Source organism: Streptococcus tangpeifui (assembly GCF_044503215.1).
Classification (GTDB): domain Bacteria; phylum Bacillota; class Bacilli; order Lactobacillales; family Streptococcaceae; genus Streptococcus; species Streptococcus tangpeifui.
The window spans coordinates 1-57,671 of sequence record NZ_CP172427.1 but is presented as its reverse complement, the minus strand read 5'-3'; the positions used below and the strand labels follow the sequence as shown (position 1 = coordinate 57,671).

Below are 57,671 nucleotides of genomic sequence, written 5' to 3'. Positions count from 1 at the left end.
GATATCTCCGCTTGACTCCTTGATACCGATGATATTGGGCACATCGTGAGCTAAACGGACAATAATATCCAACGGAACAGAATAGCCAGAGCGACCGGGATTATTGTAAATCAACACGGCCGTATCCGAAATACTGTCCGCAATAGCCTTAAAATGATGGTATAAAGCCTCTGGTGTCGGCTTAATAAACATCGGGTTCAAAATGGATACAGCAGCAATGTCTCTTTTGGCAGCTTCCTGCGCAAGCTCAATACATTTGCGGGTACGAATAGTCCCTATGCCAAAATAAATAGGAACACGACCAGCAGCTTCTTCCAACATCACATCGAGGGCACGAAACATTTCATCCGGTTCAAACATGTAAAACTCTGAATTGCTGCCAAAGGCTAAAATGCCGTGTACCCCATTGTCAATGACATGATTAACAATCTTTCTTAATCTGACATCATCAATATTTTCATTATCGTCTACCGGTGTAATAATCGGAACGATAATACCTTTTACATCGTCTTTATTAAACACTGAGATTGTCTCCTATCTTACTAAACTTGGCTTTTTATTGTCAAATGTCCAATCCGGAATCAAATATTGCATAGCCAGAGCATCATTACGCGCGCCTAGGTTATTATCAAGATAGAGCTGATGGGCTTTTTTGATAGCCTCTAAGTCTGGTTTGATGCCTAAACCGACAGAATCTTTGGCAATATGAATGACACCATCTCTGATAATATAAGGATTTTCGGTCAGAGCCTGACCATCCTGCCAGATATAATGCGTGTCACAAGCATTGATGTCACCCGGTGCTGCAGCAGCCGCATGGGCTACCATGGCCAAGGAAATATCGAAGTGGTTATTGGAGTGAACGCCCCAAGTCATACCAAAGTCATGGCACATCTGAGCGACACGGACAGAGCCCTGCATGGTCCAGAAATGCGGATCAGCAAGCGGAATCGTTACAGAATGCAAAGCAACAGAATGCTGCATTTGCCGCCAGTCTGTCGCAACCATATTAGTTGCCGTCGGAATTCCAGTAGCTTTGACAAATTCGGCCATGACTTCACGGCCACTAAAACCATCTTCTGCCCCACAAGGGTCTTCGATATAAGCAGCAATGCCCTTTAAATCTTTACCGATTTCAATGGCCTCTTTCAAGGACCAAGCACCGTTTGGATCAAGAGTGATACGGGCATTTGGAAATTCTTTTTTCAAAGCTTTAATAGCCTTAGCTTCTTCCTTGCCCTCCAGAACTCCGCCTTTAAGTTTAAAATCCTTAAAGCCATAGCGCTTGTAGGCAGCCTTGGCTAAATCAACAATAGCTTCCGGTGTCATAGCTTCCTTGCGACGCAGGCGACCCCAGTCATCGGAATCGTCATCTCCTTGTAGATAAGGAAGATCGGTTTTATTAGGATCAGCAACATAGAAGAGATAACCCAAGAAAGGCACATCTTCACGAACTTGTCCATCTCCTAAAAGAGCAGCCACTGGTACTTGAAGATGCTGACCCAAAAGGTCAAGCAAAGGCGTTTCTACTGCTGTTTGAACGTGAACAGTTGTCCGGAGATCAAACGTTTGGAGGCCTCGGCCGCCTGAGTCAAGCTGGCCAAATTGCTGACCAATTTCTTTGACAATATTTTTGTACTCTCCGATGCTGCGTCCGACAACCAAGTCTTTAGCCTTTTCTAAAGTATCTGTAATTTTCTGGCCGCCCGGAACTTCGCCGACACCCAGATTACCTGAGCTATCTTCCAGAATCACCACATTGCGCGTGAAGTAGGGCCCGTGAGCTCCGCTCAGGTTTAATAGCATGGAATCATATCCAGCAACCGGATAAACATCCATTTTAACAACTGTAGGCACTGACATATTTTATCCTCCGAAATCATTTTTTATAAATTACTTCTTATTGAAACAGCTGAGCATCTACTTGTAAATCCGGCAAAACATCCTGATTGAGGGTCAATCCTAGGCCTAGACGTGTCGGCACTTTCATCTTGCCATCTACCAATTCTACCTTTTCTTCAAAGAGTCCCACTGTTTCAAACCATTCAAAATGTTCCACCCAAGCATCACCGCTATAGCAGGCTGTCAGCGGTAAATGAAGTTCCATACTGTAGTGCGGTGCCAACACTAAATGATTTTCTTCTGCCCGCTGAAGTACCTTTTGAAACTGTGTGATACCGCCGATACGCGGTGCGTCTAATTGACAGACATCAAAAGCCCGTTTATCAAAGAAAGGAAGGCCTTCTTCGTAACTGGTCAGCATTTCCCCTGTTGCAATCGGTGTCCCCAGAGCTTGTGATAGACGCAGGTGCCCTTCAACATCATGGCAGGTCACAGGTTCTTCAAACCAAACCAGATTGTAGTCATCAAAATACTTACCAGCCTTAAGGGCCGTTGAGACATCCCACTGCTGATTAGCATCAATCATAATAGGGACATCATCACCCAGCGCTTTCCTCAAAGCAGCGACACGTTTGACATCCTCCTTGTAGTCGGGCTGACCGACCTTGATCTTTACACCGCCGACACCTTGTTCCAATACCGTATTGGCATGGGCAATCACTTCGTCAATCGTGTCCTGCAGAAAGCCGCCTGTTGTATTGTAGCAAGGAACGTATTCCTTGTGCTGACCCAAGAGTTTACTCAAAGGGAGACCGGCACGCTTAGCCTTAATATCCCACAGGGCAATATCAAAAGGCGTGATTCCTTGAACAGCAACACCGGTATTGCCGATGGAAATACTGGACCACAGCAATTTATTCCACAGACGACTAATGTCATTAGGATCCTGTCCCAGCAGCAAGGGTGCATATTCTTTTGACAGAGCATACTGAGCCGGGCCGCCGTTTCGTTTGCAGTAGGTGTAGCCCATTCCCGTGTAGCCGCCTTCCGTCTCAATCAGAGCCGCTGTAATCATGACTTCTTTTAGGGGTGTCTGCTTACCTTGGATAACCTTGGCATCACTGACAGGCTTTTTGAGCGGAACGCGTATCAACTTTACTTCAACTTTTGTAATCTTATCTATCATACAATCGAACCTCCATATAATCAGTGACAGAAGACCGGCCGATTAGGATCAAACTGCCAACCTTTTTCTAAATACTGCATAGCAATCGTATCATCACGATCTTTAAATGCCATTTGATGGTAAAGTTCATTTTGCTTCCCTAATTTATCCAAATCGATATCAACACCTAAACCGGGTTTAGTTGGAAGTTTGATTTTACCATCAGCAAAACTTAGCGGTTCTTTAAGCAAGGACTCACCGTCCTGCCAGATCCAGTGGGTATCGACCGGAGCAATCTTGCCTGGAGCTGCAGCCGCAACCTGTACAAAGGTCGCAAGTGTAATGTCAAAATGATTATTGGAATGCGAGCCCCAAGTTAGACCCCACTCATTCAAAAGATAGGCCATACGAACACTGCCATTTAGAGTCCAAAAATGCGGGTCGGCTAAAACAATATTGACGCTGCGCAGAGCCGCAGCATGGTGAAATTGCCGCCAGTTGGTCGCAATCATATTGGTCGCCACAGGAATTCCCGTGGCATCGCGGTATTCTGCCATGATTTCCCGACTGGAGAAGCCCTGTTCCGGACCGCACGGATCCTCAATATAGGTCAGCACATTTTTACGCTTTTGTGTCAAAGCCACTGCTTCTTCCAGTGTCCAAGCGCCATTAGGATCAATATTAATGCGGGCATCTGGAAAGGCTGCCTTCAAAGCGTCAACCGCCTTCATTTCTTCTTCACCGGCTAAAACACCGCCCTTTAGTTTAAAATTATTAAAACCATACTTATCTTTGAGCACGCGCGCCTGTTTAACAATAGCCTCGGGCGTCATCATTTCGGTTCGGCGCAGTGATTCCCAGCTGTCGCTGCCATCGCTTTTTTCATAAGGCAGATCAATCTTGGAAGAATCTGCTGAATAAAAGAGATAACCCAAGAATTCAACCTCATCACGTTGAATACCGCCTTCACCCAAAAGAGCAGCAATCGGCAGCTCTAGGAACTTACCTAGTAGATCCAGCATAGCGCATTCAACAGCTGCTTCAGACTGAACAACAAATTTTAAATTGGAAATATTTAACTGCTGCAGACCCTCACCAGTATCTTGGGCCGCTCTCTCACGGCTCCTGCGAATATTGGTCAGAACCTTGCGGTATTCACTGACCCGTTCACCAAGAACAAAGGGCTTATAGCTCTCAATCTGCTTGGTAATATGCTCTCCGCCGTGTATTTCTCCGATACCAAGATTACCGCTATCGTCTTTTAAAACAACAATATTTCTTGTAAAGTAAGGAGCGTGACAGCCACTTAACGTTAGCAAGGGGCTGTCATGACCGGCAACAGGATAAACAGCCATTTCAATGACTTTTGGTGCTTTCCCCATATTTTTCTCCTTTATTTAAGATACGGCAGAGGATTGTTATCTAAGTGCTATGCACTTGATAACAAACGCCAATCACCATCGTGAATTGGCTACCTCTCCCGCTAACTTCGTTTGGTTAGTAAGATCGACTAACCAAACGAACTGTCGCAAAGGGTGCTAAGAAAGCGAGAAGAAAATAGGAGGCTGACGCCATGCGCTTTGCGCATAAGGCAGGCTATCTTTTTCTCGACACTCCTTCAAATGTGATAATTGGCCTTAAACAATACCAAACGAGGCGATAATAGCAATGAAAACTGAATTCAGCAGAGGGAAAGCAGCTCCCAGCCAGAATTCGTGATAGTAACCTTCTTTGTGAGTCAAATGGGTATAATTGAGACGATTAATAACCGAACCATTGTGTGGCAGAGAATCCAGACCGTAACAAGAGATATTAACCATACGGTGCAAAACATCTGCACTGATACCTTGTTTTAAGAAACGCGGTGCAAAAACATTAAGCGAAATAGCTTCACCGCCTGATGCCGAACCTGTAATACCAGCAATTAAGTTTGTCGCAATTGCTAATTGAATCAGCGGCGGACCTGGAATTTTGTCCAAGTTATTAACCAGATAATCAAAACCTGGTGCCACAGCAACAATACCGCCAAAACCAACAACTGAAGCAACATTCATGATAGACTTCATCGTGGAATTGACACCGTCAGCCATGGTATTTTTAAAGTTAGCAAACTTATTATAGTAGAGAGCAAAGCAGGCGAGGCAGCCCAGAGTCAAAGAAAGATAAGGAGCCACATTAAAACCATTCATAGCAACAATCAAAACAATAGATGGCACAAGTGCCTTGATAAAATCTAAAGTCGTTGTCTTTTTATCCATGGCTTTCAAAGCTAAAATTTGCGAAGCTTCTTCCATTTTGTGCCCAGTCTTTTCGAAACCTTCTCCGCGCTTTTCATTGCGTTTGAGCATCCACCAGATATACCAAGCCCCAAAGATGATGGATACGCCGGCAGCGATAATACCAAGTATGGGTGCCGCCGTTGGTTTGGTTCCTAAAGTTTTCATCGGAATCAAATTTTGAATGGCAGGCGAACCTGGTAGGATAGCTGTCCACATAGATCCACCATAAACCGCAACAGCAATGATGAAATGCCAAGGAATATCCAACTCTTTAAAAATACGGAAACATATAGGAGCAATGGTAAAGATAACAACGAAACCACTAACACCACCAAATGAGAGAATAGCCGTAATGAGAGAAAGACCCATTAAAACCCAAAACTTAGCATTTTTATTGCCCATCTTTAAAGACCACTCTGCAATCTTATTAGCAATATCTTGGGCTGCTCCACAGTCTCCGAGCATCGAACCAAGAATCGTTGCTGGTAAGAAAATCAAAAAATTGTCTTTTGCGAAATCAGCAAAAGCTGAGGCGTAGTCAGTCGTTAAACTCTTTGTCACTGGTAAGCCTGACAAGAGAATAACGATAAGAGAGGCAACCGGTCCTAAAATCAGAATAGGAAACTGCTTATAAGATCCCCAGATCAAAAAGGTCAAGGCAGCCAGAACACCTAACAAGCTAATTAGTCCACTGTCCATAATCGTACTCCTTTAGTATTGAAATTTAACATTGAGAAAGCAATTAACCAAGATAAAACACTTTATAGTGACATCCCTGCATTAGCATTCTCAATTACCGATGTCTGAGAATTGACAGGCTATCATAAATAACAACTCTATCCTCAGTTCCGATGGCTTCATGGTACCACATCCCTCTTTCTATGTTCAACGTTTCACAAACTATAGTTTACTAGAAAGTTTCCCCTTATTCTTTGGTATACATAACAAATTATTTTCTCAACAGCTAATCCTATTTAGAATTTCAAAAACTTAATGCTTTGGCGATAGCAATTGGAATGAAAGGAATAATCCGCATTGTTTAAGCAATAGAAAGGCATGAGAGCCTAAAGATTATTCTCTTTTTGACACTTTTATCCAAAAAACTGCGACCGACTAACCATCGTTCTTTTTTATTACAAAAACTAATACCAAAAGTAGTATAATAACTCTAGCACCTGTGTAAGGATAAGGGGAGGAAAAACTTATGATTGAGGCTAGTGTCGTCCAGGATATCCTGACTCGTATGAAAAAAATTATCAATCAGGAACTGAACTTCTTTTCGACCGAGGGAGTCATTATTGCCAGCACCGATCCTAACCGTATCGGTCAAGTCAATCATGAAGGGGCGCAGTTTGCTCTTGATAAAAATCAGCCTATCGTCATTGAATTCGATAACCAATACGAGGGAGCTAAACAAGGGATCAACCTACCTGTTGATATTGATAACCAAATCGTTGGCGTTATCGGTATCACTGGCAAAAAAGAAGAGGTCGCTCAATATGGAGAAATTATTAAAGAGATGACCAAAGTTTTAATCCTAAATAACGCCGCTAGGGAGCTTGTTTATAATCGGCGCAATGTCCACCGAAACATTATTGATTATATTCAAAATGATGATCAGAGCGATGCTTTTTCAGTTGAAATGCTTTATGGTATCAATCTGTCGTCTAAAAAATATACAGCTATTGTTGGTTTGCCAAGCGATGACCGTCTCACGGAACAATATTTTGAGGATATTTCTAATGTTTATCTGGATTTGGAGCTTCTCTTGGGAGATGAAGATGCCATCTTTGAAGTTAGGGGAAATATGATTCTGGTTCTCTTACAGCTCAAACAGCCTTCAGCTGCTTCTAAAATTATTAAAAAGATAGATGACGTTATCAAAAAGAAATATAACACCACCTTATTGTTCGGTGTTGGAATGTCTGGGCAAGGAAAAAATGAATTAAATCGGAGTATCAGCCAAGCCAAAACAGCTCTTGGCTGGAATAAGACGTTTTATCAAAAACGAGAACTTTTATTTAGCGATATGGAATATGGACTGGTTCTGCACAGTATTGCCGATACTAATAAAAAGTATTTTTTAGATAAGATTTTTACCCATCTCTCTCAAAAAGACATTGAAGACATGATACCGCTTTTAGATACCTACGAAACTTGTAACGGCAGTATTAAAAAATGCGCCGAAAAACTATTTATCCACAAAAACACAGTCCAGTATAAACTCAATAAAATTACCGAGAAAACGGGCCATGATCCAAGAAAGCTTTCAGATTTTTTCATTCTAAAGTTAGCTTCTATTCTTTACAAAATGCAAAAATAAACAGGCTCATCTAAACAGGCGAAAGTCTGCATGCCAAATTCTATAGCATTAAGTCGGAGGTACTCATTATGCATAATGCCTTATTACTACAACCTAAATTAGGAATCGGGACCTGGTTCTTAGGAGAAAAAGCATCTGCCGAACAAGAAGAACTGGCTGCCCTGCAGTATGCTTTGGATAGAGGGGTAACCATTATTGATACAGCAGAAATGTACGGTAATGGTAAAGCCGAGAGGTTGATCGGTAAGGCCATTCAGCCTTTCAATCGCGATAAGCTCTACCTTATTTCCAAAGTTCTTCCTTCAAATGCTAATAAAAAGCGTATGGAGTCCAGCCTCGATGCTTCACTTAAAGCCTTACAATCAGATTATTTAGACCTTTACCTCTACCACTGGCGTGGCGGAACCCCACTTTCCGAAACGGTGTCTGAGTTAGAACGTTTAAAAAGCAAGGGAAAAATCAAAGCTTGGGGGGTCTCTAATTTCGACCTAGAAGATATGGAAGAACTCTTAGCCTTGCCAACAGGCAGTCATTGCCAAGCTAACGAAGTTTTATATCACCTAGGCTCCCGTGGTATCGAATACTGTTTGAAACCCTTTCAGGACCAGCATCATATTCCTACGATTGCCTACTGTCCTTTAGCTCAAGCAGGATCCTTGCAAAGAAAGCTACTCCACAATAAGAGTCTCTCTGATATTGCCCAAGCATTACATATCAATATTTACCAACTTTTACTGGCTTTCACTCTGGCTCAGTCCAATATGATCTCAATTCCCCGAACAGGACAAGTGACACACATGAAGGAACTCATCGCTGCCCAAGACGTCAAGCTCACCCCTGACATTATGGAACAGCTTAACAAACTGTTTCCGGCACCCCAGCACCGAGTTCCTTTGGACATTGAGTAAAACCTGTCTTTAGACCTGTATACAAAAAAGCACCTAGCTATGAATGCCGTTAGGTGCTTTCTTATCTTAAATCACTAATTAGTTGTTGAATGACACGTGGACATGGTCCATGTGATTAGCTGTTGCATCACCACGGTCTGGCATGTCATTCCAAGTGTAAGCCGGACCATAGATATTATCGGTTGGAGCATAGAATTTTTGCTGATAAATCACGTAAGAGATATTATTTGCTTCCATGTTTGAAGTGGCATAATTAGCAACTTCTTGACCGAGTTGAGTATCATCATAAGTCATGACATCAACAGCATTACCAGTTCCGTGATCGCCTGAGTCACCTGGACGAACACCGCCGATATCAGTGGTTCCATAACGGTTAGCAACATCATTAGCGAAATTGGCTGCTGATGGTTGAAGACCTGTTGTATCAACAGAAGCATTTTGCGGAGCGGCTTGCTCAGTCGCTGTTGGCTGCTCTGCCTCTGGAGCTACTGGTGCCTGTTGGTCAGCAGGAGCTTCTGCTTGAGCTTGGCTTTCAGAAACTGGTACTGAAGCTTCTGACAAATTGTCTTCTGATGAAGCGGCGGGCATTTCTGAGCTGGCTGCTTGCTCGCTAGCTGGCTCTTGGGCTTGCGGAGCTGTTTGATCGGCCTGAACTTGTTCAGCCACTGGCTGCGCCGCATCAGTTGCTTGATTGTCTGGATTAACAGTTTCTGCTTGAGCTTGGTTCGCTGTTTCCGATGAAACTGGTGCTTGACTAGCTACTTCTGAAGTTTGAGCTTGCTCAGATGCAGGTGCCTCCGGAGCAGGCATAGCTTGGCTAGTATCAGCAGCTGGTGCTTCACTCGAAGCTGGTGTTTCAATAGCATCCAAAGAAGTTGTATTGTCACCAACGGTCACCTGATTATTGGATAAATCAACAGAAGCTTGTGGAGCTGTTTGATCGGCAGCCTGAATAGTCACACCTGTCGCACTGTGGTTAGCATCATAAGTGGCCGTAATGACAGTGCCTGGAAAAATCACATTGACATCCGCAATGGCATTGACCTTAGCCAAGACATTAACATCAATTCCCATAGCTTCGGCAATCGTGCTGAGCGTATCACCTGGCTTAACAGTATAGGTTGTTGTGTCACCTTGGTTAGCCAAGTCAGCTTTAACTTCTTCGACAGAACGGGGCGTCCAGTTTTGATTGGCATTGACATCTTCAGCCTGAACTTTAGTGGCTGCAAAGATAGACAAAGCAAGTGTTGAGGCTAGTAGCATTTTTTTATTGAATTTCATGTTATAGTCCCTTTCTTCCTACCCAGTCAAATAACTGAGTTTTATTGGATGAGGCCCGCCACCAAAGAAGCGAACACGCCTAATCATTTTTAGTACGCTATCTATCCTAACATAGATTTTTTAAAAATCCACTTCAACTGCTTGCCTTAACAAAAGTATATTATAGCTGTAACATTTGACTTATTTGTCACATATCACTAACTAGTATTAGATTAGGTTGAACTCACGAGATATCCTCTCAATGCTTATTGTACCTGTAATGCTCAAATACCTGCTCAATTTTCGGCATTAGGCCATGTAACCAAATGACATTGAAGTAAATAAGAGGCACCACTGCCACGAGATAGAGAAAGAAAATCCAGAGGCTTGTCACTGCCTGTCCATAATGAAAAAGCATGGGAATCACCAAGGGTAATTCCAGAATAGCGGTAACAACACCCGGAACATAGCCCTTAAACCAAAAGCAACTGAAATAGTGAAAAAGGAAGTGCAATTTGTAACCTGCTAGAACAGCCAGATAAAAGAGGAAATTCCCACTGACTTGACAAGACAATAGAGAGCAATCAACACCAAGAGAAGAGCAGTAAGTCACTGTATGAAAAAGTACGCTCACCATGGCAGTAACGGATATTGAACCCTATTCCGTTAAAGTTTTAACGATAGCCGTTGCTGCTTTAGCAACTGACGGATATCTATGCAAAGACAAACCATCACTTCACGGACCCGTAACAATGATGGCTATTTATCCCAAGATGAACGATGGTCGAAAGCCTAGATCAATGTCTAAAATGACGAACTCCTGTGAAAACCATGGCAATTCCGTATTTATCCGCCGCTTCAATGACTTCTTGGTCACGCACTGAACCACCTGGCTGGATAATCGCCTTGATGCCTGCAGCTGCAATTTCTTCAACATTATCAGCAAAGGGGAAGAAAGCATCACTGGCAAGAACTGCCCCATCAAGACGGTCCGCTGCGTGTTCCAGAGCAATCTTAACTGCTCCAACTCGGTTAGTCTGACCCGGACCAAGGCCGAGTGTCATGTGGTCGTTGGCCACTAAAATCCCATTTGACTTAACGTATTTGATGGCTTTCCAAGCGAATTCAAGCGCTGTTTGCTCCTGGTCATCAGGCTGACGCTTGGTAACAACCTTCCAGTCAACTGGATTTTCCTTGACCACATCTTGGTTTTGTACCAACATACCGCCGACAACACCGGTATACTCTGCTTCTACTTCGCTGGCTTCTTGAGCGTCAAAAGGCAATACCAAAATGCGTAGGTTTTTCTTTTTAGTCGTAAGAATTTCAAGCGCTTCATCTGAATAAGACGGTGCAATGATGATTTCTAAGAAGATGCTGTGCATTTTTTCAGCGGTAGCCGCATCTACCTCACGGTTGAGCACAACAATACCACCGAAAATAGAAACGGGGTCAGCCGCATAAGCATTGTCCCAAGCGCCTTCAATCGTGTCAGCCTGACCGATACCGCAAGGGTTCATGTGTTTGAGAGCAACGACAGTCGGACGATCCGTAAAATCACGAATAATACGGATGGCTGCATCAGCGTCACGAATATTATTGAAAGAAAGCTCTTTACCATTAAGCTGTTTGGCTGAAGCAATGGAATACTCGGTCGGAATCGCAGACTGATAGAAATCCGCATCCTGCTGTGGATTCTCACCGTAGCGCATAGGCTGTTTGAGGTCGTAGGTAATGGTCAGCTTTTCAGGCTTGGTTTCACCCACTTGCACTGTGAAATAATCGGCAATCAGTGCATCATAAGCTGCTGTATGACGATAAACCTTGGCTGCTAAGCGTTGACGTGTTTCATAAGTTGTCTCCCCAGCTTCTTTAAGCTCATTGAGAACCACTGCATAATCCCTAGGATCCACGACAACCGTGACACTAGCATGATTTTTCGCAGCCGAACGGAGCATAGACGGACCACCGATGTCAATATTTTCTACAGCATCGGCATAAGTAACATCTGGTTTGAGGATGGTCTCCTTGAAAGGATAAAGATTGACCACCACGAGATCGATGAGCTCAATATTATTGTCTCTTGCAGCCTGCAAATGGCTATCCAAGTCACGGCGAGCCAAAAGACCTCCATGGATCTTAGGATGGAGTGTCTTAACACGGCCATCCATCATCTCAGGAAAACCTGTCACATCGTCAATGGCGATCGTGTCAAGCCCCGCCTCATCAAGGACCGTTTTGGTGCCACCAGTTGAAATAATATCCCAACCGAGTTTTTTAAGTTCTTGGGCAAACTCTACGATGCCCGCTTTATCTGAGACACTAATAAGTGCGCGTTTAGTCATGATTTTTCCTTTCGTTGATACTTTTTAGCATCGTATCCATGTTGCTTATTTTTTTATTTCTATTCTATTAGTATTTTCTGATTTTGGGTGCTTGGTAGGTTTTTATAAATTCTTCTATCTCTACTAAATTATCAGAGAAGAGAATTTTATCGCGGTCTATCTGACTGAGAAATCCTTCCCTTACCATATCGTCATATTGGTCTTGTAAGCGATCAAAATACCCAGCTACATTATATAAAATACAAGGGGCATCATTTTGACCAATCCGAGACCAAGATATGACTTCCGTAATTTCTTCTAGAGTTCCCGGACCTCCCGGGAGAGCAATAAACACCTCTCCAAGTTCAACCATTTTTGCCTTACGACTAAGCATATCATCAACTACGATTAGCTCATTTATATCGGAATGTGCGATTTCTCTATCCTTTAAAAAACTTGGGATAACTCCTATAGCATAACCTCCATTCGCTAGAACAGTATCCGCTATAAGCCCCATAAGGCCGATTTTGCCGCCACCATAAACTAAGTCATGACCATTATGAGCCAGCCATTGTCCAAGTTCTCTGGCTTTAGTTTGGTAAATATCCTTATGGCCCAAGCTAGCTCCACAATAAACCGTTACTTTCATGGTGCAAATCTCTTTTCCAATTTATTTTTATGGGTTTCCATAATATCCTCTAAGGAAATTTGATATTTGTCCGCCAAGATAAAAATATTATCCAACACATCTCCCAACTCTTCCTTGATATCAGCAAGATTTTCAGCATCACCTTGAACGAGCTCATCAGGCCTATCCCGACCGATCTCTCTTTTTCTAACAGCCTGTGCTAACTCACCAACTTCTTCTGTCAAAAAGTTACAGCGGATAAAAACATTATACTGATACCAATGGCGCTTTTTATAAAAAGTACTGACCCACTTTTGATAATCTTTTAGATCCATTATTTTTCCTCAACTTCAAGTTCTCTCAGCACCTCTGGATACAACTGATACTCAGCCTCATGGATCCGAGCTTCAAAGGTTTCAATGGTGTCATCAGCTAGGCGTGGCACGCGCACTTGTTTGATAACTTTGCCCGTATCAACTCCACTGTCCACCCAGTGTACCGTTACACCGCTCTCAGAAACACCAGCTTTCCAAGCATCCTCAATACCATGGGCACCAGGAAATTCCGGCAGGTAGGCGGGATGAATGTTAATAATGCGACCTTCATAGGAAGTCAACAGAGTTTCACCGACAATTTTCATGTAACCAGCGAGAACAATTAGATCTATCTGATGTTGCTCCAAGAGTTCCAAGATAGAGGTTTCATAGTCAGCCTTATTGTTGAATTCCTTAAGTTCAAAGGCATAGGACAAAACATCTAGGTTCTGTGCCCGCTCAAGCACATAGGCATCTCGATGGTCTGAAAAGAGAAACTCAACGGGGAATTGCTCAGCAATAACTTGGAAATTGGAGCCATTACCAGAAGCAAAGACTGCGATCTTTTTTCCCATTACTTGATCACCACACTAGCGTCAGTTTTTTCCACAATGCGACCCAACTCATAGGCAGCCTCATCTAGCAGTTCCTTGACGCGGCCGACATTTTCAGGACTAACAGCCAGCATCAGGCCAATACCCATATTGAAAATTTCAAACATTTCTTGGTGTTTGATATCGCCGTATTTTTCAAGAGCCTTGAAAATTGGTAGAACAGGTACCTTATCTTCTTCGATTTCAGCTGCCAAATGGTCACCAAACATACGGGGAACGTTCTCGATAAAGCCACCGCCTGTGATATGGGCAATCCCATTGACTAAGCCTTCCTTAACCAGAGGCAGTACTGACTTAACATAAATCCGTGTTGGCTCAAGCAGGACTTCCTTAAGTTTTTTGCCGTCTAATTCCGGCAATTCTTCCTCACCGGTATAGTTCGCAAAGACATGGCGCACCAAGGAATAGCCGTTAGAATGGATACCGCTTGAGGCCAAGCCAATCAGAATATCACCAGCCTTGACCTTTGACCCATCAATGATTTGGGATTTTTCAGCGATTCCGACTGCAAAGCCCGCTAAATCGTAGTCATCTTGGCCATACATACCAGGCATTTCAGCCGTTTCCCCGCCGATAAGAGCCGCACCAGCCTGCACACAGCCTTCAGCGACACCAGCAACAACCTGTTCCAACTTGGCAGGCTCATTTTTGCCAGTAGCCACATAGTCTAGAAAATAGAGAGGCTCAGCACCTGCAGCAATGATGTCATTGACACACATGGCAACACAGTCTTGACCAATGGTATCGTGCTTATCATATTTGATAGCCAGCATGAGCTTGGTTCCGACACCATCTGTTCCCGATATGAGAACAGGCTCTTTAACACCAGTCGTCGTCAAATCAAACATACCACCGAAGCCCCCAAGAGCTCCCATGACACCCAGACGCTCTGTGCGTGCGACATGTTTTTTGATACGCTCGACCACTTCATAACCAGCCTCAACATCAACACCTGATTGAGCGTAAGCATTCTTTGTCATAATCTAAAATACCAAGAACGTTGAAAAAGTTCACCAGACTTTTTTAATCAGGCAATAGAGAAAGCTGGGCTTTCCCACTAGCAACTAATACAACGTTCAATTCCTTTCATTTTGTCGTTTTGAAAATAACAGAATAACTGTTTATTTTCTTCAATAAAAACTCGTTTTCTCTTTCAGGCTTTCCAAATAGCGTTCTTCATAGTCATACAGCGGCGTTGGATAATTGCCATCAAAATAAGCGACACAGAGACCACCATTTGGCGCATCTGTCTTCAACCCAACCGATTCAATCAAGCCTTCCTTAGACAAGTAAGTTAAACTATCTGCACCGATGATTTGACGGACTTCCTCAACACTATGATTAGCTGAGATAAGCTCCTTGCGATCTTGAATATCGATACCATAAAAACATGGATAAGCCAAAGGCGGGCTGGCAATAGCCACATGTACTTCTGCTGCCCCTGCTTCACGAAGGAGCTGTACAATCCGACGGCTGGTTGTTCCACGAACAATGGAATCATCGATCATAACCACACGCTTTCCTTTAACCACACCAGATACAGCAGAGAGCTTCATGCGTACCCCTTGCTCACGTAATTCCTGAGTCGGCTGGATAAAGGTTCTTTGCGTATACTGATTTTTGATCAGCCCCATTTCATTTGGTAAACCAGATTCTTCTGAAAAACCCATAGCTGCAGATAAGGAAGAATTAGGGACACCAACGACAATATCTGCCTGCTGATGAAACTCTTGAGCCAGACGCTTACCCATGTGCTTACGAGCCGTGTGGACATTGACCCCTGCAATAGTGGAATCAGGACGGGCAAAATAGATATACTCCATAGAGCAAATAGCTAACTGCGTTTTGGTCGTATAATGATCATACTGAATACCATCTTTATCAATGATGACTATTTCCCCAGGATTAACATCTCGAACCCACTGAGCACCGACAACCTCAAAGGCACAGGTTTCACTAGATACCACCCAAGCGCCATTCTTCATACGACCAACAGACAAAGGACGAAAACCATTAGGATCCAGAGCGGCAATCAGTTTATCCTCAGCCATGAGCAGGTAAGCAAAACCACCTTTAATAGTATTAAGCGCTTCTTTAACCTTATCAATAAAGTTTTCTTGCTGACTGTGACGAATCAGGTGGATCAAAATCTCACTATCTGAAGTACTAGAAAAGATGGCTCCTTTGTCTTCCAACTGAGCTCTCAAAGTCTGAGCATTGGTCAGATTACCATTGTGAGCCAAGCCTAAGTGACCGTCGTGAAAGCGAAAATGAAAGGGTTGGATATTATCAATTGTAGCTTCACCAGCTGTCGCATAACGAACATGGCCAATAGCAGCCTGCCCTGTTAATTTTTCCAAATCAGCTGGATTGTTAAAAACTTCTGACACCAGTCCTGTATCGCGGTGACGCAAAAGTGTCCCATCATCGTTGGATAAGATACCTGCACCTTCTTGACCGCGATGCTGAAGACTATGGAGGCCAAAATAAGTTACCTGCGCAGCTTGAGGATGACCCCAAATACCAAACAGACCACATTCTTCATTAAGAGATTTTACTTCGTATGTCATTGTTTCTCCTATTGTTGAAAACTAATTTTATTCTGATAAAGCCCAATCTTCTAAAAGAAAATTAGGAATCTCATTCGGCTCTACTCTCTTATAGTTAGTTGCCCCTATATTATTTCCTAAATTAGGTTCACCAAAAAGTTCTTGACTAAGCAATACTAATTTTTCATCTGTCCTTATTTGATCTTTGACTTTTGGAGAAAAATAATAATTTTCAGTATACGCAAATATCAAGTAATTAAGAAACTCTAACTTCTTTAGTCGAGAGCTACTATTAAATTGACTTTTTAAAGATTTATACTTCCTATCTCTTTTATGATAAAAAGCCAATACCATTGTATTTTCTCTTAAGGGAAGAACTGCCAGATGTAATTTCTGAATACGATTTTCTTTTGAAAAGTCTTTTGTATTATTAATGGGATACCCGTACATATCTCTAATCAAAGTTAACGAACCTTGAAATGCAATCGGTGTCTTATAAGGAAGTATTTCATGGAAAATAACTTGATAGCTGCCTGTGAGATTGTTTTCGATCACATCTTTATGTATTGAAATTTCATTTAAAAAATCTTCAATATCGTAATCAAAGGAATTATGAACATCTTCCAGTCTTTTGGATAAACCGTTCAAATAATTTTCAGAGATGTCATTATAGTTTATTTTTAAAACTCTTGTAACATTTTCAAGTGACCATAATTTTTGATGCTCATACTTTTCTCTTTTTCTTCTGACTAGTTCTAAAAGAAAATTTTTTAAAGCAATTTGGGCTAATATTTTATCATTTGGATAACTCAGTAAATTGTTTTCATTTTCATACTCTTGAAAATAGAGTGAATCACAGTCATTACATATAGTTTGAATAGTTCCTGAATTATTCAAACCTCTTTCATTCTCAATATCATTACCAATTAAATAGCTAGATTGAAGCAACATACCAGATTCTGTGATATTTTTTAATGATAATTGAGGAATTGTATGCGAATTACAAAAACCATTTCTTACTTTTCCACAAAGGACACATTCCTTAGGTTTTACAGCCTCTCGCATTTCTTTTCGGGATTTAGATACGAACTTTCTAAATTCCATTTGATTATCAATATCTATTGTCTTTTTCGGCATTTTGCTATCTTTCCTTCAGTGCTACGATACGTTGCTTTAATTCCCTGTAAAGTAGCTGACCGCTGATTCAAAGAGTTTTTGGTCTTTATTACCCGGAATATTTTGAAAGAGACCATCTTCATAACGCTCAGAGTGTCCCATCTTACCAATAATTTGACCGTTCTTGCTGGTAATCCCTTCAATAGCATAACTGGAACCATTTGGATTGTACTTAGAATCCATAGATGGCTGACCATCAAAATCTACATATTGACTCCAGATTTGGCCATTATCACGCAGTTCAGCAAATTCTTCAGCAGTTACGACAAATTTACCTTCACCATGTGAAACCGGTATTGTATGAACATCACCAACTTCAACGCCTGTCAACCACGGTGAATTAGTATTAGCAATCCGTGTTTCTACCATTTTTGCCACATGCTGATTGGCATCATTATAGAAAAGAGTTGGACTAGTTTCAGACGCTGCTTCAAAGTTACCATAAGGCAGTAAACCAGACTTGACTAAGGCTTGGAAACCATTACAAATACCAATGATGAGCCCACCGCGTTTAATGAAAATTTCAATAGCTCGACGAACCTTATTGTTTAACAAAATGTTGACAATAAATTTAGCTGAACCATCTGGTTCGTCAGCAGCTGAGAAGCCACCTGCAAAAAAGATGATATGAGCCTTGTCAATCTTGTCAACCATAGTGTTAACAGAACTGTCAATAGTAGCCGCGTCTAAAGTAACAAATGGAACTAGTTCAACTTGAGCACCAGCCGCCTCAAAGGCTTTGGCTGAATCGTATTCTGAATTGGTTCCAGGGAAAACAGGAATGTAAACCAAAGGCTTATCTATCTTGTTCTTAGCCTCTTTGACAACCATTGTTGAGACAGCTGGTACTTCTTCAAGTTCCATCGCCTGTTTAAATTCAGTCGGGTAAACCTCCTCAAGTTTGCCTTCAAAAGCTGACAGAAGCTTTTCCCCAGACATGTTGACACCATTGACAAGGAGTGTAAAGTTTTCACTGGTTTGACCCAACTTGACAGCTCTGTCAATCTGATCAGGAGATGTAAAGACAAAGCCTCCCAGCTGACCTGTCAAGATAGTGTCAACTCTGTCAATATTGATATCTACCCCGATATGATTACCAAAAGCCATCAGAGCCAGACTCTCCATCAAACCACCGTATTTGATGGCAGATGCTGCTGTAATCTGATAATCTTCTTGCAGACTTGCAAAAGTCTCAAAGTTTCGCTTAATCAGATCAAAATCAATAGATTGACTCAGAGCTTGACCGGGAAGGTAGTAGATATTTTCTCCAGCTGTTTTAAATTCTGGCGAGAGAATCTTATCGCTATTGGCTGTTGTTACTCCGAAAGCTACCAGAGTTGGCGGAACCGTCAATTCTTCAAAGGTACCAGACATAGAATCCTTACCGCCGATAGAAGGCAAGCCTAATTGAATCTGAGCTTCAATAGAACCCAGCAAGGCTGCTAGAGGCTGACCAAAGCGTTCTGCTTTCTTGTCCATTCGCTCGAAATACTCTTGATAAGAGAAACGAGCCTTGGACCAATCCGCCCCTGTCGCTACCAAACGAGCCGTCGCTTCAATAACAGCATAGGCTGCTCCATGGTAAGGCGACCATTCAGCCAAATAAGGATTGTAACCTTGAGCCATAACTGAAGCAGTCTTGGTTACCCCATGCTCAACTGGTAATTTTTGCACGGAACTTTCTGGTGGAGTAATTTGATAGCGACCGCCCAGTGGATGGTTGACCGTTGACCGGCCGACCGAGCTATCAAAGATGGTCTGCAAACCTTTCTGACTAGCATGGTTGAGATCAGCAAGGACCGCAAGCGTATCTGCCTCTAGATTAGTTTGCGATGTCCGCCGTACTTCAGGCAAGTTTAGTTTTTTATCCACAACCTTGGCATCAACTACGACACGAACACCGTTAGTATCAAGAAAAGAGCGTTCAAGATTGACAATAGTTTGGCCATTCCAAGTCATAACCAAATTGGGTTTTTGAGTAACCTCAGCCACAACCACCGCCTGAATATTTTCCTTAGCAGATTCGGTAATAAAGGCATTCACATCTTCTGGACGAACCACAACAGCCATCCGTTCCTGACTTTCTGAAATGGCAATTTCGGTTCCGTTAAGGCCAGCATATTTGAGCGGTACCTTGTCCAAATCAATTTTCAAACCATCAGCCAGCTCACCGATAGCCACACAAACACCGCCAGCACCGAAATCATTAGACTTCTTAATCAGACGAGTCACTTCTTTTTTACGGAAAAGCCGTTGAATCTTACGTTCTTCTAAAGCATTCCCTTTTTGAACTTCTGCACCAGCAGTTTCAACCGATTCCACCGTTTGCACCTTGGAAGAACCCGTCGCCCCGCCAACACCGTCACGCCCAGTCTTACCGCCAAGAAGGATAACGACATCACCAGCCTCTGGCTTTTCGCGAACAACATTCTCCTTAGGTGCCGCACCGACGACTGCCCCCAGCTCCATCCGCTTAGCCACAAAACCTGGGTGGAAGTATTCTTTAACATAAGTAGTCGCAAGTCCAATCTGATTGCCGTAGGAAGAATAGCCATGAGCAGCCGTTTTAGAAATGACCTGTTGGGGCAATTTCCCAGCTCTGGTTTCAGCGATTGGTGTCGTAATATCACCAGCTCCTGAAATCCGCATAGCCTGATAGACATAAGAACGACCTGACAATGGATCGCGAATAGCCCCACCGATACAGGTAGCTGCACCACCAAAGGGTTCAATTTCTGTCGGATGATTGTGGGTTTCATTCTTGAACATGAGGAGCCAAGGTTCTTTGATCCCATTAACATCAACTTCGATTTCAACCGAGCAGGCGTTGATTTCGTCGGACACCTCCATATCATCCAGACGGCCATTTGCCCGTTCATACCGACCAAAGATTGTTGCCATATCCATCAGGGTTTGAGGCTTATCATCACGGCCTAATTCATGCCGCATAGCTAAATATTTATCATAGGTTGCCTGCAGCTGTTCCTGAAACTTGGATTGCGAAAAATCAACGGCTCTAAGTTCTGTTTCAAAGGTTGTGTGACGGCAGTGATCGGACCAGTAAGTATCCAAAACTTTGAGCTCTGTTTCAGTAGGAACCCGTCCCAACTTTTTAAAGTAATCCTGAATAAAGAGAAGGTCATCCACTTCCATGGCCAGACCTTCTTTGACCTTATAGGTTTTGAAGTCTTCCGCCGAATAAGCCGCAAAGAAATCTAAACGAGGAATAGTCTTATCAGAAGCCGCAAAAGTTTGCGGTGCCAAGCCTTGATTAATATCCTTAAAACGGGAGTCCACCGGATTAAGGAGATAGTCTTTAACGGCCGCTAGTTCTTGGTCTGAAATATCCCGATTGACCAGATAAAGTTGAGCTGTATTAACCTGAATGTCCGGACTACCGCCCAATAGTAAGAGAGCTTCCTTAGAACTGGCTGCCCTTTGATCAAACTGACCCGGCAAGGCTTCAATAGCAAAGTAAGTGTAAGTTTTCAAAGCCTTTTTAACCTCAGTCTCATCCAAAACGTGATCGGTTACTTTTTCAGAAAAAATATGGGCCTCAGCCTTAGCCAAAAGATCCGACTTAATATTGAAAACATCATAAACCTGAACTAAACGCAACTTTTTCAAACTCGACAACTGTAAATTATGTCTCAATTCCCTAACTAAAGAAACAGCTTTCATCTGAAAATCAGCCTTTTTCTCCACAAAAATCCGCTTATCCATGATTAAATCCTTCGTTTTAAATTTCCTAACTCGTATTTCTATCTGCTTAGCCAATCAGCCTAGTCTAGACCTTGCAACTTTTCCAAAACAACTTCATAGACATCAGTCAGATTCCCTAAATCCCTGCGGAAAACATCTTTATCCATGTGATGGCCTTGGACATCCCAAAGACGGCAGTTATCTGGCGAAAATTCATCTGCCAAAATAATCTTTCCATCCTTGTCAAAACCAAATTCCAACTTGAAATCAATCAATTTCAAACCGATTTGGCCGAACCAGCCTGTCAAGAGTTCATTGATGCGGCGAGTCTCTTCCTTGAGAAAGGCGATTTGCTCATCAGTGGCAATCCCCAAAAACTTAATATGTTCATCATTGATAAAGGGATCATCTAAATCATCATTTTTGTAGTAGAATTCAACAATTGGACTTCCAAATTTGATGCCTTCTTCCATACCAAAACGTTTAGCAAAAGAACCCGCCGTATAATTTCTAAGAACGACTTCCAAAGGAATAATTTTAACTCGCTTGTTGAGCTGTTCAGTCTCTGATAATTGCTTAACAAAATGGGTAGCCACACCTGCCGCATTTAATTTCTCAAAGATTAAAGACGAGATTTGATTGTTGAGTACTCCCTTGCCCTTAATGGTCTCCTTACGAGCTCCATTGAGCATGGTTGCTTGGTCCTTGTAAACCGCTACAATCTCATTCTCGTCTTCCGTATTATAAATATCTTTGGCCTTACCTGTATAAATCAGTTGTTTTTTCATCAGAATGTTCGCCTTCCATGTTTGTTACCCTAGATTTTAACACAACTCAGTAGCTTATTCAACATTTTACAAACAATATAATATTACATTATTATTAATGTTCGGTTTTAGTCTGAAAGCACTCAATTTCCCCAGACTTGTTACTAAAAAACCCCATGATAGACTACTTTCGACGCTAAATAGTTTCAAAATCAACTACGCTGGTGGTTTTATTGTTTTTCACTGTGTGAAAAACTTGCTTCAATCCATCATAAAAACGAGGCCTTTTTAAAACCTCGTTTCTCTTTAATTTTGCTAATGCGTTCACCTAAAAGGTAAACAAAACCATCGTTGCTGCTAGCAACAAAATTGCAACTAACCTTTTCATTTTCTCTATCCTTTCTTTTCGATATTTTCATTATATAAAATCTTCACCAAAAAGAAAGTGACATTCATGTCACTAGACTAGATCATCCTCAGCTTTTTCATCACGCAGACCATCTGCTAAAACCTCATCTCCCAACAAGGTTGCGAAGTTAATGGCTTGATCATAAAGCTGAGTAGCCCTCTCTTTGTCCTCCTCAATATTAAGATAGTATTTAGCCTCCACCATCATAACACTAGGCCGATAGATAGGCTGTTGGGTCTTCTCAATCAGCTGGTAAATCTTCTTGATCACCGGCAGAGTTGCCTGATAATTCCCATGTTGTACATAAACACCTAAGACTGAAATAAGAATTGATAAGAGGTCAATATTATAGAGCTCATTTGTCGAAGGTTCTTGCTCTAGTAGACGATTTTTTAACTTATTGAAAAGTTTTTTATCATAATATTTTTTGTTATGAATTCCAAACAAGTAGTAGCCAACAACCATGAGGTCATTCATAGTATAGACTTTTTTCCTTTGAATCTGCTCGAAAGCGTCCTCATAAACCTCTTTGATATCTACTATCTTTTGCGTTTGGCTCCAATTTAAAATCTTTTCCGAAAGGTCTAAAAAGAGCAGTTCCTCCTCAGGCAATACCGTGAAATACTTTTCGTAGGCTTCTTCAATCATGGCCTGTTTTTGCTCCACTCGTTCAGGATCGCCATAGGTGGGAAATTTTACTAAACGATGCTTGAGTTCAAAATAATCAGCCGGAATAGCTAGGCTTTCCTCCGCTAATAAATCAGAAAGTTCGACCTTTAACTGCTTAGCAATGTAAGCCAACTTCTCTAGTGATGGTAACGATTCTCCCTTTTCAATACGAATCAACTGACGAACAGTCAGATGACTACCATCGCGACAGACTGAGTCTCGAGAGAGATTTCGGCTTTCTCTAGCCTGACGAATTCTGGGACCAATTGTTGATTTGAAAGGCATAAAGGCCCTCCTTCTAGCTTTTATTACCCTTCATCTCTCATCTCTATTTTATCAAATATTAGTATCGTTTAAATAACAATCTTGTATCTTTATTTACAGAAAAAGTTAAGATTCTAAAACTTAAACAAAGATTAAAATTTCCTTTTTCCCAGCAAACAAAAAGGGGAGTAGAATCAACCCAAAAAATTGAAAATTTTGGTTCTCACCACGTCCTGATTTTAAGGTTGTGACCTGAAATGGTCTCTCCCCAGACCATTTTACTCCCATCCTCGCACAATTGATTAGGATGGTCGCTAACAAGGGGTTAGGACCTCAGTGCTTCATTGGTGCTAGCTAAAGCACCTAATGAACTGTGCAGGGGTAATAGTCACCAAGTCTTACTCCCAGCTACTGCGTCAAACTCCTATTACTGCAAAAATAAAAGACTGGAATACTTTTTTCCAGCCTCGACTTCCTTATTTTCCAATTCGACCTTCTAAGTAATCTAACATATCTCCCAACTTTACTATATCTTCAATGTCATCATCTGGAATTTCGACAGAAAATTCATCTTCAAGATTGACGACAAATTCCATTAGATCAATAGAATCAACGCCAAGTTCATCCTTTAAAGATGTATCTTCTGTTACCTCCATGTCCTCATGATGCATTTGTTCCTTAATCATTTGACTAATCTTGTCAAAAATTTCATTTCTGGTCATTTGCTCTCCTTTCAAGAAGATTCATAAAGTATATAGTAAGGATGTTAGGGGAGTCCGATCAGCTCCATTTTTATTTACTTTTTTCTCCTTTCTTATCAATGGTCCTCCTTAGAGAATTCATCTACAATCTTATCTACAACCTTGTTTTCCAACATAGTGCGGACCTGCTTGATAGTATAATAAACAGATGTAGCATCACTAGAACCATGGCATTTCACAACAGGAGCCTGCAGTCCAATCAGAACAGCCCCTCCAGCTGAAGAATAATCCATAATCTCCCGCATGCTATAGAGGCTATCTTTAAGGAAGAAAGCTCCTAATTTTGCCTTTTTCCCGCCATTTTTGATAGCGGATTTCAAAGCAGAAAGAATAGAGAGACCAGTTCCTTCAATGGTTTTCAACACAGCATTACCAGTAAAACCATCTGTTACAACAACATCAGCTATCCCGTTAAGAAGTTCACGCGCTTCAATATTTCCGATAAAATTAATTGCAGGCTCCTTGGACAGAAGGTCATAAACCTCTTTACGCAAGGGATCTCCCTTGGTACTTTCAGTCCCATTATTTAAAAGACCAACCCGAGGTTTAGTTATCCCTTGTACAGCTTCCGAATAGAAGGAGCCCAAGATGCCATACTGATGGAGGTGCTGAGCCGTGTTTTCAGCATTGGCTCCCAAGTCTAACATAACAAAGTTTCCCCCATCAATAGTTGGTATAGTAGACAGTAAGGCTGGCCGATCAATCCCTTTGATGCGACCAACAACAAATAGTCCAGCTGCTAGAAGAGCCCCTGTATTACCAGCAGAAATGACTGCATCAGCCTGACTATCCTTAACAGCTTGAGCTCCCAAGACCATGGAGGCATTTTTCTTTTGTCGAATGGACTTGACTGGCTCATCATCCGAATCGATTTTTACTTCGGTATGGACAATCGAAACACGATCACTGGCCTTTAAATATTTTTTTATTTTTTCTTCATGACCGTAAAGTTTAATCTCGATATCCGTAAATTCACCAAGGGCTTGATTTACCCCCTCTACAATAGCCTGGGGGGCGTTATCTCCGCCCATAGCATCCACAGCAATTGTCTTCATTTCGATCCCCTTTTCAGTCTCTTTAGTGTCAGTATTATAGCATAATTTACCCCGCTTTTCATCCCCAGTTAGTAACAAGTCCCAGCAAATTTAGCAAAACGTTTTAATCCAATTAACTTTATCAATATCCTATTCATAGGTTTACTAACTTTATCATACCCAAGAGCCAAGAAAAAGACCTAGACCTTACTAATCCAGATCTTTCACTTATTTCATAATATCGCCCCAGCTAGATAAATCATCAATAAATTTTTTGGATTTTAAATGTAGCCCAACATAATTTTCATAAATATCATCAATAAACTTCCGCAATTTTCGCTTCATTTCAGGTTTAACCGAAATTGTTTTCAAATCATCAAAAGAGATGGTTTGAAAACGATCCAAAAGATAGAGAACATTGGGATCTAGATGACTGCGATGGCTATCCTTTTCATAATGCTGAGGGCAAAGAAGCCCCGAATATTGGTAAGAAAAATCAAAAGGCAGACCGATACGGTGACAAAAGACACATTCATGAAAATTTAGGCGAACACCAAAACGCTCTAAAATCTGTATTTCAAAAATATTGGTCAAAATCTCATAGTCTAACCCCTGCTCCATCATCTCCAAGGTCTTAACTAGAAAATCAAAAAGGGGAGCATCACGGAGGCCATCATCAATAGCTGCATCTACCAAAGACACGATATAACTAGCATAAGACAAACGAAAAATATCCTCATTAATGGTCTTAAAAATCTGAACTTCCTTGTAATCATCAATATACGATAAGCCAGCATCATTAATTTTCATGAGAAAATCAGCTACTGTCAAAGGCTGGATGACCGAGGTTAACTTAGACCGACTAATATGTTTCACGAAAAACATTCGCTTACCAGCCATCTCCGTAAAAATTTTAACCAACTTATCATCCTCACGGTAGTTGCGATTAAAGAGGACTAGACCACGTGATTCCTTAGTCTGCATACTGTTCCATAAATTCCTTTAACCGTCTCATAGCCTCTTGGATAGTTGCCATGCTAGCTGCGTAGGAAATTCGCAAGTAACCTTCACCATACTTTCCAAAAGCCACCCCTGGGATCATGGCAACTGCTTTTTGATGGGCAAAATCTTTCAAGAATTGAAAAGAATCCTGTCCCTCCGGTACTGGAATTTTAGCAAATATATAGAAGGCCCCCGTTGGTTTAATGATTTTAAAATTCATCTCAACCATTTTTTTGATAATATAATCCCGACGTTTGATATATTCTTCCTTCATTGGCAGAGCATCATCCTTACCGACTGTCAGAGCCTCAATAGCAGCAAACTGAGCATTGGTCGTTGCAGCCGTAACTAGATATTGATGGCTTTTAATCAACTGTTGTGTGAATATCTCAGGTGCAAAGATAAAGCCGATCCGCCACCCTGTCATCGCATGAGATTTAGACAAGCCATTAATAACGATAGCTTGATCTCGTAGGTATTCTCCAATAGAAACATGTCCCGTATCAGTGTAAGTTAATTCCGAATATACCTCATCACTCACTACAAATACATCATATTTTTTTAAGACATCCGCAAAAGCCTTAATTTGCTCACGTGAATAGGTCACTCCTGTCGGATTTGTTGGATAATTTAAAAGTACCACCTTAAGCTTATCACCTTGCTCAAGAATAGCCTTCTCCAATTGCTCAGGTGTCAAAATAAAATCATTATCAGTTGTGTCAATTTCAACAATTTCAGCACCGACAAGATTAACAATTGGCTCATAACCCGGATAAGCAGGTGCAGGCAACAAAACAGTATCACCAGGCTCCAAAATAGCAGTTAAAGTAGCAGATAGGGCTTCTGTTGCTCCAATTGTCACAAGAATTTCTGAATCAGGATTATAAATTAAATTGTACTTTTCCTTGACAAAGTTCGAAGCTGCTTGACGTAATTCCAAGAGTCCAGCCATACCCGTATAATGGCTCTGATTAGCATCAATTGCTGCCTTAGCAGCCTCTTTAACATGATCAGGTGTTGTAAAATCGGGTTCTCCTAGAGTCATCTTTAAAATTCCAGGTACTGAAGAAATCGACTGATCAAACTGTCGAATTAAAGAAACTTCAATTTTTTCCAAATTTTTATTGAAACGTCTTGTTAAATCCATAATGCTATCTCCTATGAAATATTACCTTTATTATACAGTAAATCATTAAAAATTCCAGTAAGCCCACAAATATAAATGAAAAGCCTGCTTGCACAGGCCTTTCATTTATTTAGAAAGTTCAAATTCAAAAAGTGGAGAAAGTGGACGTTTTTCATGAACACGAATAATAGCTTCACCAATTAAATCAGCAATCGAGATTTGCTCAATCTTATCAATCAGACGCTCATTTGGTAGATAAATAGTATCCAAAACAACTAATTTTTTAATCGCCGACTTATCAATATTATCCAAAGCAGGTCCTGAAAGGACTGGGTGAGTACAAGAGGCATAAACTTCAGTTGCCCCTGCTTCAGCCAAAGCATCAGCTGCATGGCAAATAGTACCAGCAGTATCAATCATGTCATCAATGAGAATACAAGTTTTGCCCTTGACATCCCCAATAATATTCATCACTTCACTAGTATTCATTTTATCGACACTGCGACGTTTATCGATAATAGCAATTGGTGTTTTAAGACATTGAGCCAACTTACGCGCACGGGTAACACCCCCATGATCAGGACTGACAACAACAACATCTTTGCCAACAAAGCCATGACGAATAAAATAATCAGCAATCAGAGGAGCCCCCATCAGGTGATCAACAGGAATATCAAAGAAGCCCTGAATTTGAGCAGCATGCAAATCAACAGTCAAAAGACGATCAACACCAGCTACCTCAAGCATATTAGCCACCAATTTAGAAGTGATTGGTTCCCGTGAACGAGCTTTTCGATCTTGGCGAGCATAACCATAGTAAGGCATAACTACGCTAACAGTCTCAGCACTCGCTCGTTTAAGAGCATCAACCATAATTAATATTTCCATTAAGTTATTATTAACTGGCGAACTTGTTGATTGAAGAATAAAAGCGTGGTGCCCACGGATAGATTCCTCAATATTGACCTGAATCTCACCATCTGAAAACTGTCGAATAGTTGCCTTACCCAAAGGAATTCCGATAGAATCCGCCACTTTTTCAGCCAACTCTTGATTAGAAGAGAGAGCAAAGAGCTTCAAATTATTAAATGACATGACTTCCTCCAAAGATTTTATCCTTTACTATTTTAACGTTTTTCCCTTTGATTTTCAATGTATAACAAAAGGAATAAAAAGAATCCGAAAAAGGAGAGAACCTTAATGGCCTCTCCTTACAAATTAATTCATTATTGATAGATAAAGTAGTGTTCACCTGAAGAGTTAATATCAAAGCTTCCACGATAATCACCAATTGATTGGTTACCAGCATAGTTAGCTTCATTAACAGTAACAGTAGAACCATTCACAGAAGTCACGTAAGCAACGTGTCCATAGCCACCACCATCATTTGGCCAAACAACAACTGAACCAACTTGTGGAGTTGAACCAGTTGTGTGACCTGCAGCTACCGCACTAGCTCCCCATTGGTTCGCATTACCCCAATAGTTACCAACCCAAGATGCCAATGATTTAACACCCCAAGTACATTGACCTGCTGGATAAGTATTAGTATCATCAACCGGTGCAGCAGGCGCTGGTGCCGGTTCCGGAGCTGGTGTAGCTTCTTGACTTGCACTTGAATCTTCAGCAGCAGGTGCTGGTGCAGCTTCTTGTTGTTGTTGCTGATCTTGAGCTGGTGCTTCTGAAGTATCAGTTGTTGGAGCATCCGTAGCAGCTTCTGAAGCAGATGTTTCAGCTGAAGCAGATTGGTTATCAGCTGGCTGTTGCTGATCTTGTTGAGCAGCGGCCTCTGATTGAGCAGCAGCTTGAGATGCAGCAACTGCTTCTGACTCAGAACTTGCAGCAGATGCAGAAGCTGCAGCACTAGCAGCTTGTGACTCAGCTGTTGATTTAGCCGTCACAAGTGCTTGTTTATTAGCTTGCGCATTAGCTATTTCTGCTGAGATAGCAGCTTGTGCAGAATCAAGTGCAGCCTGCTGTTCAGCAAGTGCTGATTGGTTAGCTTGAATCGTTGCTTGGTTAGCAGCAACTTGATTCATAGCAGCTTGATTTTCTGCTTGTTTTGTCTCAAGTGCAGCCTGATCAGCTTGTTGTTGAGCCAACTGACTTTGACTCGCAGAAACAACTTCATGAACAGCAACAATACGACTGATAGCTTCTGAAATTGATTTTGAGTTCAAAATCGTATTAATATAACCTGTTGCTGTGTTATTCTTTTGAGCATTTTGTGCTTGCGCTTGAATAGAAGCATTACGAGCAACAATTTTAGCTGACAAGTCTTGAATTTCACTTGCAAGAGTATTTGACTGAGCTTGAAGTTCATTATTTTGCGCTTCAAGTTCAGCGTTCTGTCCTGCAAGAACAGCTGACTGATTTTGAACCATTGCTGACTGAGCTTGTGCAGCCTGTGACTGAGCCGCCAAGTTACTGATTACAGAATCTTGATTAGCAATCGCTGTATCATAATCATCGGCTTTTACAGCTGTAGCTGCTGTAAGAGCAACACCACTAAGCAATACTGTTGATAAAATACGTTTTTTCATGTTAATTAAACTACTCCCATATTGATAAGACTTTTATATTATATCAAAAACTGCCCTTTTTATTGTTACGTCTATATTACAGTTATATGTTTATTTAGCACTATTTCTATGGACAAATTTGTCTAAAATGACAAAAATAATCACGTTTAAAAGCAGAGTCTCTGCTAGCTGATAGGTGACAAATGATAAAAAACTATAGGTCGTGAGATGGTAGAGAAATGCTAAACCATAACACCCAACCTCAAACAAAACTAAGAGTAGAAAGAAGGCCAATAAACTTCTTGTGGGAGTTACAAAATATTTTTTACTTCTTTTTATCAAATAGACTAAAATAGGGAGCATAAAAAAAGTAATTCCAATAAAATTTAGATAATAACTATCATAAATAAGACCAAGAATAAAACCCAAAAGATAAGCGAAAAAGTCAGTGTCCAAAAATCTCAAAAGTAAGAACATAAAAATTATAAGAAGATGAACACGTAAAAAGACATAACGTCCAGTTAAAGTCGTCAATAAATCTGAAAGCTGTCCATCAATTAATAAGAGAAAAAAAGCCAGAACTGAGATGAACCATTTATTTTTTAGCAATTTCATTTTAATTTCCAATCAGGGTAACATAACTGATATTATCCAAATCAGCTGTTGGAGTAACATAAACCTTCCGCTTACTGAGCTCTTTAGCATTGCTAATAGATGATATTTTTCCCACACTGATACCAGCAATACTTTTACCGTCTAAACCACTAGTTATAACATTGTCATCCTTCTTAAGTTCCTTATCAGCATTTAATTCTTCAATAATTAAAACATTCTTCTTGGCATTATAACCTGTTAAAATGCCATAGACATCACCTGCTGAACCCGTCATCTTAACAGGAATCTCATAGGTTCCTTCTGAATTAGAAACCAATTGAAGACTTGAATCAGAACTAGTTAAATTAGAAACTCTGCCAACCAAACCACCATCAGAAACAGCTAACATATTCGCTGACACTCCATCTGATTTTCCAACACTGATCGTTAAGCTTTCATACCAAGATAATGTGGAACGAACGGTAACTTTACTGGTAATCGTCTTATAGCTAGAAAAATTCTTTTCAACTTCTAAAGCTTTTGACAAGCTCATATTTTCCTCTTTTAAGGTACTTAAATCAGATGATTGATCCTTCATCTTAGCAAGATTTTTCTTCAAAGACTCGTTCTCATCATAAGTATTAAATAAATCAATTAGCTCATCCTTTGCCGTAGAGATTAAGCGAAACGGATAAGAAATAGCTTTATCAACTTTTGAAGTTATACCACTGATAGGGGTAGTAATATCTTTTATAATAGCTGTATTTCTAAAAATAAAAAAAAGAAGCACCAAAAATATTAATAGACTTGTCACAGATAGGGTAACGACACGGGAAAATCTAATTTTTTTCATAAGGGACCTCTTTTTAATATAAACAAAACGAGATATCTTTCGATAACTCGTTACTTCACTAATACGGAGAATGGGGGATTCGAACCCCCGCGCCAGTTTCCCGACCTAACGATTTAGCAAACCGTCCTCTTCAGCCTCTTGAGTAATTCTCCAACAATAGTCCGTACGGGATTCGAACCCGTGTTACCGCCGTGAAAAGGCGGTGTCTTAACCCCTTGACCAACGGACCTTTGTTGCTAATGGGCACAAGTGGACTCGAACCACCGACCTCACGCTTATCAGGCGTGCGCTCTAACCAGCTGAGCTATGCGCCCAAACTTTTTGTTTGGTTTATAATTTTCATTATAAAGCGGGTGACGAGAATCGAACTCGCGACAACAGCTTGGAAGGCTGTAGTTTTACCACTAAACTACACCCGCTAATTAAAAATAAATGGCGCGAGACGGAATCGAACCGCCGACACATGGAGCTTCAATCCATTGCTCTACCAACTGAGCTACCGAGCCTTTCCTACCTATAAGGTATTGCGGGAGCAGGATTTGAACCTACGACCTTCGGGTTATGAGCCCGACGAGCTACCTAACTGCTCCATCCCGCGATATTATTAAAGGAGGATGTGGGATTCGAACCCACGCGTGCTGTTACACACCTGACGGTTTTCAAGACCGTTCCCTTCAGCCGGACTTGGGTAATCCTCCGATTAAAAATAACTAAGCAATATGGACCTTGTAGGACTCGAACCTACGACCGCTCGGTTATGAGCCGAGTGCTCTAACCAGTTGAGCTAAAGGTCCAAAGTCATCCATATACTAATAATAGCGGCGAAGGGGATCGAACCCCCGACCTCCCGGGTATGAACCGGACGCTCTAGCCAGCTGAGCTACACCGCCAAAAATCGGGAAGACAGGATTCGAACCTGCGACCCCTTGGTCCCAAACCAAGTACTCTACCAAGCTGAGCTACTTCCCGTATATGATGCACCCTAGAGGATTCGAACCTCTAACCGCCTGATTCGTAGTCAGGTACTCTATCCAGTTGAGCCAAGGGTGCTTAACTTTCTATTATGCCGAGGACCGGAATCGAACCGGTACGAAGGTTACCCTTCGCAGGATTTTAAGTCCTGTGCGTCTGCCAGTTCCGCCACCCCGGCAATCCTCAAGCGAACGACGGGATTCGAACCCGCGACCCCCACCTTGGCAAGGTGATGTTCTACCACTGAACTACGTTCGCAAATGCCGGCTACATGACTTGAACACGCGACCCTCTGATTACAAATCAGATGCTCTACCAACTGAGCTAAGCCGGCCTATTGCTTCTTATTATGCGGGTTAAGGGACTTGAACCCCCACGCCGTTAAGCGCCAGATCCTAAATCTGGTGCGTCTGCCAATTCCGCCAAACCCGCATCTATGACCCGTACTGGGCTCGAACCAGTGACCCTTTGATTAAAAGTCAAATGCTCTACCAACTGAGCTAACGAGTCTGACTATTGTCCAGAAACTATTGTAAACTACGCTTACTTTTTTCCAGATTGAAATAGTCCACCAGACTATTTCAACGGTCCCGACGGGAATTGAACCCGCGATCTTCGCCGTGACAGGGCGACGTGATAACCGCTACACCACGGGACCTATTCTAAGCAATTGTATTCGAACTTAAAAGCTAGTGATTTAGATAAAAGGCTTAAGAAATCAGGATTTCTTACCCATTTCCTACGCTTGCTTTACGTTCTCATTACTTAATCATGGGAGTTAACGGGATCGAACCGCTGACCCTCTGCTTGTAAGGCAGATGCTCTCCCAGCTGAGCTAAACTCCCTAATGGAACCTTCTTAGATTCCTATGCGCTAAGCGACTCCCTTATCTCACAGGGGGCAACCCCCAATTACTTCAGGCGTGCTAGGGCTTAACTGCTGTGTTCGGCATGGATACAGGTGTCTCTCCTAGGCTAGCGTCACTTAACTATGAATTGAATTGTATTCGAACTTAAAAGCTAGTGATTTAGATAAATCCTCTTGAAGTCCTTAGACTTCTGCGGTGATTTCCTAAAATCATACGCTTTTCTTCACGTTCTCATTACTTATTTTGCCAATTCAAAATTGAATACCTATCTATTGTATCAAGCCTTACCTCGCGCTGTCAATACCTTCTTTAGGATAAGTCCTCGAGCGATTAGTATTGGTCCGCTTCATAGCTTACACTACTTCCACTCCCAACCTATCTACCTGATCTTCTCTCAGGGCTCTTACTGATATATAATCATGGGAAATCTCATCTTGAGGGAGGCTTCACACTTAGATGCTTTCAGCGTTTATCCCTTCCATACATAGCTACCCAGCGATGCTCTTGGCAGAACAACTGGTACACCAGCGGTATGTCCACTCTGGTCCTCTCGTACTAGGAGCAGAGCCTCTCAAATTTCCTTCGCCCGCGACGGATAGGGACCGAACTGTCTCACGACGTTCTGAACCCAGCTCGCGTGCCGCTTTAATGGGCGAACAGCCCAACCCTTGGGACCGACTACAGCCCCAGGATGCGACGAGCCGACATCGAGGTGCCAAACCTCCCCGTCGATGTGAACTCTTGGGGGAGATAAGCCTGTTATCCCCAGGGTAGCTTTTATCCGTTGAGCGATGGCCCTTCCATGCGGAACCACCGGATCACTAAGCCCGACTTTCGTCCCTGCTCGAGTTGTCGCTCTCGCAGTCAAGCTCCCTTATACCTTTACACTCTGCGATTGATTTCCAACCAATCTGAGGGAACCTTTGGGCGCCTCCGTTACCTTTTAGGAGGCGACCGCCCCAGTCAAACTGCCCGTCAGACACTGTCTCCCTAGACGCTTAGCCTAGCGGGTTAGAGTAGCCATAACACAAGGGTAGTATCCCAACAGCGCCTCCTTCGAAACTAGCGTCCCGATCTCTATGGCTCCTACCTATCCTGTACATGTGGTACAGATACTCAATATCAAACTGCAGTAAAGCTCCATGGGGTCTTTCCGTCCTGTCGCGGGTAACCTGCATCTTCACAGGTACTAAAATTTCACCGAGTCTCTCGTTGAGACAGTGCCCAAATCATTACGCCTTTCGTGCGGGTCGGAACTTACCCGACAAGGAATTTCGCTACCTTAGGACCGTTATAGTTACGGCCGCCGTTTACTGGGGCTTCAATTCAGATCTTCGCTTAACGCTAAACCCTCCTCTTAACCTTCCAGCACCGGGCAGGCGTCACCCCCTATACTTCATCTTTCGATTTCGCAGAGAGCTGTGTTTTTGATAAACAGTTGCTTGGGCCTTTTCACTGCGGCTCAGTCTAGCTGAGCGCCCCTTCTCCCGAAGTTACGGGGCCATTTTGCCGAGTTCCTTAACGAGAGTTCGCTCGATCACCTGAGGCTACTCGCCTCGACTACCTGTGTCGGTTTGCGGTACGGGTAGAGTATACATTAACGCTAGAAGCTTTTCTTGGCAGCCTGACATCACTCACTTCGCTACTAAACTTCGCTCCCCATCACAGCTCAATGTTACAGGACTAAGCATTTGACTCAGTCCACACCTCACTGCTTGGCCAGACACTTCCAGTCGTCTGGTTGAGTTAGCCTTCTGCGTCCCTCCTTCACTCTATACTCTAGTACAGGACTATCAACCTGTTGCCCATCGGATACACCTGTCGGTCTCTCCTTAGGTCCCGACTAACCCAGGGCGGACGAGCCTTCCCCTGGAAACCTTAGTCTTACGGTGGACAGGATTCTCACCTGTCTTGCGCTACTCATACCGGCATTCTCACTTCTATGCACTCCAGCACTCCTCACGGTATACCTTCTCCACACATAGAACGCTCTCCTACCATCCCTAAAGGATCCACAGCTTCGGTAAATTGTTTTAGCCCCGGTACATTTTCGGCGCAGGGTCACTCGACTAGTGAGCTATTACGCACTCTTTGAATGAATAGCTGCTTCTAAGCTAACATCCTAGTTGTCTGTGCAACCCCACATCCTTTTCCACTTAACAATTATTTGGGGACCTTAGCTGGTGGTCTGGGCTGTTTCCCTTTCGACTACGGATCTTAGCACTCGCAGTCTGACTGCCGACCATAAATCGTTGGCATTCGGAGTTTATCTGAGATTGGTAATCCGGGATGGACCCCTCACCCAAACAGTGCTCTACCTCCAAGATTCTTATTGTCGACGCTAGCCCTAAAGCTATTTCGGAGAGAACCAGCTATCTCCAAGTTCGTTTGGAATTTCTCCGCTACCCACAAGTCATCCAAGCACTTTTCAACGTACTCTGGTTCGGGCCTCCAGTGAGTCTTACCTCACCTTCACCCTGCTCATGGGTAGGTCACCTGGTTTCGGGTCTACGTCATTGTACTTATCCGCCCTCTTCAGACTCGGTTTCCCTACGGCTCCGTCTCTTCAACTTAACCTCGCACAATAACGTAACTCGCCGGTTCATTCTACAAAAGGCACGCTCTCACCCATTAACGGGCTCGAACTTCTTGTAAGCACACGGTTTCAGGTTCTCTTTCACTCCCCTTCCGGGGTGCTTTTCACCTTTCCCTCACGGTACTGGTTCACTATCGGTCACTAGGGAGTATTTAGGGTTGGGAGATGGGCCTCCCAGTTTCCGACGAGATTTCTCGTGTCTCGCCGTACTCAGGATCCTGTTAGCGTCTTCCATCATTTCAAATACGAGGCTTTTACTCTCTTTGGCCGACTTTCCCAAGTCGTTCTTTTATGACGTTTGATCACTCTTCACAGTCCTACAACCCCAGAATGTAAACATCCTGGTTTGCCCTCCTGCCCTTTCGCTCGCCGCTACTCAGGCAATCGCTCTTGCTTTCTCTTCCTGCAGCTACTGAGATGTTTCAGTTCACTGCGTCTTCCTTCTCATATCCTTAACAGATATGGATGACAACCTGTAGTTGCCGGGTTCCCCCATTCGGATATCTCTGGATCTCAGCTTACTTACAGCTCCCCAAAGCATTTCGTCGTTAATCACGTCCTTCATCGGCTCCTAGTGCCAAGGCATCCACCGTGCGCCCTTATTAACTTAACCTTATTAAAAAACTCATTAAATATTTACAGCGTTTCGGTTTATTTTCTTGTTACTATTTGATAGATATTCAATTTTCAATGGACAAGTCTAAGATACTAAGACCGTCCCAACTTGTTGGGCATTTTTGTAGAAAAATAGGAAATCAACGCTGTGTGACTTGCACACAAGGAGATTTATCTTTTTTCCTAAAAAATGAGGTCGTGTTCAATTTCTTGAACAATATCTTATTTAGCTTAGAATACAAGTTTTCGCTAAAGCGAATCATCTCTCGTATCCTATGGAGCCTAGCGGGATCGAACCGCTGACCTCCTGCGTGCAAAGCAGGCGCTCTCCCAGCTGAGCTAAGGCCCCACAAAACCTCTGAAAACTAAATAGAGACGCCCTAAAACGTGCTTCCGTAGCTAAATAAGGGTACCTTTAACCTTATCGGCTAAATTGTACTCGGGCTAAAAGCTTGTGATTTAGATAAACCACCTTGTATGCAAGCATACTGCCTTGGTTTCCTAAAATCAAGTCGCTTTTAAACGCCCTCCGTTACTTAGTTTTTCCTTAGAAAGGAGGTGATCCAGCCGCACCTTCCGATACGGCTACCTTGTTACGACTTCACCCCAATCATCCGTCCCACCTTAGGCGGCTGGCTCCCGAAGGTTACCTCACCGACTTTGGGTGTTACAAACTCTCGTGGTGTGACGGGCGGTGTGTACAAGGCCCGGGAACGTATTCACCGCGGCGTGCTGATCCGCGATTACTAGCGATTCCGACTTCATGGAGGCGAGTTGCAGCCTCCAATCCGAACTGAGATTGGCTTTCAGAGATTAGCTTGCCGTCACCGGCTTGCGACTCGTTGTACCAACCATTGTAGCACGTGTGTAGCCCAGGTCATAAGGGGCATGATGATTTGACGTCATCCCCACCTTCCTCCGGTTTATTACCGGCAGTCTCGCTAGAGTGCCCAACTTAATGATGGCAACTAACAATAAGGGTTGCGCTCGTTGCGGGACTTAACCCAACATCTCACGACACGAGCTGACGACAACCATGCACCACCTGTCACCGATGTACCGAAGTAACTCCCTATCTCTAGGGATGGCATCGGGATGTCAAGACCTGGTAAGGTTCTTCGCGTTGCTTCGAATTAAACCACATGCTCCACCGCTTGTGCGGGCCCCCGTCAATTCCTTTGAGTTTCAACCTTGCGGTCGTACTCCCCAGGCGGAGTGCTTAATGCGTTAGCTCCGGCACTAAGCCCCGGAAAGGGCCTAACACCTAGCACTCAGCGTTTACGGCGTGGACTACCAGGGTATCTAATCCTGTTCGCTACCCACGCTTTCGAGCCTCAGCGTCAGTTACAGACCAGAGAGCCGCTTTCGCCACCGGTGTTCCTCCATATATCTACGCATTTCACCGCTACACATGGAATTCCACTCTCCCCTTCTGCACTCAAGTTCAACAGTTTCCAAAGCAAACAATGGTTGAGCCACTGCCTTTAACTTCAGACTTACTAAACCGCCTGCGCTCGCTTTACGCCCAATAAATCCGGACAACGCTCGGGACCTACGTATTACCGCGGCTGCTGGCACGTAGTTAGCCGTCCCTTTCTGGTAAGATACCGTCACTTGTGTAACTTTCCACTCTACACATCGTTCTTCTCTTACAACAGAGCTTTACGATCCGAAAACCTTCTTCACTCACGCGGCGTTGCTCGGTCAGGGTTCCCCCCATTGCCGAAGATTCCCTACTGCTGCCTCCCGTAGGAGTCTGGGCCGTGTCTCAGTCCCAGTGTGGCCGTTCACCCTCTCAGGTCGGCTATGTATCGTCGCCTAGGTGAGCCCTTACCTCACCTACTAGCTAATACAACGCAGGTCCATCTGTTAGTGGTGCTCTTGCACCTTTCAAATCACTAACATGAGTTAGTCACTATTATGCGGTATTAGCTATCGTTTCCAATAGTTATCCCCCGCTAACAGGCAGGTTACCTACGCGTTACTCACCCGTTCGCAACTCCTCGTACTAGAGCAAGCTCCAGTACTCAGCGTTCTACTTGCATGTATTAGGCACGCCGCCAGCGTTCGTCCTGAGCCAGGATCAAACTCTCATCTAATAGTTTGAGCGCTTAACTCACTTGTGTCATCGCTGACTTATTGTCCTTTGACAGGTTACTCTCGTAACCCGCACGTCTTGGTTCGTCTCTATTCAGTTCTCAAAGGTCTTGCCCCTCTCTCGAGGACAGCTCCCTTATTCTAGCAAACACCTCCTCCTTTGTCAATACCTTTAGATTAATTTTTTTATGTATTATAAAATGGTAAACCTAGGATTGTTTTTAAATAAAGCTAGAAATAAAAAGAACTTTCATTTTGGAAATTCTTTGTCATTAGTCGTACTTGATACGGAAAGTAAAAAAACAAACAAAATTAGATTTCTTGTTATTAAAAATCTAATCCTGTTCATTTTTTATTTTGGTTGTCGAAATTTTTATATAAGGCTGGGACAGACAGCCTTCTCACTGCTACTAGTCAATAGCTGAATTTTTATAACCATAAAGAAAATAGATAAGAAGACCAATAAGCACAGAAATACCAAAGGCGATCCAGGTAACAGTCATAAATTGACTCATGAGAGATAGACAGATAATGATTGAAATAATCGGTAAAATTGGGACTAAAGGTGTCTTAAATTGATCCTTCTGGGGGGTTCCTTTGTCCTGACGCAGCTTAATCAAGGCTACTGCAAGGACAATCAAATAAGCTAAAGTACAGATATTAACAAACTCTGCCAAAGCTGCTAGAGGAACAATACCAGCAAAGATAATGGCGAAGATTCCAACTAATAGTGTCGCATTATCTGGAATCTTCGATTTTTCTGAAATATGGCGGAAGGATTTCGGTAAAAGTCCATCTCGACTAATACTATAAACTGTTCGTGAAAGAGCGTAGGTCATCGAAATACAGACCGTAATCAAAGTTAAAATGGCTACAGTCGAAACATAGTTGGCTGCCCATGACAAGCCAACATGACGCAGGGCAAAAGCAACAGCATCAGCAACACCAAGCTTAGTGTAATGAACAATCCCTGTTAAGACAAGAGTAACCACAATATAGACAATCGTCACAATAATCAAAGATAGAGTAATTCCGCGAGGAACTGTTTTTTGCGGTTCCTTAGCCTCGTCAACTGCCATAGACAACGATTCAAAACCAAGAAAGGCAAAAAACATAATCGATGCTCCAGCAACAATTCCCGTCTTACCACCATAAAGTTGACCAAATCCAAAAGGCATGAAGTTTGACCAATTATCTGGTTTGATAAAAAAGAAACCAGCGATAATAAAGAGGGCTAAAGCTGAAAATTTCAAGATAACCAAGAAGCTATTAAAGCGTAAAACTGATTTAGAATTCATCATAACCAGAGCTGTTACAGCTACCATAACCAAGACAGGTAACAAATCAACATAGGTCCCTTTACTTGGATCAAAAGTTCCATTAAGTGCTGTAGGCAAGGTAATATTAAAACTGGCCAAAAGCCCCTTTAAGTAAGCTCCCCAGCCTGAAGCAACACTGGAAATGGCAATCAGGAATTCCATTATAATCATCCAACCGACCATCCAAGCTGGAAACTCTCCTAAAGTTGCATAAACATAGCTATAGGCGCCGCCGTTTGCAGGTAAGCGAGATGCAAATTCTGCAAAGAAGAGGGCCGAAATACCAACAGCAACAGCAGCAATAATAATGGAAATAACCAGACCTGGTCCAGCATAGTTAGCAGCACCAATACCAGTAATAGTAAAGATGCCTGTTCCCACCATCGAACCTAAACCAAGAAAAACGAGGTCAATAACCCCTAAACTTCTAGCCATTTCTGCTTTGGCTTGACGCGGGTCTTTTTTTCGAAAAATATTCACTTATCTCTCCTTGAATTTTTTATAGTTGTAAGTTTATCATAGGGAAAAATGATTGTAAATACTTTTTGAGATAAAGCAAAATTTAAGACCTAAAACAGAGATATTCGAAAACAAAAGAAAAAGGAGAACCTCTCTCCTTTTCTTAATTATCACTGCTGCTATCGGTCTCAGACATTTTTTCTTTCACTTCATCATAAGAAAGAGCATGGTTGTCATCTCCCGAATTTTCTAAATCCTCTTCAGGCATCTTACCTGTTTCGTAGATAGATTTAATTTGGGCAGCATCCAAAGTTTCATATTTGAGCAGAGCTTCTGCAATCAGCTTATGGGTTTCGCGGTTAGAATTGATAACATCGGCAGCCTTATTACGGGCTTCATTCAAGAGTTGGCGAACTTCTTCATCAATCATAACAGCTGTTTGAGTAGAATAAGACTTATCAGTTGGCATTTGACCTGGATTCATAGCATGATTACCTTCATACTGAACAGGTCCAAGTTTATCGCTCATACCATATTCAGCTACCATAGCCCTAGCTAGGGCAGTGGCTTGTTCAAAGTCATTTGAAGCACCCGAAGTTTGAACATTAAAAATAATTTCTTCAGCAACACGACCACCCATAAGACCAGCCAATTGTTCTTTCAACTCATCCTTAGAAAGGAGGTTCTGATCTTCCTTAGGTAAGGAAATCATGTAGCCACCGGCACGCCCTCGAGGAACGATGGTAACCTTATGGACATCTCGAGCACTTGAGAGAACCAAACCAACAATGGTATGGCCAGCTTCGTGGAAAGCCACAATTTGCCGTTCTTTTTCAGAGACCTTTTTATCTTTTTTAGAAGGACCTGCAATAACGCGGTCTTCAGCTTCGTCAATATCGCTAGCGTCAATCTTGGTTTTATTGCGACGAGCCGCAACAAGGGCAGCTTCATTCAAGACATTTTCAAGGTCGGCACCGACAAAACCTGGAGTTTGTTGGGCAATAACCTTGAGATCTACATCATCTTTTAATGGTTTATTTTTAGAATGGACTTTAAGAATAGCTTCCCGCCCCTTAACATCAGGACGACCAACTAAGACTTTACGGTCAAAACGTCCAGGACGAAGAAGAGCTGGATCGAGAACATCGCTTCGGTTGGTTGCAGCAATAACAATGATACTTTCATTACCTTCAAAACCATCCATTTCGACTAGGAGTTGGTTAAGAGTCTGTTCACGTTCATCATTTCCGCCGCCCATACCGGCACCGCGACGGCGACCGACAGCATCAATTTCATCGATAAAAATCAGAGCTCTTTCAGCCTTTTTAGCATCTTCAAAGAGGGAACGAACTCGACTAGCACCGACACCGACAAACATTTCCACAAAGTCAGAACCTGAAATACTGAAAAAAGGAACACCGGCTTCACCAGCAACCGCCTTAGCTAAGAGAGTTTTACCAGTTCCGGGAGGACCTTCAAGAAGAACACCTGTCGGAATGCGGGCACCCAAAGCCCGATACTTTTTAGGATTTTTTAAGAAGTCAACAACTTCAACTAGCTCTTGCTTTTCCTCCTCGGCACCCGCAACATCAGAAAAACGAACCTTAATATCATCCTTGCTAGCAGTCTTAGCTTTATTACGGCCGAAGCTCATGGCACCACGAGCTCCACCGCCGCCTCCTTGACTCATCATAAAATAGAAGAGCAGTCCCATAACAAGTAGTGGGACGAAGAGACTAAAGACATAGGACATAATTGCCCCACTAGAACTTTCAGGAACCACCTTAATTTTAGTACCAGATTCATCAGCTGCTTTTTCCAATTGATTCATAGAAGAATCGCTCGGTAAAATAACGGAGGTGAATTTTGTAACCTTTTCAGAACTATCAGAATTCAAAAGGTTAAAGCTTGAGCTGTTTGATGGAACCTTCTTGGCTTTGGCATAATCACCAGTCACTTTTACAACACTACCACTAGGCTGATAAGTAACTGATTTAATCTCACCTTTTTTTATTTCCTTAACTAAGGTTGAGTAACCAACTTCTCTAGTCTGACCAGAAGAACTGCTAAAATAAAAGTTTGCAGCTGTCACCGCCAAAACAATGACTACCAGATAAATATAGGCATTTTTGACAAGCCCATTTTTATTTTTATTATTCATTGGCTAATTAAAAACTTTCTAATACTTAGTTTGTGTAAATTTCTTCCTTGAGAACACCGACATAGGGAAGATTGCGATATTTTTCATCATAATCAAGACCAAATCCGACTACAAATTCATTAGGAACATCATAGCAGACGTAATCAGCATCAATATCTACAACTCGCCCCTCCGGCTTATCAAAAAGAGTAACAATCTTAATAGACTTAGCCTTACGGTATTTAAACATATCTCGCAAATAAAGGAGTGTTCTTCCTGTATCGATAATATCTTCAACAAAGATGACATCGCGGCCTTCGATATTAGTATCAACATCTTTTAGAATTTTAACTTCACCGCTACTTTGGGTGCCGCCTTGGTAAGATGAAACCACCATAAAGTCAATTTCAATATGGATATCAATATGCTTAATCAATTCAGCCATAAAGGGAACTGCTCCCTTTAAAACGCCAACAAGTAAAGGATTTTTACCTTGGTAATCCTTTGTTAATTGTTTACCAAGTTCCTCAGCCTTAGCTGTGATTTCTTCAGACGAATAAAGCACTTTTTCAATATCATTATCTAAGGTCATAAATCACCAATTTCTTTAGTTTTTATACACAATTTAGCTTTAATTGTAACACACTGGGGAGCTTTTCTCAAATATAAGTGTCCATTGACAAGGACAAAGAGAAGGATGCCATCCTGTTCACCTACAATAGCTTTATTACGCTCTTTTGCTGGAATTTTTTCGTCAATAAAAAGACGGCGTAGCTTCTTATGAAAACTGCCAAAATCAATCTGATCACCAGATCGTCTAGGCCGTAAAATAATAGGTTTCTGACTGGTCAAAGGAATCTCTCCTGTCTGATTAAACTCAAAACTATTTTGACCAATACTGACGATTTTGCCATATTCTAACACTTTCCTTGCAAAAGGGCTATCCGTCTCAGGGCCGATTTTATCAATCCAAAACTGCTCTTTTCTCAAATGTAGATAGTAGTCTGATTTTAGGTAGCTATCTTCCTCCTGCTTGTTTTCTTTCAGCCTGTTTAAGAGAGCTGTAAACTGTTTTCTGGATAACTCCAAATCTGTAAATTGGCTCAAATAATCTTGCAGGAGATAATATTGAACGGCTACGGTTTTCTGCTGAAAAGTCTGCAAATCTGTTGCTTCTAATCCAAAACTCAAATCAGAAAGGGCAGTTAAAAGATAGGCCGCCTCTTGGCCTAATTCTCTGAGAGCTGTTGACAATTTAGGATTTTCTCGAGACAGATTGGGAAGATAGGTATTACGAATCCGATTACGCAGATAATCCCCACTAGTATTAGTCTCGTCCTCAAAATGAAAAACCTGAGGTAGGTCAGACTTTTCAACATTTAAAAAGGGACGAATCAATTGACCTGGACCAAAGTCCTGAATTATTTTCATACCAGTCAAATGCCTGAGTCGACTTCCACGTAAAAGACGCATAAAAATAGTCTCAGCTTGATCGTCCGCATGGTGGGCTGTCACCAGAGCTGTATAGCCCTCTTCCTGCATAATCTGACTAAAAAAGCTATAACGAAAGGAACGTGCAGCTTTTTCTGAAAATTTTCCCGTAAAATTAGTTACAAAAAAGGGGAGCTGATGCTGGTCAGCCCAAGTTCTCAAATAAGCTTCTTCCTCATCAGACTGAATTCGCTGTTTATGATTAACATGGGCAATGCCAATAGAGATGGCTAGATCCTGCTGATGTTGATGTAAGAAATGGAGTAAATTCATTGAATCTACTCCACCGGATACGGCTATTAAGACCTTATTATGGTCAGTAAAATAACCTTCTTTTTGAATGGTTTTTAAAATCTTTTGGTAAATCATTTTAACATTCTGTAGATATCATCAGCAATGGCTGTAATATCGTCATAGCTAGCATTTTCTGTAAAGATAGATAGAACAAAGGGAGTTTCACCATAGACAATAGCCACATCGTGGCGATAATCGTAAGCATCTCCAATCTTATGAGCTACCTTGACAGAGATATCCTTAGAGATTCTCTGATCATCATAGTCAGTTGAAGAGAGGTAGTTGGTAATATCACCATTTTGCTTATAGATAGCCTCCATCATCAGACCGGCTGTCTTAGCAGAAACCTTACGACTCTTCATGTCCCAATCTTGACCAATAGCTGACTTGATGGTTTTATGGAAATCCTTGTCATATTGATGAGCCACATAATAGCCTAAAATATTGGTTGCAACATTGTCAGAAGACCGAGTAATTCTTTTTTCCAAATCTCCAACACTGTATGGCTTATTATCAGCTGTTTTACTAAGATTTCCACTGCCTTCTGGCTTATAAGCATCCTTAAAATCATTAACTGCTGGTGTGTAGGTGAAATTCTGAGTACTTTTAATTTTTCCTTTATTAATTTGTTCCTGCACATAGTAGAGCAAAGGAAGCTTGCTGACGCTGGCAGAATAGATCATCTTATCAGCATTGATTTGAGCAGTCTTGCCAGTATTAAGCTGCTTCACGTAGATACTATACTTATCAGCCTTATTGTACTTAGCCTGCAGCAGGTCTTGTATCAACCTAATTCTATCATCATGCTTAGAAACTGCCTTAGCATCAATCCACCCCTGCCCCTGCACATAAAGGTAGCTGCCATGCTGTGTTTTAGCCCTTTGAGTTACCTGAATTTTACTATAGGTTGGCAGATTTATTTTTTTAGGAATTTGTCCTGCAACGTAAGGTTTGTCGTACAGAGTTACCTTGTCATGGGTCCAATAACTTTTTGACTTTTTAAAAACTTCTTGCTTTTTTATCTGGTCATCATAAAAGTCTCGATAGCTAGCCTTGACATAGTTACCGTTAGCTAATTGGAAAATTGGCATTCCATTTTTATTTTCAAGCAGTCTCTTAATAATAATTTTTGAATCTGGCTGAAGCTGACCAGCTTGTTTAGTTAAGCTAGAATCTAAATAAGTTTTTACCTTGGTGTAAACATTAGGATTAGCAGGAGTTTTAGCAAAATAGACATAGGAAAAATTTCTTGTCGGTCCTTCCTCGTCCTTGGTATTACGATCACCTCTTGCTATCGAAAATGAAACTAGAAAAACTTGCAGTAAAACCAAAAAGGCAAAGAGTTTTACTGTCCCGTTGCCTGTTTTAATCCTCATGAGAGTCCTCCGCTTTTAAGGATTGATTTTTTTGATGGAGCTCCTCTAATTTTTCATCAGAGTAAGCCAAAAACTTCTCAATTGTTTCAATCAAATTTTCCATAATTATTGAGGAACCAATTCCGGGACGATGAACGTAACCTCACCAGAATCAGAATAATGATACTTGGCACGAGCGTATTTTTCAACAAATTCATCATCCTTAAGCTGCTCAGCAAGTTGCTCTTCCTTACTTGTTTGAGCCTTGGTTTTCTTATAATTTGCCTTTAGTTTAACAATTTCTGCTTTTTTATTTTGCAAATCACGGTAACTAGAAACCAGGTTATAGGTTGGTAGAATAAAAAGCAAAATGACAAAAATTAAAGTCCAGCCCATAAAACGATGACGTTTGCGGGCTTCTTCTTCCTCATAGCGCTTGGTCAGGTTATTCTCTTTAATATAATCATTGTTCAGCTGAACAACCTTATCAGTCTTACTCATCCACTGCTACCCTTTTTTCACTCAAAATCTCATACATTTTTTGGGCATCGTCTCTTTTAGTACTGTCTTTCATTTCTAACACGCGCACTGTCAATAGCTTATTACCAAAGCGAATTTCGATTTCATCATTCAACTTGAGGTCAGTTGATGATTTGGCCAAAATTCCATTGACCTTGATACGGCCTTTATCGGCTACTTCCTTGGCAACAGGCCGGCGCTTAATGATACGAGAGACCTTTAAATATTTATCTAATCTCATTTTTTCCTCCAGAACTCGAGAGAAAAGTTCTCTCTCATACCTGTAACTTTCCCTATTTTATCATGAATTTCTAAAAAACGCAGGACTTTACACCCTTTCAGCAGTTTTTCGATTTTTGATTTCTAAAAATTTTTGGCCGAATTTTTTCAATTCCTCTAAAATTTCATAATCTTTTTTCTGACGAACATCAAAAATAACTTCGATTTTACCTTGGTGTTCACTGATCCTAGCCTTTAGATTAGTTACTGATAAAGCTTCAAAATAATCTTGGGTTAAAAAGAGAGCCTGACTGGCTTTTTCAAAACGGACAATCACTTCCGCATTTTTCTTTTCAAGGAATTGAACGAAAACACTGTCCAGATATGACTTAACCAGCCCAATTTCTAACAAATAAGCTACCTGATCAGGGTAATCGCCAAAGCGATCAATCAATTCAGACTGAAGATTTTCATAATCCTCCGGCAAAGAAATTTCTCGAATTCGCTTGTAAATTTCAATTTTTTGCCGCTCATCACTAATGTAATCAGCAGGAAGATAGGCATCAATGCCCAGATTGATTTCAGCATTGCCCTTCTGACGAGTCTGACTTTTTCCTTGCTTATGCTGAATAGCTTCCTCCAGCATCTGTGAATAAAGTTCAAAACCAACCGAATCAATAAAGCCACTCTGTGAAGCTCCCAGAATATTACCCGCTCCGCGAATAGAGAGATCCCGCATAGCAATTTTAAAGCCTGAACCTAGTTCGGTAAAACCTTTGATGGCATCTAACCGCTTTTCAGAAGCTTCTGTCAAAACCTTGTCAGGCTGATACATGAGGTAAGCATAGGCAATTCGATTGCTACGGCCAACCCGTCCCCGTAATTGGTAGAGGGTAGACAGTCCCATTCGATCAGCATTTTCAACAAAAAGGGTATTGACATTAGGCATATCAATGCCTGTTTCAATAATAGTTGTAGCTACCAAGACATCATGAACACCATCTAAAAAATCAAAAAGAGTATTTTCCAACTGAATTTCACTCATCTGACCGTGAACCACACCAATATTAGCTTCAGGAACCAGCTCCTGCAGTTCCATAGCCTTGCGATCGATAGTTTCAACACGATTATAAACGTAGAAAGCTTGACCGCCTCGGCTAATTTCCCGCATGATAGCTTCGCGAATCATACCAGGATTGGTTTCTAAAACATAGGTCTGAACTGGATAACGATTAGTCGGTGGCGTTTCAATGACCGATAAATCCCGAATACCCAACATGGACATGTGTAAGGTCCTAGGAATAGGGGTAGCAGTCAAAGTTAAAACATCAGACTTTTTCTTAAGTTCCTTGAGTTTCTCCTTGTGCTTAACACCAAAACGCTGCTCCTCATCAATAACAATTAGGCCCAAGTCCATAAATTTCAAGTCCTTAGAGAGCAGGCGGTGAGTTCCGATAATAATATCAATTTGCCCCTTAGCCAGAGCAGACAAGGTCTGGCTCTGTTCTTTTTTAGTTTGAAAGCGGCTGAGGACACCAACTTGGACAGCATAATTTTCAAAGCGTTCCTTAAAATTATTATAGTGCTGCTGGGCTAAAACGGTTGTTGGCACTAAAACGGCAACTTGCTTACCATCATTGACTGCCTTGAAAGCTGCCCGCATAGCTACTTCAGTCTTGCCAAAACCAACATCGCCGACTAAAAGCCGATCCATAGGTTTGTCGGATTCCATATCCTGCTTGACTTCTTTGATGGATCTCAATTGGTCATCTGTTTCAACATAGGCAAAATCGTCTTCAAACTCCCTTTGATTGTCATCATCAGCTGAAAAGGCAAAACCTTTGAGTTGACTGCGTTCAGCGTAAAGCTTCAAAAGATCGTCAGCGATATCTTCAACCTGCTTGGAAACTCTTTGCTTAGTCTTTTGGAAACGGCCATCATTAAGCTTATTGATTTTTGGCTCTTTGCCATCGCTGGCCATATATTTGGAGAGCAACTCAATTTGTTCAACTGGAATAGAAATCGTATCAGCATTCTGGTATTGGACCGTCAGGTAGTCTCGGTGCACACCCTGAATTTCAATAGTTTCAATACCAAGAAAACGCCCGATGCCATGGACATTGTGAACAACATAGTCGCCTTTTTGCAGCTCATTATAATCCTTAAGTCGCTCAGCATTGCTGACGTTCTGCCTGCGAATCCGCCGTTTTGGAGTCTTATGGAAAATTTCTTTTTCTGTAATCAGAACCAGTTTTTGATCCGCAAAGTAAAAACCATTGGTCAGAGATCCCTGAGTCAGCTGAGCCTTCCCTTCACGCAAATCATCAGCTGCTACTATTGGCAAGTCACAACCGTACTCCTGAAGACTTTCTTGCAACTTTTCCAGCTTGACTTGCGAATCAGATTGGAGAACAACTGTTGCCCTAGTCTTGAGATAACGATTGACTTCATCCACCAAAAGAGGAATTTGATTGAAAAATTCCTGCATAGCATACTGGGTGAAATTATAGATTTTCTGGAAGCGAATATTGCCCAGTCCTTTGTGAAAATTTGAAAAGAAGCTAGCAGGTTGATAACTTCTCAGGTTCTGAAAGACATCCGCAAAGTAGACCTGACTTGAAAGAGCCTGATGTTGTTGTAAATTTTCGGTCAGATAATTAGCAATTTCTAGATTTAATGTAGCATTGCGCTCAGTTAATTTTTGAAAATCATCAAAGAAAATTGGTGTTCCCTGAGGTAGATAATCTAAAAGGCTATAGGTCTTATCGTAAAAATAAGCCAGAAACTTTTTAAAATCCTGATGCCGATAGCCATCAGCCAGCGTAGTATAAAGACCATCCAAATAGTCCTTAAGTTGGTCATTTTGAACTCGCCCTAGTTCCAACTCTAACTTAGCTAGACCCTTACGCCGATTCTCTTCAGTCAGTATTGCCTCATCAACAGGACTCAAAGTAAAACCTTCTAGATTTTCTAGCGATTTTTGACTCTCAGGATCAAAAATTCGCAAACCATCTAGTTCATCTCCAAAAAATTCCAAACGGTAAGCCTGATCTGTCTGACCATCATAGATATCTAAAATATCCCCCCGCTGGCTAAATTCACCCGGCGAGAATACCTGAGAAACCTTATTATAACCAAGACTGGTCAAAGTCTTGATTAGACTGGCCAAATCATAGTCTTGACCAACTGTGAAAGTCAAAACAAAACGGGCATAGTCCTCAGGTTTAGGCAACAGGACCCTAGCTCCCAAAAGACTAGTCACCAAAATCCCAGATTTGGTTTCATCCAGCAGAAAATTGAGGCTCTCCACTCGAGAAAGAGATTTTTCTTGTGAAGCAACAACAAACTCTGCCCCAACAATATCATCCGCAAAGAATTGATAGACCGAATCATCACCGATGAGACCAATTAGGTCACTGGCTAGATTTTCAGCCTCATTCTGACTAGCCGTCAATATGACTAACTTACCTCGATTAGCCAAAAAATTTCCAGCAATAGCCAGACTCTTACTAGCCCCACTCAAGCCCATAATTAACTGTCGTCCCAGCAGAGCTGTCTTATCCTGCCATTCCTGCAGGTGCTTATTTTGATTAAAAAGATGTAAAAGTGTCTTATCCATTGTATTTTTGCATAGTCTGTTCAAAATCACCAGACTCCAAATAAAAGTTAACCGCAGTAGCTACTCGTTCTAGAGAAGCTAAAATTGTTGCATAATCATCCTGACAAAATGTAGACAGGACATAGTGGACCACCTTTGTCCCAGGATTTGGCCGGCCAATACCAACCTTAATTCGGTCAAATTCCTGTCTACCGATATGCTTGATGATCGATTTAATACCATTATGACCGCCGGCAGATCCTTTTTGTCGGAAGCGAATCTTCCCAACAGCCATATCTAAATCATCATAGATAACCAGTAGATCCTCAATAGCGATATTAAAGTAGGTCAACAGAGCCTGAACAGCCTGACCGCTTTCGTTCATAAAGGTCAGAGGCTTAACAAAATAAACCTTCTCACCGTTAAGAAAGGTTGAACCAACCAAGGCCTTAAAATTTTTATCCTCTGTGAAAGTCACATCTAGATGCTTCACAATCTCATCAATGGCCATAAAGCCAATATTGTGCTTGGTTTTATCGTATTTTGAACCTGGATTTCCCAGACCAACAATCAATTTTGTCATTTTACTTTTCCTATTCCAGAAAGACCAAAAGGACTGGAAGACGGTTCCAGCCTTTGGTTGCTATTACTTTTTTACTTAAACATTGAAACGAAATTCCATGATGTCGCCATCTTGAACCACGTAATCTTTACCTTCTTCACGCAAACGACCAGCTTCCTTAACCGCTTTTTCTGAGCCGTACTTAATCAGATCATCATACGACATAGTAACAGCGCGGATGAAGCCCCGTTCAAAATCTGAGTGAATGATACCAGCAGCTTGCGGAGCCTTAATACCTCGCTTAAAAGTCCAAGCCCGCACTTCTTTTTCCCCAGCAGTAAAGTAGGTGCCAAGACCAAGTAGATGATAGGCTGCGCGTGTCAATTTATCCACACCTGATTCTGTCAAACCAAGATCTTCTAGAAAAAGCTCCTTGTCATCATCATCTAACTCAGAAATCTCTTCCTCAGCACGCGCTGAAATGACGACCACTTCGGCATTTTCTGTCGCTGCAAAATCACGAATTTGCTTAACATAGTCAATACTATCTGGATCAGAAACCTGATCTTCATTGACATTAGCCACATAGAGAACGGGCTTAGCTGTCAGAAGAAAGAGTCCTTTGACAATCTTTTGCTCATCCTCGGTAAACTCAATGGTACGTGCAGACTTACCATCCTCAAGAACGGGCTTGATTTTTTCAAGAACAGCAAATTCAGCAACAGAGTCTTTGTCCTTTTGAGTGCGTGCAACTTTTTCAACACGCGCATAGCGTTTATTGATAGATTCTAGATCAGCCAAGATCAATTCCAAATTAATCGTATCAATATCCGCCAGAGGATCGACAAAAGCACCTTCACGTCCCTGCTCCCGCATGACATTTTCATCATCAAAAGCTCGCACTACATGAACAATAGCATCTACTTCGCGGATATTGGCCAAAAATTTATTTCCAAGACCCTCGCCTTTTGAAGCACCTTTAACAATACCAGCAATATCGGTAAATTCAAAAGTCGTTGGTACTGTTTTTTTAGGTTTAATCAACTCCGTTAATTTTTGCAGACGGCTATCTGGCACCTCAACCATTCCGACATTGGGATCAATAGTGGCAAAAGGATAGTTGGCAGCCTCTGCCCCCGCCTTGGTGATTGCATTAAAAAGCGTTGATTTTCCAACGTTGGGCAAACCAACAATACCAGCTGTTAAAGCCATGAATTTTAGTCTCCGTTCAAATTTTTCAATCATGGTTATTATAGCAAAAAAGTCCGCTATTCAACAGACTTTTATTTTTACTCTTTGCTTCTTTTCTCAATTTTCACAACAATCTGTGTTTTGACAAATAGATCTCCTAAATGACGCTTATCCTTTTTTAAAGATTCCTCCATAAAAATCCATATAATCATAAATAACAAGCAAAACAGAGATCACGCTAGCAATCGATTGTGGGAACATGCTACATTCTGGAATTTTTTCTAAAAGTAAAAACATAAGCCAAGAACCATTAAACATAGAAGGTAGGCAGCAATAGATAATCTAAAAACAGTTTCTTTATTCAATACGGACAAGAATTGGATTATTTGCCATTATTACTTCTCCATTATGCAAATAATTGACAATACTATAAATTAAATCTCAAAAAAGATCGTTAGCATTTTTTGCTCCACCTTAACATTAAATACATTGATTTTCCAACACTGGGCAAACTCAACAATTCCAACTACTGAAACTACGAATTTTAGACTCCATTCGCTCTTCAAACAGAAATTATTATAATAAAAAAACTGCACACCACAAACTTATCTATCTCCTAAAGCACCAGCTAAGGCACCAATAGATAAAAAGATTAAGAAACAAATGATGATAACTAATCCTCGGTTTTTATCACAAAATTCCCAAATATTCATAGGCCGATTATCATCTTTCTCAATAACCCGCTCAATAATTTTCTCTGGCTCCTTACCTAATATTAGCTGGTCTAAACTTACTTGAAAAATCTCCGCCAACTTGACCAAATTGTCTAGATCAGGAGTAGCTTCTCCATTTTCCCACTTGGAAATAGCCTGACGAGAAATAAACAATTCTTGTGCCAAAACCTCTTGAGAGAGATTTTTAGTCGAGCGCAATGATTTTAGTTGTTCTGAAAAAGTCGTCATAATCTTACCTCAATGTTTTAGTTAAATGTTTTCTAACCCTAGAAAAAATAATTAAAGCGGCTAGTAATAAGAATAAGCTATGCATCAAGATAGCTGTATTTGATTCTGAAAATCCCAATAAGACCAACATCATCCGAGTAAAATGAACCCCGCCATGAACAGCTACAGCTGCCCAAGTTGTCTCAAAGATAAATTTCAGCAAATAAGCTAGAAAAGCAAAACTAAAAGCAATGAACATGGTTAAGAGGCCAAATACTAATCCCTCTCTAAAAATATGGAAGGCATGAATTAGGGCAAAGAGTCCGCTAGTTATGAAAAGGGAAACAATCGATGAATACTTAGTTCGTAAAGCTTGGGTCATGTAGCCGCGAAAGACTAGCTCTTCTGGAAATCCTTGAACCAGAAAAGCAGCCGAAAAGGATGTTAAAGTGTAAATGAATATGTTAGCCAAACTAAGTTTTCTTTGAATTTGAAATGGGTTGTCATGGAAAAGAAATCTAGCGATGACCGACCCTAGAACAATTAAAACAGCCGTCAATAGGAAAGAAAGCAAAAATCCTTTGACCGACTTCTTGTTAAAGGACAAATTCAAGACTTTCCAAGTTTGCTTATCCAATACCTTGATAAAAAATAAGGTATAAAATAAATAGCCAAGAACAAAAATTGGACCACTAGAGATATTTCCATACAATCCATTAGATAATAAAGCTAGAAGACTGTTAAAGGGCAAGAATCCAATTGTTGCTAGTAGAACCTTCATTAAGGGCGAGAAAAATGAATCTCTCTTTACTTTCATCATCATGGTAAAACTCCTTTCGTTTTCTAAGCCTAGTATAGACGAGAGAAGCCTATTTTCCTAGCACTTTCACCAGCAACTAGAGGTTGCAAAACTAGTCCAAAGCCTGAAAATAAAAGGAAAGTAATAGTTGCTGATGGCAATTTCTTACAAACTATAAATAAATCTTTCTCTTTTGAGCTGTCAGAGTTACCTGCTGACAGTGGAGAATTTCACCATCAACTGCCAATAAGGTTTTATCTGGAAAAGTCAAAGTCAGACCATCCAGTAACGCATGATTTAAGCAAGAGGAAGTCTCATGTTTTTTTAAGACAAGGGTCAATAAAATCACCAAACGCTGCCAAAAATTTTCCCCTTTAGCATAAACGAGATGCAAATTTGAGTCAAATACCGTCGCACTAGGCCAAATCATAATGCCCCCGCCAAAATAAGTATTATTAGCTAGGGAGAAAAAGTAAATATCCTTAACTTCTAAAAGCTCACCATTCCCCTTCTTAAGCTGAACACTAGCCAGCGGCTTTTTAAAGAGAGATAAAATAGCTATTAAAACATAGGTCATTTTTCCTAGATGAAACCGATTGAGCCCAAACTTAATTTTAGACTGAGCTGCCTGTTTGACTACCCAAGCTGAAAAGCCGAGATCTAGACTATTAAGTAAGGCACCTGTCTGACCTACAAAAATAGTAATTTCTTTTGTATATCCAGTTAAAAGAGTTGCCATAGTCCCATCTAAATCTGGTAGTTGTAAAGCTTTAGCAAAATCATTACCTGAACCAACTGGGTAATAAGCAAAAGGAATGTCCTCTGGTAAATAATAAAGCACCTTAGACAAAGTACCATCACCTCCTAAAATCAGAAGACGATCCTCATCTGTCCAAGAGCTTAGTACATGGTCTACTCGATACTTTTCATCATCCGGACCAGTCGTATAAACTATTTCCTGATCAAGTTGAGGATAATCTTTTTGAATTTTTTCCACAACTTGATGGGCTTTGTGGGGACCAGCATTAGGATTGGCAATAATAAAAAGAGTCATAAGACCTTCTTTAGCTTTCGCTCAAAATCATGGCGACTCATCATGACCACATGGTCACAATTAGTGCAGCGAATCTTGATATCAGCCCCCAAACGCGTCACTTCCCAGCAGTTAGCCTTCTTACCAGTCTCCTTAATGGTGCAGGCATGGGGCTTTTTCATTTCAACCAAAGAACCTACCTGATACATAAATACCTCCAAAATATCTAAATATTAGCCTTATTATAAACAAAATGCCCTAAGCTGACAAATCTATTAAAAAGTCACTAGGTAAGATAAAATGATAGATTTTTAAATTACTAATTAGTGATAAAATTAGAAGAATAATAATAAAAATCAGACTGGCCTAATATTATTAAAATAGTCGATAGTAGCTAACAAATCTAGGGTAATGAATTCTCGTACAGAGAATCGCATTAAGAAAAGCTTATTTCTTACGATAGGATAAAAATAATAAAGAACCTAACCAAATGGCTAGGCACTTTCCAGAGATTATAAAAAGATGCGACAGGCTTGAGACACATAATAAGCTAGACTGTCGTCGTATTCTAAGGCAGTGGAGTTGCCCTAGGGAAAGTAAGTTTAAGAACCACATCGCAGTGGGTGATTGGAAGTACTTATCCCTTTTCATTATTTATAGGGGATAGCGCCTTTCCTAATCAACCGTGCGGGGGTGAGACTACAAAAGAAGAAGCCTGACTAATATCAGACTTCTTTCGGAGATTATGAAAAAGAAAAGTTTATTTAGGATTGACTATAGTATAGCTTTGAGCACTTAATTTCTGCTTAAAACATTTCAAAAATTTAAAAGATTTTCTTAATTCGTCCGAACTGGAGTAATCAGCTGAATAAAGTTTTCCCCATCATCACCTGGTGTCAAGGTAAATGGACGAACTGGCGATATAAAACGAATCCGAACTGTTTCACTTTTAAGAGCCTTGAGAGCTTCAATTAAATAAGTTGGATTGAAACTAATGGTTAAATCACTGCCACTTGTTTCTAAAGTATCGATTTCTTCATTGACTTTCCCAACCTCAGGGGAATTAACATGGGCCGATACCTGACCATTCACAATTTCCAACTTAACAGTACCATTTTGAGTGGCATTGGAAATCAAATGAGCCCGCTCCATAGCTGAGCGAAGATTATTGGTATCAAAGAGAATTTCAGTTTCAAAATCACTGACTAAAAGTCGATCGGTATCTGGATAAGCCCCTTCCAGCATCCGAGCATAAAAAGAAATGGTTTCACTTCTGAAAAGAATTTGACTGCCCGATAGAAAGACTTCAACGGTTTCAATATCATCACTAAAAACAGCTGAAAATTCACGCAGAGAACGGCTTGGTAAAACAACATCAAAGTTATCCCCAGAATTTTCCAAAACAAGTTTACGCTGGCTCATTCGATGAGAATCGGTAGCAACAGCCTTGAAATTCTTATGCTCTGTTAAAACCAAGTGAATCCCTGTTAAAATTGGTCGACTTTCCTGAGTGCTGGCAGCAAAAGCAGTCTCAGCAATCAAAGTCTTCAAAACCTTGGTTTCAAAAATTAAAGGATTGCTAGTCGCAACCTCCTGCAGACGAGGATATTGCTCAACATCTTTCCCTTTGAGGGTAATTTCTGATTTACCGCTGGTCAAAAGGACCTGATTGTGTTCGATTTCTTTAAAATCTAAGCTAACATCTGGCAGACTGGAAACGATATTAATAAAAAAGTTGGCTTCCAGTAAGATACTGCCTGTTTCTGAAATTAAGAGACCAGCATTTTCATCGTTGCTAGCAATTGAGTTTTCAATTGAAATCTGACCGTTAGAACCTGTCAAGGTAATACCAGTTGTATGGACATCAATCTTAAGGCTAGAGAGAATAGGAATAGCATTTTTGCTACTAATAGCTCTTTTAGTGGTATTTAAGGCCTGCAAAAAGAAGGCTTTATTAATTGAAAAATTAATCATGGAAACTCCTTTATAGTATTAAGTATAAGTTTAGTAGTAGTAGTAGGTCTTGTGGAGAGCGTGGAAAAATCGAACTAACCTAGCTAGGATAAGGCTAAGATGTTGTGCACAAGCTGTGGATAAACCTGCTAGAAATACAGCTCATATCCACAAGTCTATTTAATTTTATTTTTGATAGTTTCAATTTCAATCCGAAGACTGTCATCTTGAGTTAACATATTTTTGATTTTGTTATAGGCATGCAGGACAGTCGAATGGTCACGCCCACCGAATTCTTTACCAATCTTAGGCAGACTGTTATCGGTCATCTCTCGTGCCAGATACATAGCGACCTGACGAGCTAGGACAATGTTTTGATTACGTTTGGTCGATTTGATTTCCTTGACAGTTACACCGTAGAATTTACTGACCTGTGTTTGAATTTCTTCAATTGAAATAATATTGATAATTGGCGCATCCTGCTTGCGAGCCCGAATAGCTTCGGCAGCTAAATCAACTGTAATGATATTAGACTGCTTAACAGTAGCTACCAGATTGATATCTTTAAGGGCACCTTCTAGATCACGAACATTGGAATCAAATTGGCCAGCTAAATACTCAATCGTATCCTGAGAAAAGGTGTAAGGAAAGCCTTGCTCAAGGATTTTATTGGTCAAGATAGCAATCCTAGTTTCATAATCTGGCGGCGTAATATCAACTGTTAGTCCCCATTTAAAACGAGTCACCAGCCGCTCTTCCAGATTGTTGAGATGATCAGGTGTCCGATCACTAGTTAAAACAATCTGTTTGTTGTTGGCATGTAAGGCGTTAAAGGTGTTGAAAAATTCTTCCTGAGTGCCTTCCAAAGTCTTCTTGGCTAAAGATTGAATATCATCAATCAGGAGAACATCCAAGCTGCGGAAATTTTCCTTGAGTTCTTCCATAGACTCTAAGCGAATATGGGTGACAAATTCATTGATGAAGTTTTCTGCTGTGATATAGCGAACCCGTGCATTGGGATTATTTTCCAAAACAGTATTACCAATAGCATTGAGTAAGTGAGTTTTCCCCAGACCAGGTCCACCCCAGATAAAAAGAGGATTATAGGTTGTACCAGGACTGTTGGCGACAGCAATCGAAGCTGCCTTGGCCCACTTATTTTCATCTCCTTGAATAAAGTTGTCAAACTGGTACTTGGGGTTTAAATTTGACGGAACGGGAGGCTGAGTCGCCTGGGTAAAGCCCAATTGAGAATAAGCATTTGCCTGTCCCTCCTGATTCGAATTGGCTTTGCTAGCTAGGACATTCTCAATTTCAGCACTTTCAAAAATATATTGGGCTCTAATCTGTGTATTAAAGACTTCGAAGCCAGCAGTAATCAGGACTTGCTGGAGATTTTTCTCCCAAAAAAGTTCCTTCATGCGGTCGATATAAATGATAGCTGTATCATTTTCTACTTTAATCAACTGGGCATCTAGAACAAAAAATTCAAAAGTAGCTTGAGTAAGATGATCCCTAGACAACTCGAGGACCCTATTCCAAAAAATCGTTTCATTTTCTGTCAT

The 57,671-nt window shown here is 41.4% G+C and carries 44 protein-coding genes, 19 tRNA genes and 3 rRNA genes (1 of these 66 running past the window's edge); 2 read left to right on the top strand and 64 right to left on the bottom strand.

Going from position 1 to position 57,671, the window contains the following annotated elements; all coding sequences use genetic code 11:
• The 5 genes from ACFSN5_RS00330 to ACFSN5_RS00310 all read right to left on the bottom strand — a co-directional run.
• Window positions 1-522, bottom strand: partial view of a dihydrodipicolinate synthase family protein gene (locus ACFSN5_RS00330; RefSeq protein WP_165329540.1) — the 5' portion only. Its footprint begins 387 nt before the window's first position; only the first 522 of its 909 coding nucleotides appear in the window; the start codon lies at window positions 520-522; its stop codon lies off the left edge, out of view.
• 12 nt (window positions 523-534) lie between these two features.
• Window positions 535-1,863, bottom strand: coding sequence for an enolase C-terminal domain-like protein (locus ACFSN5_RS00325; RefSeq protein ID WP_165329539.1), 1,329 nt, complete (start codon window positions 1,861-1,863; stop codon window positions 535-537).
• Window positions 1,864-1,900: 37 nt separating this feature from the next.
• Window positions 1,901-3,028, bottom strand: coding sequence for an L-talarate/galactarate dehydratase (locus ACFSN5_RS00320; protein ID WP_165329538.1), 1,128 nt, complete (start codon window positions 3,026-3,028; stop codon window positions 1,901-1,903).
• A 20-nt stretch (window positions 3,029-3,048) separates the two neighbouring features.
• A complete protein-coding gene (locus tag ACFSN5_RS00315) occupies window positions 3,049-4,389 on the bottom strand; it encodes an enolase C-terminal domain-like protein (protein ID WP_165329537.1) in 1,341 nt (446 codons plus the stop codon).
• Window positions 4,390-4,644: 255 nt separating this feature from the next.
• Window positions 4,645-5,985 carry a GntP family permease gene (locus ACFSN5_RS00310; protein ID WP_165329536.1) on the bottom strand — a complete coding sequence of 447 codons (1,341 nt, stop codon included), beginning with the start codon at window positions 5,983-5,985 and terminating at the stop codon, window positions 4,645-4,647.
• A gap of 505 nt (window positions 5,986-6,490) precedes the next feature.
• Here ACFSN5_RS00310 and ACFSN5_RS00305 point away from each other — a divergent pair.
• Both ACFSN5_RS00305 and ACFSN5_RS00300 read left to right on the top strand, forming a co-directional pair.
• A complete protein-coding gene (locus ACFSN5_RS00305) occupies window positions 6,491-7,609 on the top strand; it encodes a CdaR family transcriptional regulator (RefSeq protein ID WP_004228057.1) in 1,119 nt (372 codons plus the stop codon).
• A gap of 68 nt (window positions 7,610-7,677) precedes the next feature.
• Entirely contained in the window at window positions 7,678-8,517 is an 840-nt protein-coding gene (locus tag ACFSN5_RS00300; protein WP_165213128.1) for an aldo/keto reductase, read from the top strand.
• Between the two features lie 78 nt (window positions 8,518-8,595).
• Here ACFSN5_RS00300 and ACFSN5_RS00295 read toward each other — a convergent pair whose 3' ends face one another.
• From ACFSN5_RS00295 to dnaA, 59 genes are all read right to left on the bottom strand, one after another.
• Window positions 8,596-9,798: a LysM peptidoglycan-binding domain-containing protein gene (locus ACFSN5_RS00295; RefSeq protein WP_165213126.1), complete on the bottom strand. Its 1,203-nt coding sequence runs from the start codon at window positions 9,796-9,798 to the stop codon at window positions 8,596-8,598.
• A gap of 238 nt (window positions 9,799-10,036) precedes the next feature.
• On the bottom strand, window positions 10,037-10,414 hold the full coding sequence (locus ACFSN5_RS00290; RefSeq protein ID WP_346773319.1) for an HXXEE domain-containing protein: 378 nt from the start codon (window positions 10,412-10,414) through the stop codon (window positions 10,037-10,039).
• Window positions 10,415-10,574: 160 nt separating this feature from the next.
• Entirely contained in the window at window positions 10,575-12,122 is a 1,548-nt protein-coding gene (gene purH / locus ACFSN5_RS00285; protein WP_165213124.1) for a bifunctional phosphoribosylaminoimidazolecarboxamide formyltransferase/IMP cyclohydrolase, read from the bottom strand.
• A gap of 67 nt (window positions 12,123-12,189) precedes the next feature.
• Entirely contained in the window at window positions 12,190-12,750 is a 561-nt protein-coding gene (locus ACFSN5_RS00280; RefSeq protein WP_165213122.1) for a TIGR00730 family Rossman fold protein, read from the bottom strand.
• Window positions 12,747-13,064, bottom strand: coding sequence for a MazG nucleotide pyrophosphohydrolase domain-containing protein (locus ACFSN5_RS00275; RefSeq protein WP_165213120.1), 318 nt, complete (start codon window positions 13,062-13,064; stop codon window positions 12,747-12,749). The genes ACFSN5_RS00280 and ACFSN5_RS00275 overlap by 4 nt, the downstream gene beginning before the upstream one ends.
• Window positions 13,064-13,618 carry a phosphoribosylglycinamide formyltransferase gene (gene purN, locus ACFSN5_RS00270; RefSeq protein ID WP_165213118.1) on the bottom strand — a complete coding sequence of 185 codons (555 nt, stop codon included), beginning with the start codon at window positions 13,616-13,618 and terminating at the stop codon, window positions 13,064-13,066. Before purN ends, ACFSN5_RS00275 begins: the two co-directional genes overlap by 1 nt.
• Window positions 13,618-14,640, bottom strand: a complete 1,023-nt coding sequence (gene purM / locus ACFSN5_RS00265) for a phosphoribosylformylglycinamidine cyclo-ligase (protein ID WP_206221366.1) — start codon at window positions 14,638-14,640, stop codon at window positions 13,618-13,620. The genes purN and purM overlap by 1 nt, the downstream gene beginning before the upstream one ends.
• A gap of 147 nt (window positions 14,641-14,787) precedes the next feature.
• The gene (purF, locus tag ACFSN5_RS00260) at window positions 14,788-16,227 is read right to left on the bottom strand and encodes an amidophosphoribosyltransferase (protein WP_165213114.1); all 1,440 of its coding nucleotides are present in this window, start codon (window positions 16,225-16,227) and stop codon (window positions 14,788-14,790) included.
• Window positions 16,228-16,254: 27 nt separating this feature from the next.
• Window positions 16,255-17,343: a hypothetical protein gene (locus ACFSN5_RS00255; RefSeq protein WP_165329535.1), complete on the bottom strand. Its 1,089-nt coding sequence runs from the start codon at window positions 17,341-17,343 to the stop codon at window positions 16,255-16,257.
• A 36-nt stretch (window positions 17,344-17,379) separates the two neighbouring features.
• On the bottom strand, window positions 17,380-21,105 hold the full coding sequence (locus ACFSN5_RS00250; RefSeq protein ID WP_165329534.1) for a phosphoribosylformylglycinamidine synthase: 3,726 nt from the start codon (window positions 21,103-21,105) through the stop codon (window positions 17,380-17,382).
• 59 nt (window positions 21,106-21,164) lie between these two features.
• A complete protein-coding gene (gene purC / locus ACFSN5_RS00245; RefSeq protein ID WP_165213108.1) occupies window positions 21,165-21,872 on the bottom strand; it encodes a phosphoribosylaminoimidazolesuccinocarboxamide synthase in 708 nt (235 codons plus the stop codon).
• 439 nt (window positions 21,873-22,311) lie between these two features.
• Window positions 22,312-23,214 carry a helix-turn-helix domain-containing protein gene (locus tag ACFSN5_RS00240; protein WP_165213106.1) on the bottom strand — a complete coding sequence of 301 codons (903 nt, stop codon included), beginning with the start codon at window positions 23,212-23,214 and terminating at the stop codon, window positions 22,312-22,314.
• Between the two features lie 455 nt (window positions 23,215-23,669).
• Window positions 23,670-23,915, bottom strand: a complete 246-nt coding sequence (locus tag ACFSN5_RS00235) for an acyl carrier protein (RefSeq protein WP_004229666.1) — start codon at window positions 23,913-23,915, stop codon at window positions 23,670-23,672.
• Between the two features lie 95 nt (window positions 23,916-24,010).
• A complete protein-coding gene (plsX, locus tag ACFSN5_RS00230; protein ID WP_004225475.1) occupies window positions 24,011-25,009 on the bottom strand; it encodes a phosphate acyltransferase PlsX in 999 nt (332 codons plus the stop codon).
• Between the two features lie 207 nt (window positions 25,010-25,216).
• Window positions 25,217-25,972 carry a DNA repair protein RecO gene (gene recO / locus ACFSN5_RS00225; protein ID WP_004226755.1) on the bottom strand — a complete coding sequence of 252 codons (756 nt, stop codon included), beginning with the start codon at window positions 25,970-25,972 and terminating at the stop codon, window positions 25,217-25,219.
• Complete coding sequence (locus tag ACFSN5_RS00220; RefSeq protein WP_165213104.1) at window positions 25,962-27,137, bottom strand: pyridoxal phosphate-dependent aminotransferase; 1,176 nt, start codon at window positions 27,135-27,137, stop codon at window positions 25,962-25,964. The genes recO and ACFSN5_RS00220 overlap by 11 nt, the downstream gene beginning before the upstream one ends.
• 105 nt (window positions 27,138-27,242) lie before the next feature.
• On the bottom strand, window positions 27,243-28,211 hold the full coding sequence (locus tag ACFSN5_RS00215) for a ribose-phosphate diphosphokinase (RefSeq protein WP_165213102.1): 969 nt from the start codon (window positions 28,209-28,211) through the stop codon (window positions 27,243-27,245).
• A gap of 131 nt (window positions 28,212-28,342) precedes the next feature.
• Window positions 28,343-29,659, bottom strand: a complete 1,317-nt coding sequence (locus tag ACFSN5_RS00210) for a CHAP domain-containing protein (RefSeq protein WP_165213100.1) — start codon at window positions 29,657-29,659, stop codon at window positions 28,343-28,345.
• Between the two features lie 90 nt (window positions 29,660-29,749).
• A complete protein-coding gene (gene mreD / locus ACFSN5_RS00205; RefSeq protein WP_165213098.1) occupies window positions 29,750-30,253 on the bottom strand; it encodes a rod shape-determining protein MreD in 504 nt (167 codons plus the stop codon).
• A gap of 1 nt (window position 30,254) precedes the next feature.
• Entirely contained in the window at window positions 30,255-31,085 is an 831-nt protein-coding gene (gene mreC, locus ACFSN5_RS00200; protein ID WP_165213096.1) for a rod shape-determining protein MreC, read from the bottom strand.
• Window positions 31,086-31,149: 64 nt separating this feature from the next.
• Window positions 31,150-31,237: transfer RNA gene (locus ACFSN5_RS00195), tRNA-Ser, on the bottom strand.
• A 5-nt stretch (window positions 31,238-31,242) separates the two neighbouring features.
• A tRNA-Glu gene (locus tag ACFSN5_RS00190) sits at window positions 31,243-31,314 on the bottom strand.
• Between the two features lie 11 nt (window positions 31,315-31,325).
• Window positions 31,326-31,399, bottom strand: a tRNA-Ile gene (locus ACFSN5_RS00185).
• 34 nt (window positions 31,400-31,433) lie between these two features.
• Window positions 31,434-31,504, bottom strand: a tRNA-Gly gene (locus tag ACFSN5_RS00180).
• Window positions 31,505-31,518: 14 nt separating this feature from the next.
• Window positions 31,519-31,591: transfer RNA gene (locus tag ACFSN5_RS00175), tRNA-Phe, on the bottom strand.
• An 18-nt stretch (window positions 31,592-31,609) separates the two neighbouring features.
• Window positions 31,610-31,683, bottom strand: a tRNA-Met gene (locus ACFSN5_RS00170).
• 10 nt (window positions 31,684-31,693) lie between these two features.
• A tRNA-Ser gene (locus ACFSN5_RS00165) sits at window positions 31,694-31,783 on the bottom strand.
• Between the two features lie 22 nt (window positions 31,784-31,805).
• A tRNA-Ile gene (locus ACFSN5_RS00160) sits at window positions 31,806-31,879 on the bottom strand.
• Window positions 31,880-31,901: 22 nt separating this feature from the next.
• A tRNA-Met gene (locus ACFSN5_RS00155) sits at window positions 31,902-31,975 on the bottom strand.
• 5 nt (window positions 31,976-31,980) lie between these two features.
• Window positions 31,981-32,054: transfer RNA gene (locus ACFSN5_RS00150), tRNA-Pro, on the bottom strand.
• A gap of 7 nt (window positions 32,055-32,061) precedes the next feature.
• Window positions 32,062-32,135 (bottom strand) — tRNA-Arg (locus ACFSN5_RS00145).
• A gap of 14 nt (window positions 32,136-32,149) precedes the next feature.
• A tRNA-Leu gene (locus tag ACFSN5_RS00140) sits at window positions 32,150-32,235 on the bottom strand.
• A gap of 8 nt (window positions 32,236-32,243) precedes the next feature.
• Window positions 32,244-32,315, bottom strand: a tRNA-Gly gene (locus ACFSN5_RS00135).
• Window positions 32,316-32,318: 3 nt separating this feature from the next.
• A tRNA-Thr gene (locus ACFSN5_RS00130) sits at window positions 32,319-32,391 on the bottom strand.
• 16 nt (window positions 32,392-32,407) lie between these two features.
• Window positions 32,408-32,489: transfer RNA gene (locus tag ACFSN5_RS00125), tRNA-Leu, on the bottom strand.
• A gap of 5 nt (window positions 32,490-32,494) precedes the next feature.
• A tRNA-Lys gene (locus ACFSN5_RS00120) sits at window positions 32,495-32,567 on the bottom strand.
• Between the two features lie 75 nt (window positions 32,568-32,642).
• Window positions 32,643-32,715, bottom strand: a tRNA-Asp gene (locus tag ACFSN5_RS00115).
• A 114-nt stretch (window positions 32,716-32,829) separates the two neighbouring features.
• Window positions 32,830-32,902: transfer RNA gene (locus ACFSN5_RS00110), tRNA-Val, on the bottom strand.
• Between the two features lie 27 nt (window positions 32,903-32,929).
• Window positions 32,930-33,045, bottom strand: a 5S ribosomal RNA gene (rrf, locus tag ACFSN5_RS00105).
• A 190-nt stretch (window positions 33,046-33,235) separates the two neighbouring features.
• Window positions 33,236-36,134: ribosomal RNA gene (locus tag ACFSN5_RS00100) — 23S ribosomal RNA — on the bottom strand.
• Window positions 36,135-36,412: 278 nt separating this feature from the next.
• Window positions 36,413-36,485, bottom strand: a tRNA-Ala gene (locus tag ACFSN5_RS00095).
• A 202-nt stretch (window positions 36,486-36,687) separates the two neighbouring features.
• Window positions 36,688-38,235: ribosomal RNA gene (locus ACFSN5_RS00090) — 16S ribosomal RNA — on the bottom strand.
• Together the 16S, 23S and 5S rRNA genes with 19 tRNA genes alongside form the textbook arrangement of a ribosomal RNA operon.
• 408 nt (window positions 38,236-38,643) lie before the next feature.
• Window positions 38,644-40,032: an amino acid permease gene (locus tag ACFSN5_RS00085; protein WP_165329453.1), complete on the bottom strand. Its 1,389-nt coding sequence runs from the start codon at window positions 40,030-40,032 to the stop codon at window positions 38,644-38,646.
• 142 nt (window positions 40,033-40,174) lie between these two features.
• Window positions 40,175-42,172 carry an ATP-dependent zinc metalloprotease FtsH gene (gene ftsH / locus ACFSN5_RS00080; protein WP_165329454.1) on the bottom strand — a complete coding sequence of 666 codons (1,998 nt, stop codon included), beginning with the start codon at window positions 42,170-42,172 and terminating at the stop codon, window positions 40,175-40,177.
• 25 nt (window positions 42,173-42,197) lie between these two features.
• Complete coding sequence (hpt, locus tag ACFSN5_RS00075) at window positions 42,198-42,743, bottom strand: hypoxanthine phosphoribosyltransferase (protein ID WP_165329455.1); 546 nt, start codon at window positions 42,741-42,743, stop codon at window positions 42,198-42,200.
• Window positions 42,740-44,011: a tRNA lysidine(34) synthetase TilS gene (gene tilS, locus ACFSN5_RS00070; RefSeq protein WP_165329456.1), complete on the bottom strand. Its 1,272-nt coding sequence runs from the start codon at window positions 44,009-44,011 to the stop codon at window positions 42,740-42,742. The genes hpt and tilS overlap by 4 nt, the downstream gene beginning before the upstream one ends.
• On the bottom strand, window positions 44,008-45,312 hold the full coding sequence (locus tag ACFSN5_RS00065) for a serine hydrolase (protein WP_165329457.1): 1,305 nt from the start codon (window positions 45,310-45,312) through the stop codon (window positions 44,008-44,010). The genes tilS and ACFSN5_RS00065 overlap by 4 nt, the downstream gene beginning before the upstream one ends.
• Window positions 45,302-45,415 carry an SP_0009 family protein gene (locus ACFSN5_RS00060; RefSeq protein WP_165212606.1) on the bottom strand — a complete coding sequence of 38 codons (114 nt, stop codon included), beginning with the start codon at window positions 45,413-45,415 and terminating at the stop codon, window positions 45,302-45,304. The genes ACFSN5_RS00065 and ACFSN5_RS00060 overlap by 11 nt, the downstream gene beginning before the upstream one ends.
• Before the next feature lie 2 nt (window positions 45,416-45,417).
• Window positions 45,418-45,792 (bottom strand): FtsB family cell division protein, encoded by a 375-nt coding sequence (locus ACFSN5_RS00055; RefSeq protein WP_004227453.1) that lies wholly within the window; start codon window positions 45,790-45,792, stop codon window positions 45,418-45,420.
• Window positions 45,785-46,051, bottom strand: coding sequence for an RNA-binding S4 domain-containing protein (locus ACFSN5_RS00050; RefSeq protein WP_004228454.1), 267 nt, complete (start codon window positions 46,049-46,051; stop codon window positions 45,785-45,787). Before ACFSN5_RS00050 ends, ACFSN5_RS00055 begins: the two co-directional genes overlap by 8 nt.
• 87 nt (window positions 46,052-46,138) lie before the next feature.
• Window positions 46,139-49,648, bottom strand: a complete 3,510-nt coding sequence (gene mfd / locus ACFSN5_RS00045) for a transcription-repair coupling factor (RefSeq protein WP_165329458.1) — start codon at window positions 49,646-49,648, stop codon at window positions 46,139-46,141.
• Window positions 49,641-50,210: an aminoacyl-tRNA hydrolase gene (gene pth / locus ACFSN5_RS00040; protein WP_165329459.1), complete on the bottom strand. Its 570-nt coding sequence runs from the start codon at window positions 50,208-50,210 to the stop codon at window positions 49,641-49,643. The genes mfd and pth overlap by 8 nt, the downstream gene beginning before the upstream one ends.
• 75 nt (window positions 50,211-50,285) lie before the next feature.
• On the bottom strand, window positions 50,286-51,401 hold the full coding sequence (gene ychF / locus ACFSN5_RS00035) for a redox-regulated ATPase YchF (RefSeq protein ID WP_165212616.1): 1,116 nt from the start codon (window positions 51,399-51,401) through the stop codon (window positions 50,286-50,288).
• Window positions 51,402-51,985: 584 nt separating this feature from the next.
• Entirely contained in the window at window positions 51,986-52,342 is a 357-nt protein-coding gene (locus ACFSN5_RS00030) for a helix-turn-helix domain-containing protein (RefSeq protein ID WP_165212600.1), read from the bottom strand.
• Window positions 52,343-52,346: 4 nt separating this feature from the next.
• Complete coding sequence (locus tag ACFSN5_RS00025; RefSeq protein ID WP_165212598.1) at window positions 52,347-53,144, bottom strand: CPBP family intramembrane glutamic endopeptidase; 798 nt, start codon at window positions 53,142-53,144, stop codon at window positions 52,347-52,349.
• Between the two features lie 148 nt (window positions 53,145-53,292).
• Entirely contained in the window at window positions 53,293-54,174 is an 882-nt protein-coding gene (locus ACFSN5_RS00020) for a diacylglycerol/lipid kinase family protein (RefSeq protein WP_165212596.1), read from the bottom strand.
• Window positions 54,171-54,362, bottom strand: a complete 192-nt coding sequence (locus tag ACFSN5_RS00015; protein ID WP_165212594.1) for a DUF951 domain-containing protein — start codon at window positions 54,360-54,362, stop codon at window positions 54,171-54,173. The genes ACFSN5_RS00020 and ACFSN5_RS00015 overlap by 4 nt, the downstream gene beginning before the upstream one ends.
• Before the next feature lie 628 nt (window positions 54,363-54,990).
• Window positions 54,991-56,127 (bottom strand): DNA polymerase III subunit beta, encoded by a 1,137-nt coding sequence (gene dnaN / locus ACFSN5_RS00010; protein WP_165212592.1) that lies wholly within the window; start codon window positions 56,125-56,127, stop codon window positions 54,991-54,993.
• Between the two features lie 155 nt (window positions 56,128-56,282).
• Window positions 56,283-57,671, bottom strand: coding sequence for a chromosomal replication initiator protein DnaA (gene dnaA / locus ACFSN5_RS00005; protein WP_165212590.1), 1,389 nt, complete (start codon window positions 57,669-57,671; stop codon window positions 56,283-56,285).

Bases quoted from the DNA above. Each gene is read 5' to 3' on its own strand.
- ACFSN5_RS00325 (WP_165329539.1), bottom strand. From the start codon at position 1,863: ATGTCAGTGCCTACAGTTGTTAAAATGGATGTTTATCCGGTTGCTGGA.
- ACFSN5_RS00320 (WP_165329538.1), bottom strand. From the start codon at position 3,028: ATGATAGATAAGATTACAAAAGTTGAAGTAAAGTTGATACGCGTTCCG.
- ACFSN5_RS00315 (WP_165329537.1), bottom strand. From the start codon at position 4,389: ATGGGGAAAGCACCAAAAGTCATTGAAATGGCTGTTTATCCTGTTGCC.
- ACFSN5_RS00310 (WP_165329536.1), bottom strand. From the start codon at position 5,985: ATGGACAGTGGACTAATTAGCTTGTTAGGTGTTCTGGCTGCCTTGACC.
- ACFSN5_RS00305 (WP_004228057.1), top strand. From the start codon at position 6,491: ATGATTGAGGCTAGTGTCGTCCAGGATATCCTGACTCGTATGAAAAAA.
- ACFSN5_RS00300 (WP_165213128.1), top strand. From the start codon at position 7,678: ATGCATAATGCCTTATTACTACAACCTAAATTAGGAATCGGGACCTGG.
- ACFSN5_RS00295 (WP_165213126.1), bottom strand. From the start codon at position 9,798: ATGAAATTCAATAAAAAAATGCTACTAGCCTCAACACTTGCTTTGTCT.
- ACFSN5_RS00290 (WP_346773319.1), bottom strand. From the start codon at position 10,414: ATGGTGAGCGTACTTTTTCATACAGTGACTTACTGCTCTTCTCTTGGT.
- purH (WP_165213124.1), bottom strand. From the start codon at position 12,122: ATGACTAAACGCGCACTTATTAGTGTCTCAGATAAAGCGGGCATCGTA.
- ACFSN5_RS00280 (WP_165213122.1), bottom strand. From the start codon at position 12,750: ATGAAAGTAACGGTTTATTGTGGAGCTAGCTTGGGCCATAAGGATATT.
- ACFSN5_RS00275 (WP_165213120.1), bottom strand. From the start codon at position 13,064: ATGGATCTAAAAGATTATCAAAAGTGGGTCAGTACTTTTTATAAAAAG.
- purN (WP_165213118.1), bottom strand. From the start codon at position 13,618: ATGGGAAAAAAGATCGCAGTCTTTGCTTCTGGTAATGGCTCCAATTTC.
- purF (WP_165213114.1), bottom strand. From the start codon at position 16,227: ATGACATACGAAGTAAAATCTCTTAATGAAGAATGTGGTCTGTTTGGT.
- ACFSN5_RS00255 (WP_165329535.1), bottom strand. From the start codon at position 17,343: ATGCCGAAAAAGACAATAGATATTGATAATCAAATGGAATTTAGAAAG.
- ACFSN5_RS00250 (WP_165329534.1), bottom strand. From the start codon at position 21,105: ATGGATAAGCGGATTTTTGTGGAGAAAAAGGCTGATTTTCAGATGAAA.
- purC (WP_165213108.1), bottom strand. From the start codon at position 21,872: ATGAAAAAACAACTGATTTATACAGGTAAGGCCAAAGATATTTATAAT.
- ACFSN5_RS00240 (WP_165213106.1), bottom strand. From the start codon at position 23,214: ATGCCTTTCAAATCAACAATTGGTCCCAGAATTCGTCAGGCTAGAGAA.
- ACFSN5_RS00235 (WP_004229666.1), bottom strand. From the start codon at position 23,915: ATGACCAGAAATGAAATTTTTGACAAGATTAGTCAAATGATTAAGGAA.
- plsX (WP_004225475.1), bottom strand. From the start codon at position 25,009: ATGAAGACAATTGCTGTGGATGCTATGGGCGGAGATAACGCCCCCCAG.
- recO (WP_004226755.1), bottom strand. From the start codon at position 25,972: ATGCAGACTAAGGAATCACGTGGTCTAGTCCTCTTTAATCGCAACTAC.
- ACFSN5_RS00220 (WP_165213104.1), bottom strand. From the start codon at position 27,137: ATGGATTTAACAAGACGTTTCAATAAAAATTTGGAAAAAATTGAAGTT.
- ACFSN5_RS00215 (WP_165213102.1), bottom strand. From the start codon at position 28,211: ATGTCATTTAATAATTTGAAGCTCTTTGCTCTCTCTTCTAATCAAGAG.
- ACFSN5_RS00210 (WP_165213100.1), bottom strand. From the start codon at position 29,659: ATGAAAAAACGTATTTTATCAACAGTATTGCTTAGTGGTGTTGCTCTT.
- mreD (WP_165213098.1), bottom strand. From the start codon at position 30,253: ATGAAATTGCTAAAAAATAAATGGTTCATCTCAGTTCTGGCTTTTTTT.
- mreC (WP_165213096.1), bottom strand. From the start codon at position 31,085: ATGAAAAAAATTAGATTTTCCCGTGTCGTTACCCTATCTGTGACAAGT.
- ftsH (WP_165329454.1), bottom strand. From the start codon at position 42,172: ATGAATAATAAAAATAAAAATGGGCTTGTCAAAAATGCCTATATTTAT.
- hpt (WP_165329455.1), bottom strand. From the start codon at position 42,743: ATGACCTTAGATAATGATATTGAAAAAGTGCTTTATTCGTCTGAAGAA.
- tilS (WP_165329456.1), bottom strand. From the start codon at position 44,011: ATGATTTACCAAAAGATTTTAAAAACCATTCAAAAAGAAGGTTATTTT.
- ACFSN5_RS00065 (WP_165329457.1), bottom strand. From the start codon at position 45,312: ATGAGGATTAAAACAGGCAACGGGACAGTAAAACTCTTTGCCTTTTTG.
- ACFSN5_RS00060 (WP_165212606.1), bottom strand. From the start codon at position 45,415: ATGGAAAATTTGATTGAAACAATTGAGAAGTTTTTGGCTTACTCTGAT.
- ACFSN5_RS00055 (WP_004227453.1), bottom strand. From the start codon at position 45,792: ATGAGTAAGACTGATAAGGTTGTTCAGCTGAACAATGATTATATTAAA.
- ACFSN5_RS00050 (WP_004228454.1), bottom strand. From the start codon at position 46,051: ATGAGATTAGATAAATATTTAAAGGTCTCTCGTATCATTAAGCGCCGG.
- mfd (WP_165329458.1), bottom strand. From the start codon at position 49,648: ATGGATAAGACACTTTTACATCTTTTTAATCAAAATAAGCACCTGCAG.
- pth (WP_165329459.1), bottom strand. From the start codon at position 50,210: ATGACAAAATTGATTGTTGGTCTGGGAAATCCAGGTTCAAAATACGAT.
- ychF (WP_165212616.1), bottom strand. From the start codon at position 51,401: ATGGCTTTAACAGCTGGTATTGTTGGTTTGCCCAACGTTGGAAAATCA.
- ACFSN5_RS00030 (WP_165212600.1), bottom strand. From the start codon at position 52,342: ATGACGACTTTTTCAGAACAACTAAAATCATTGCGCTCGACTAAAAAT.
- ACFSN5_RS00025 (WP_165212598.1), bottom strand. From the start codon at position 53,144: ATGATGATGAAAGTAAAGAGAGATTCATTTTTCTCGCCCTTAATGAAG.
- ACFSN5_RS00020 (WP_165212596.1), bottom strand. From the start codon at position 54,174: ATGACTCTTTTTATTATTGCCAATCCTAATGCTGGTCCCCACAAAGCC.
- ACFSN5_RS00015 (WP_165212594.1), bottom strand. From the start codon at position 54,362: ATGTATCAGGTAGGTTCTTTGGTTGAAATGAAAAAGCCCCATGCCTGC.
- dnaN (WP_165212592.1), bottom strand. From the start codon at position 56,127: ATGATTAATTTTTCAATTAATAAAGCCTTCTTTTTGCAGGCCTTAAAT.
- dnaA (WP_165212590.1), bottom strand. From the start codon at position 57,671: ATGACAGAAAATGAAACGATTTTTTGGAATAGGGTCCTCGAGTTGTCT.